The sequence below is a fragment of the Microbulbifer maximicatervae (SeqCode) genome (genome assembly GCF_052468295.1).
Genome location: NZ_CP174340.1, coordinates 2,592,270 through 2,649,630, shown reverse-complemented (window position 1 = coordinate 2,649,630; position 57,361 = coordinate 2,592,270). Strand labels below are relative to the sequence as shown.

The window sequence follows — 57,361 nt, the reverse complement described above, 5'->3', positions numbered from 1 at the left end:
CCGGTGCCAGTGGAGGTGCTGCCGATGCGGTAGCCGAGGTTAATGGCGAAAAAATTACAAACTTGGATTTGCAACGCGCAATTCAAAATCGCCGCAATATGATCATTAGTCAGTACGGCGAAGATGTGCCCGCTGATTTAATCAGCGATGAGCAGTTGCGTGAGCCAGTTTTACGCCAGTTGGTTTCCAGTGCTGTGATGCGCCAAGCTGCTCAGGACAGCGGTATGGTGATGAGCTCTGCGGCGGTCGACAGAGCGATCGTGGGAATTCCGGCTTTTCAGGTGAACGGCAGTTTTGATCCGCAAATGTACCGCGATGCTTTGCGTCGTATGGGGTATAGCCCTGCAGGCTTCCGCCAGATTATGGAAAATGATATGGCGCTGGAGCAGTACGCAAATAGTGTGGTTGAAAGTGCTTTTACTACCCAGGCGGATGCAGAACAGATTGTTGCCGCCTCTATGGAAGAGCGTGATTTTGATTACGTGGTGATGCCAGTTGAAGGCCTGCTAGCAGAGATTCAGGTTTCGGATGCTGAAGTAGAACAGTACTACCAGGAGAATCAAGGGCAATACCAGCGTCCAGAGCAGGTGGCGGTTGAGTATATTGAGCTAACTCCTGAAGTATTTGCCGGTAACATTGATATTTCTGAAAGCGATGTTCGCGCTCAGTATGAGCAAGAGCTGAAAGGTTTCGCATCGGAACTTCGCCGTCGTGCTGCACATATTTTGCTTGAAGAAGCTGACGCAGAAAAAATTGCTGAGATTCAGAGCAAACTGGATGCCGGCGAAGATTTCGCCGAGTTGGCAAAGACTTACTCCCAAGACGTAGGCTCTGCGGAGGAAGGCGGTGAGTTGGGTTACACCACAGGTGATGTATTCCCAGAGGCATTCGAGCAGGCCTTGGCCGCGCTTGAAGTGGGTCAGGTTTCTGCTCCAGTGACCACCGATAGTGGAACTCACTTTATCAAGTTGTTGGAAGTAGAGCAGAGTGAACCGCCGAGCTTCGAAGAGCAAAAAGTGGCGATCGAAAAGCGGCTGCGTGCGTCCGTTGCCGAGCGCGAGTTTGTTGACGCCTTGTCCCGTCTCGCCGATCTGGCATACAACGCGGACAACCTGGCTGAGCCCGCTGAAGAGTTGGGTGTTCCCCTGAAGACTGCCAATCTGTTTTCGCGCGAGAGCGCATCTGGCGTCCTTTCTAACGGGCAGGTTATCGAGGCTGCTTTCTCTGTGGAAGTGAAGGAAGATGGCAATACTTCAGATGTGATCAACCTGAACAATGAGCACTCTGTCGTTTTGCGGGTCACCGACTCTAAGCCCGCGGGTACCTACCCTCTGGAAGAGGTTCGCCAGCAAATTGTTGACCGTTTGAAGCGTGATAAGGCCAGTGAGCAATTGGCTAAGCAAGCGGAAGAGCTTAAAGAGAAGCTCGCTACTGGTACTAGTTTTGCAGAACTGGCAGAAGCGCAAGGTTTAACCCTGGAGACCAGTGATAAAACTCGTCGCGGTGGTTTTGCTCAGCGCGGAGAGATTAATGCCAAGGCATTTGCACTGCCTGCACCATCTGCTGGCAAAGATGAAGTGACCAGCTTCGCTACAAATAATGGTGATCTGGTAGTTCTCGATCTGCGCAGCGTGCGCCCGGGCGAACTATCCAAGCAGAGCAAAGAGCAGCGTCAGGCACTGATGCAGCAATTGGCCTCTGTAAATGGTGGGGCCGAGTTAGCAGCTATCCAGCGCTACTTGTCCGATCAGGCAAAAATCGATCTGGCCTCTTCTGCCGAGTGACGGTTGTTATTGAGCCATAAAAAAACCCGGCAATTGCCGGGTTTTTTTATGGCTAACTCCCTGTAGGGTAGTGTGCGCTTTAAGTGTTGCTGGCACTATCCACAAATAAGGTTAAGCGCTGTCCGGGTTGTAAATACTTGGACTTGTTTATCTTATTCCAGCGGAGAATATCATCGATTTCGATACTGAATTTATTGGCTATCCGATATAGAGAGTCGCCGCTGCGTACCCGGTAAGAAACCTTGCGGGTAGTGCGGTTGTTCTCTGATACTGCGGGGGAGCCGTTGTAAGCCACCAGGGTGCGCCCAGGGCGCAGGGTGTCTCCCGGTGCCATGCTGTTCCAGCTGGCCAGTTGCTTTACGGTCACATCCAGCTTGCGTGAAATCCCCCAAAGGCTGTCGCCAGGGCGTACAGTGTAATTAACTTTCTGGCCCTTGCCGGAAGACTGCTTGCGTTTAACTCGCTGATCGAGTGCGTAGGCATACTGTCCCGCGGGGCCCGATGCGCTGGGGATTAACAGTGTTTTACCGGCGCGAATATTATTGCTGCGTAGTTTGTTTGTCTCGCGTATCGCTCCGACGGTGGTCTGGTAGCGGCGAGCGATAGTGGAAAGGGTGTCGCCTCGGGCAATGGTGTAGCGCTGCCAGCTTACTCTCTCTTCCTTGGGAAGTTGTGCCAGGGCGCTCTCAAACTTTTCCTGGGTCTCTATTGGAATCAGTAGTTGGTGGTTTCCGTTGGGGTCGGTTGCCCAGCGGTTATAGCCTGGGTTCAGTAGGTAGAGCTCTTCAATCTCAATTTCTGCAAGTTCCGCAGCCTGGGCCAGGTCGATCTGACTGCCTACATCGACACGGGCGTAGTAGGGCTCGTTGGAGACATCATGCAGTGGAATTTTGTAATGGTCCGGGCGGGATATAACCTCCGCCAGAGCCAGCAGCTGGGGCACATAGCGTTTGGTTTCCCGCGGTAGTTTGAGATCCCAATAACTGGTGCCAAGTCCGTTGCGACGATTGCGCTCTACGGCTCTGCGAACCGTTCCCTCACCGGCGTTGTAAGCAGCGAGTGCCAGCTCCCAGTCCCCATCAAAGCGATCGTGCAGGTAGTTGAAGTACTTTGCCGCAGCCTGGGTGGATTCATGGACATCGCGGCGTCCGTCATACCACCAATTTTGCTCGAGCCCGAAAGAGCGCCCGGTGGCCGGGATAAACTGCCACATACCGGAAGCCCGGGCGTGGGAGTAGGCGAAGGGGTCGTATGCGCTCTCGACAATGGGGAGCAGCGCTAATTCAAGTGGGAGATTTGCCTGTTCCAGCTGTTCTGCAACATGGAAAATATAGCGGCGAGAGCGCTCGGTTACCCGAGCCATATAGCCCTCATTGCGGGCGAAGTAAGCAATATATTCCTTAACCTTGGGGTCGCTGGTGTGGTGATCCAGGGCGAACCCCTGACGAAGTCTTGCCCAGATGTCTACGGGGGGAGGGACCGCTTCAGAGGGTTCGTGTTTTTTAACAGCTCGGTCACTCGCGACAGAGGTTTCCTCTGCAGGGATATTTTCAGTTTCAGGCGCAGAGGCCTGTTCCGGTAATTGCGAGCAGGCCCCTACCGTAGCGGCTAGTAATGCTACAGCAAAATTCTTGTGAACCATGTGTGATATCCGCGAGTCTTTCTTGTAATTCATCCTGACGCATTTCAGAACAATTATTGGTAAAGCGCCAGGCATTTGGTCAATTACTTTTGATTCTAATTAGGCAAATTAGTTTCGGTCAATATTGACGGTTAAAAAGTATGCGAATTGCTAGTTTATCACCCAGCCTGAGAGGAGTTTAGGTGAAGTTGGGCGTTTAGAAGTTGTCCTTCCAGCCGCGCAAGCTCGCAAAAATATCTACGTTATCGCTTCCGTCATTTAACTCCGGTCTCGAATTGATAGCTGTCTGCCTAACTTCCGGATACTGACAGCGAAGAAATGGGTTGGTGTCTAGCTCAAGGGCGATAGTTGAAGGCAAAGTTGGCTTGTTTTCTACTCTCAGGGCTTTGCACTGAGCAACCCTTGCCTCAATGGCTTGATTGTTAGGCTCTACCGTTTGGGCAAACTTCAGGTTGCCGAGTGTGTACTCGTGTGCAGGATAGACAAAAGTTGCGGCGGGTAATTTACTGAGCTTTTGCAGGGAATGGTACATCTGCTCTGGAGTGCCTTCGAACAACCTGCCGCAGCCAGCGGAAAAAAGAGTGTCACCACAAAAAAGGTGTAATTGTTCACCGCCTGCTGCTGTGGTTTCATTCAAAACCAAAGCTAAGTGGTCTAGAGTGTGCCCCGGAACAGCGTGTACCTGGAAGGGCATGCCAAGGACCTGTAAGGAATCTCCACCGGCAATGGGGTGAGTGACACCGGGTATGTGCTCGGGGCCATAGACAGGGCACTGGTACTGGTGGCAAAGCGTTTCGATGCCACCGGTATGGTCATAGTGGTGATGAGTAATGAGAATGCCGCTGAGTATGGTCCCCTCTAGGGCCTTTTCTACTGGCACAGCATCACCAGGGTCGACTACCCAGTGCTGGCCATCTTTTTGCAGGTGCCAGATATAGTTGTCATTAAAGGCGGGGATTGGCGTGATGGATAGCATAATCGAATCGTCTTTTCGCTGAATAGCAGAACAATATCATGGAAGGCGTGAGACGGTGTGAATTGTTACCTGAGGACTGGTTTACTTAGAGTAAGGCCCTGGAAACATCGCCCGAGTGTAGAATTGAATAGCTGTTAAATTGATCAATGGAGATATGATGACCGGAAAGAGCAGGCCTGGTAATGATGAGGAGCAATCCCCTCTTGGCAAGGTCTGCCCAGCGCTATCCCATTGGTTTTCCAGTTCGCTGGGAGAGGAGATTCTCTCGCAACAGCTGGCATTGGCCCAACCCTTAGTGGAGGGCTTTTTCGGTTATCACTTTCTACAGGCCAGCGTGACCCAATCCGTTGATTTTGGCGCCTTCAGTCGTATCAATCATCGTTTTCGATTGGGGGCGACCTCTGAGCAGGGCGGGGCTGCGGTAGTGGAGTTCGAGCAACTGCCCCTCCCCGCCGATTCAATCGATGTAGTACTGCTGCATCACCTTTTGGACTTCTCCAGTCATCCCCACCAAGTATTGAGAGAGGCGGCCAGGGTTTTGATACCCGGTGGTCATATGCTGCTAATCGGGTTTAACCCATTTTCCTTGCTCGGCTTGTCCCGTCTGCTGTTTTCCAGGGGGGCTTACCAGCGCGGAAATCAACTGCGGGCTGCTCGAATTGCCGACTGGATGAATCTGTTGGACTTGCAGGCTGAGAGGGTAGATCGCGGCTTCTTCCGCTTGCCATTACAGCAAAAGGAATTGCTATCCAAGACGGCTTGGATGGAGCGCCTTGGCTCCCGCTTGCACTTGCCATGGGGGGGCTTTTACATCATAGTCGCCCGCAAAGAAGTGGCACGTGTTCGCACTATTAAAATCAATTGGCGGGCCGAGAGAAAGCCCGCTTTGGTTGCCACCCCGTCGAGCCCTCGCGTTGCAGCACGCGGGAAGCATCAAAAGCGCTGATTTCGCTGAAAATCGGCCCCATATCTAATTTTGGCGTAAGTTTTGAAACAAATTACTATCTATACAGATGGCGCTTGTCGCGGTAATCCTGGTCCCGGCGGTTGGGGTGCTCTGTTGGTGTACGGTGAGCGGGAGAAAGAATTGTTTGGTGGGGAGGCGCATACCACCAATAATCGTATGGAATTGTTAGCTGCAATCAAAGCTTTGGAGGCTCTTAAACAGCCGTGCAAAGTTGATTTGCATACTGACTCACAGTACCTGCGCCAGGGAATTACCGGCTGGATTAACAACTGGAAAAAGAACGGTTGGAAGACAGCGAGTAAGAAGCCTGTCAAAAATGCAGACCTATGGCGGCAGTTGGATGAGAGCGTCTCCGAGCATGATGTAGAGTGGCACTGGGTTAAGGGTCATGCCGGCCACCCGGGCAATGAGCGGGCCGATCAGTTGGCAAATCGTGGCGTCGATGAGCTGGAGTCCTGAGGGGAATATTGCATATGCGTCAAGTGGTTCTCGATACAGAGACAACAGGTCTCGATCCCAAAAGCGGCCATCGTATTATTGAAATTGGTTGCGTAGAGCTGGTTAACCGGAAGTTGACTGGCCGTCACTATCACCAGTACATCAACCCGCAGCGACAAGTGGAAGATGGGGCTATTGAGGTCCATGGAATCACTAATGAATTCCTGGCGGATAAACCCGTATTCGCTCAGATCGCCGATGAATTTATGACCTTCTGTGAAGGTGCAGAGCTGGTTATTCACAACGCGCCCTTCGATGTCGGTTTTATTGATGCTGAGCTGAGGCTGCTGGGTAATCCGCGCTGGCGCAATGTCAATGCGCATTGTGGGGTTTTGGATACCCTGACAATGGCCCGGGAAAAGCACCCTGGGCAGAAAAACAATCTGGACGCCCTTTGTAAGCGCTACTTTGTCGATAACTCCCAGCGGGATTTGCACGGCGCATTACTGGATGCGGAGATTCTTGCCGACGTCTACCTGATGATGACCGGTGGCCAAACCGATTTGGTGTTGGCACAGGGTGATTCCTCGGAAGGGGAGGAAGGTAAGAAGGCGGAAAATGATGTGGCGGGTGAAGCCATTCGTCGCCTATCGGCAGATCGCGCGCCCCTGCTAGTAGCGCGTGCTACGCCACAGGAAGCTGAAGCGCATCAATCGATGCTAGGATTGCTGGAGAAATCAGCGGGTAAACACTTCTGGTAGCACATCAATGAAGAGGTGTTCTCTTTAATCTTGATGTTCATTGCGCTTTTCTTTTTCTGAGCGGGTGGGAATTATCAATTCCCACCCATCCAGATAGTCTCTTATACAAGTTCTCTTTAGATCGCGTAGACCACGCAAATCAAAGCAACAATACTCAGTACGATGGTATAGGGCAGAGCCATGATCACCATGCGGCCATAAGATAGGCGTATGAGAGGTGCCAGGGCCGATGTCAGCAGGAACAAAAATGCAGCTTGTCCATTGGGAGTGGCAACGCTGGGTAGGTTGGTTCCGGTATTGATGGCAATGGCCAGCTTGTCAAAATGTTCTCGGGTAATGTCACCTGCGGTGAGGGCAGCCTTAACTTCGTTAATGTAAACCGTTGCCACAAAAACATTGTCGCTAATCATCGATAAAATACCGTTTGCCATGAATAGCAATCCTGGCTGCTGTTCGGGCTTTTGTGCGAGAACGAAGTTAGTTACAGGCTCGAATAGGTGCTGCTGGTGAATCACTGCAACAATTGCAAAGAAAACCACGAGCAGTGCAGTAAATGGCAGTGCCTCTTCAAACGCGTGGCCGATTCTAGCTTCTTGAACAACGCCGTTAAACGAGGTCAGAAGTACGATAATCATCAGGCCAATGATACCGACTTCGGCAACATGAAATGCCAGGGCAAAAACCAGAACCACAGCGACAATGCCCTGAATCCCCAGCTCGGCAACCTGTGCCGAGGTGCGCTTCTTTTCTTCCTCTTTGGAAAAATTAACCAGTACCTCACGTACGGCGCTAGGGAGCTGGGCTCCATAGCCAAACATTTTAATTTTCTCCAAAAAGAAACAAGTAGCCAGGCCGGCAAAGAATGTTGGAATGGTTACTGGGGCCATCTGCAGGAAAAACTGTACAAATTCCCACCCGGCTTTCTCAGCGATCAGCAGGTTTTGCGGTTCTCCAACCAAGGTGCAAACACCACCGAGAGCAGTGCCTACGGCGCCATGCATGATCAGGCTGCGAAGGTAGGCTCGAAACTGATCCAAGTCTTCGCGGTGATACTCCACGACATGCTCATCGTTGGAGTGGTCGTGGTCGTTGTGGTGGTGTGGCTGCTGGGAGGCGACCCGGTGATAGACTGAGTAAAAGCCTACGGCAACCGCAATCAGAACAGCAGTTACGGTCAAGGCATCTAAGAATGCTGACAGTACTGCAGATACAGCACAGAAAAGTAGTGACAGCAGTGATTTTGAATTCACATTAATCAAAATTTTAGTGAATACAAATAGAAGCAGGCTCTTCATAAAGTAAATGCCGGCCACCATAAACATTAGCAGCAGAATAACTTCGATATTCTCAACTACCTCGTGGTAGACGGCGTCGGTGCTTGTCATACCCATCAATACGGCTTCAATTGCGAGCAGTCCGCCGGGTTGAAGTGGGTAACACTTCAGGGCCATCGCCAGGGTAAAAATGAATTCACCAATAAGGACCCAGCCTGTTACAAAAGGCCCCGATACATACAGTATTAACGGGTTGAGAAGCAAAAAGGCGGCTATGGTCAATTTGTACCAATCAGGCGCTTCGCCGAGAAAATTTTCGGCAAAGGCGCGACCAAATCCGCCGCCGGATGCCGCAATGGTGTTGTTGTAAGTGTTCATCATTTACTTCCTTGGTTAACCCATTGGTGTGGGTCAAAATGGAATCTTTGGGAATCGGCGGTGTATGCGAAATAGATACCTGAGCTCAATTATCGCTGCGTGCTTCCCCGGGTTTATTGTGCACAGATTGATTGGTTTTTGTTCTTTAACACAAAAAAACGTACAGCTTTAAACTTGAAAGTAGCAAACGCTACTGGGTTTTCTGGAAAATTCAAGTAATTTAGGGGCTTCAGCCCCGCCGCTAGGTTATTTGTCGATTATTCGGTGGAAATTGTTTGGCGAAAGGTGGACTCTTTTATTTATTGGGGTAAATTGCCCTTAATGAGGCCAGAATCATCCTGATCTGGTTGTTTTTTGTTCGATTATAGGAAGAATGCAGCGGTGCAGCCAAAGACTGAATTGCGCAAGATCAATATCACTTCTGTCAATGTAGTGAAGGATGAGCTGGTAGCTACCATCGATAATGCCGCCTCACACTTGGATAAATTTGCCGCGGATACTTCCCAAAAGCAGGCTCTCGAACAGAGTTTGGCTGCACTCAGGCAGGTTAGTGGAGTATTGCAGATGGTGCAGCTCCAGGCAGCTGAGCTCCTCGCCCAAGAGAAAATCAAAGCGCTTACAGAGGTGTTAGAGGAGAGACAGAGCGCCTCAGAAGAACTGATGGAAGCGTTGGGCACAGGTTTTTACGTAATGGGACGCTACTTGGATTTTGTCCAAAGTCGTGCCATTGCCCGTCCAGAATTGCTGATTCCCTATATCAATAATTTGCGTGCGGCCCGGTCTCAGCCCCCTGTGCCGGAAAGTCATTTTTTCCGTTGTAACTTGGAGGGGGCTGTGCCTGGTGCAGGGGCTTCTGCGGTAATGTCGGAAGACTTGAATAGTTTTGTTCGCCGATTCCGTCATATGTACCAGGTTGGTTTGTTGGCTCTGTTGCGAGGTAAACCTCGGGGCCCAGCGTACACGATGATGTCTCGCGCCCTTGAGAGAATCGCAAGCATCACCATGGGGCGCCCAAATGGGCGTTTATGGGTGGTAGCAGGGGCGGCACTTGCAGGTATGGCCTCCCAGGAAATGCGCATCAGTCGATCCCGGGTGATGGTTTTCAGTATGTTTGATCGCTGGCTGCGAGCATTACAAAAAGAGTGTGATACAGCTTTAGATCAGCCTGCGCCACCGATTTTGCTGAAAGAGTGCCTCTATTGGCTGACTCTTTCCAAGCCCGAGGGCTTTGGTGGCAAGTTGCTGGAGGCCTTCTCCGCAGAGCCTCTTGATTACAGTGAAGAGGAGTTAGAGCGGGAGCGAGCCACCCTTGGAGGCCCCGGCGCTACGGCAATTACCGCAGTTGCTAACGCCTTAGAGGAAGAGTTGTCCGGTGTGCGCCGGATGTTGGATGACGCTGAGTTAATTGGTACTACTTCCTTGGATGCAGAAGATGGCCTCGCTTCTTCACTGCAAAGGGTGGCCGGTACCTTGCAGATGCTCAATTTTAAGCGGGTTGGAGAGAGTCTGCGCAGCGCGGTTGCGGAATACCAGAGTGCCTCCGGCGCGGGTGGTTCCATAGCGGACAGCGCACTGCAAAAACTGACAGGCCAGGTGTTGATGGTCGATAGCACGGTAAGAGCGCTCAAGCAGAGTACTTCTATTGATCTGGATGAATACGGTCATGCGGATATTGCCTTTGAGCACAGCCAGCTGGCGGAAGCGGAAGTGGCTGTACTTAAAGAGGCTGAAGCCGGTTTGGCGTTGATTAAGAGAGCGCTGGCGGCCTATGCAGAGTCCGACTTTGATCATGGCCATATTCGCAATGTTTCCACTACTTTGAACTCAGTGCGCGGAGGCTTGATCGTTCTCAACTTAAGTAGAGCAGCGGCCGTAGTCGAAGGTTTGTTGAACTTTGTTGAGACTGTTATCGACCGCCATGATGCCGGTCCTGAGGTAGAGCAATCTTTGCATATTTTTGCCGATGCGATTATCAGCCTTGAGTACTATCTGGGAGAGGTAAAGCTGCATAGGCAAGCAGATATTCAATCCCTCAGTCTCGCTATCGAAAGCTTGACTGCTCTGGGTTATCCCGTTGAGGCCGCATAATTAAGGAGGTCTCCTTGGTAGATAAGTTTGTCCCAGCAGGTAATGTGTGGGCAGTCCCGAAATTTTCTCAGCATATCTTGATTGCTGATGGGCTGATTCTCTGCCGAGGAGATTTTTTCCTCCACGACGCCCAGGTATTGGTAGCGGAGGCTGTTCAATCCAGCCACTATTTGGGAGAGCTAAGTGGGCGGGCGTGTGGTGTCCACGTTTTGTCTCGCCAGGTTGAAATTGCCGGCTATGAATGGCGAAACCTACGCAGTCTGCTGACTTTGGTTGAGGAGCCGATGTTTGCATTGGCTGGGCGGGCGCTACAGATTTCCCATTGGGATAGCCAACATCGATTTTGCGGTCGTTGTGGCACTCCCACCATCTATCACTCTAATGATCGCGCTCGCACCTGCCCGGCTTGTGATCTTACTGTCTACCCCAGAATCGCCCCCTGTGTAATTATGCTTGTTACCCGAGGAGATGAGTGTCTCTTAGCTCGTCACGCCTCGCGTCGAAATGCAACTTATACGGCCCTCGCTGGGTTTATAGAGCCCGGTGAGAGTGCAGAGCAAGCGCTGGTGCGTGAAGTCTATGAGGAAGTGGGGCTCAAAGTGGGTGCCCTGGAGTATGTGGGGAGCCAGTCCTGGCCTTTTCCCGGGCAGTTGATGATCGGGTATTTGGCGGAGTGGCAAGGTGGGGGATTGTGCTTGGACCCCAATGAGATAGAAGAGGCAGACTGGTTCCACTACAGCTCATTGCCAGCTATACCGCCCATACAAACCCTGTCCGGCCGCTTGATCCACACTTTTGTCGAAAAGGCTGCGGCGAAGAACCGCCCGTAAGGTTGGTTTAAAGATGTTGCGCAGTATCAGGGAGTAGAAATCATAATGTATATAGCGATTACCTTTATTATTGCCATCCTGGCGTTGTTGTTTGTGTTTTGGGGGGCGCGAGTCCTGCTATCGGGAAATTGGTTCCTGGGGTTTATACGTGGTTCCGCCGGTCTTTTTCTTTTTGCAACTGCTCTTTGGATTGTTCTGATTGCTGCAGATGTTTACAGCTATAGAAACCTGGCTGAAGAGCACAGTGTTGGCATTGTTTCGTTTCGAAAAATTGCCGAGCAGCAATTTGAAGTCAAGTTTTCTGATGCGGATGGTATAGCGCAAAAGTTTGAATTGCTTGGGGATCAGTGGCAGTTGGATGCCCGAATGCTCAAGTGGCAGGGTCCATTAGCCCGCTGGGGAATTAAGCCCGCTTATCGTCTGGACAGGTTGAGTGGTCGCTATCTCACGCTGCAGGATGAGCGAGCTCGCGAGCGTTCTGTCCATGAAATAGAGGGGGCGAACTATGGCGTGGATGTTTGGCAGTTTGTACGCGGTGTTGATCGCAAGTTGCCCTTTGTTGATGCGGTATATGGCAGTGCCACATTTCTACCTATGGAGGACGGTGCGGTTTACGAGGTGCGTATTAGCCACAGCGGTTTGTTGGCTCGCCCCCTTAATCAGCGAGCAACTTCCGCCCTGGAAGGTTGGCAGTAAAATACTGAAGCTAAATAAAAATTAGTTAAGACGGAAAATGGAGTCTAAGTGGAATTTTTAATTGAATACGGCCTTTTTCTAGCCAAAATTGTTACGGTTGTCGTGGCCTTAATGGTGTTGATAGGTTTTATTTTTGCAAATCGAGAGCAGCTGAAAGAGCGTGTTCAGGGGCATATCACAGTTACACATTTGAATGATCGCTATGAGCAGTTTAAAGAAACACTGCTTGAAGCTGTGATGGATAAGCACGAATTCGCCCGTCGTAAAAAGCAAATGGCGAAAGAAAAGAAGACTCAGGAAAAAGCCCTGGCTAAAAAACATAAAGCTGAGAGCAAAAAGCAGCCTGAAAAAAGTGCTGCTACTTCTTCCGACGTTGCTAAAGAGGAAGGAGAGCATAAGTCCAAGGGTATAAAAGGGGAGTTGGTCTCCGAGCGCAAGCGTGTCTTTGTTATGCAATTTAATGGGGATATCAAAGCGAGTGCTCTTTCCCATTTGCGTGAAGAGGTGACGGCCATTCTTCAAGTGGCAGAGTCCGGAGATGAAGTTCTCCTTTGTCTTGAAAGCCCTGGGGGCATGGTGGCGAACTATGGTTTGGCCGCCAGCCAGTTAACCAGGATTCGCAGTGCAGGTATCCATTTGACTATTGCTGTCGATAAAGTAGCTGCCAGTGGGGGCTATATGATGGCCTGTGTTGCAGATCGTATCCTGGCAGCACCCTTTGCGATGTTGGGCTCTATTGGTGTTTTAGCTCAGATGCCGAACTTTAACCGCCTGTTGAAGCGCAACGATATCGATTACGAACTGTTTACTGCGGGCCAGTACAAGCGCACTGTAACCATGTTTGGTGAAAATACTGAGGAAGGCAAACAGAAGTTCCAAGAGGATTTAGATGAGATCCATATTCTGTTTCAGCACTTTGTCGGGGAGTACCGTCAAAAACTCGACGTCGACAAAGTTGCCACGGGCGAGGTTTGGTTCGGGCAAAAAGCTCTATCCTTGGGACTGGTCGATGAACTGAAAACATCAGATGAATACTTGACCAGTTGTGCTAAGGACTGCGACTTATATCAGGTGGAATTCAAAGAACGGAAAAATATAGCTAAGAAAATAGGGTTGGCGGCAGAAGCAGGTGTGGAATCGGCGGTCACTCGTCTCTTTTCACGGCTGGCAGCTCTGCGTCATCAGGCTCAATAGTTGTAACGTTACAGGTTGATAGTGTTGCGGGATATACCCCATGGAAATAGATAGGGATGAAAAATTTCGGGCAATTCAGGTTGCCGAAGTAGCTTCGGGAAAGTTTGACCAGTCTGTTGTTGAGCGTCAACTTTCTGAACTTCCCGATAACCCCTTGCTGTTGGCCGTAAGTTATTCATCCTTGAATTTCAAAGATTCTTTATCTGCGTTTGGCAATCGTGGGATTACTAATACCTACCCCCATACCCCGGGTATTGATGCGGTGGGCAAAGTGCTGTTCGATCGGAGCAAAACGTTTCAACCGGGTGCCGAATTATTGGTCAATGGCTACGATTTGGGCATGAATACTTCTGGTGGACTTGCAGAGCGTATTGCCGTTCCTCCGCAATGGGCCTTGCCAATCCCCGAGGGCCTAACAGCTTGGGAGTCTATGGCACTGGGTACGGCGGGTTTTACCGCCGCGCTTTGTGTTGAAAAGCTCCTGGAGTCCGGCGCATCTCCTGAGGATGGAGAGATTCTGGTAACAGGTTCAACCGGGGGCGTCGGCTCTGTTGCCGTCGCCTTGCTGGCGAAGCTAGGCTTTCGTGTCGCAGCAGTGACGGGAAAGTTGGAGTCTGCTGATTATTTGGCGAGATTGGGCGCATGGAAGGTTCTCGACCGGGATACGCTGGCCCCTTTTGCCAATAAAGCGATGGCCAAGCCATTGTGGGCCTGGGCTGTCGATACTGTGGGCGGGGAAACGCTTTTTAATGTCATTAAATCCCTGCGCTACGGCGGCGGAGTGGCTGCTTGTGGTATGGCTTCAGGTGCTCAATTTCACGCCAATGTATTTCCATTTATCTTGCGCGGTATTAGTTTGTTGGGTGTGGATAGCGCTGTTTTGCCAATAGAAAAGAAGGCAGAAGTATGGAAGCGGTTGGCCAGTGAGTGGTATATCGGCGATAAGCTCGACAGTATTGCGGAGAATATTAGCCTTGATCAGGCTCCAGAGTTTCTTGCGCGCTTAAATAGAGGGCATGGAATAGGTCGTTACGTTGTAGATATGGCTCTCTAATAGATCTATCGATTTAGAATAATAAGTACACTTAAAAGATTCTATTTATCTTACCAAATATCCCCGACAACTCTGAATCTGAGTTGCATATGGGCTTTTTTCTCAATAGCCTTTAAGCAGACTCTGTTGTTTGCGGGCTTGTTGTATTGGAAGAAAACTTTGTCGACAAGTAACAGTGAAAGTAACAAACCTGGCCAGCGTAACGCTCTGGTTCTCTCTGGGGGAGGTGCGCGTGCTGCCTATCAAGCGGGCGTTTTAAGGGCGCTTGCGGAACTGGTTCCAGAAGATAATCCTCGGCCCTTTCAGATAATCTGCGGCACCTCTGCAGGAGCTATGAACGCGATGCTTCTCGCCTCTCATACAGGCACCTTTAAAGAAGCTGTCGACAGAATGTGCTCAGTTTGGTTGCAGCTTAGTGTTGAGCAGGTTTATCGCACCAGTTGGCGTAGTTTACTTGGGAACCTGTTTTCCATCAGTCGTTCGCTCTTGAACCAAGGTGTGGGTAGACAAAAACCTTTGGCACTCCTGGATAACAGTCCGCTGCGTAGTTTGGTTGAGCGCGAGATAAACTTTGACAATATTCAAAAAAATATTTCGGCTGGGCATTTGCATGCCACAAGTGTTAATGCGCTTTCTTATAGTGAAGGGCAGTCCGTCAGCTATTTTCAGGGAGCGGAGAATGTTAAAGGGTGGCAGCGGTTTCGTCGCTTTGGAGTGCCTACTCAATTAACCTCGGACCACCTATTGGCGTCAGCAGCAATTCCTGCCATTTTCCCGGCGGTCAAATTAGATGGAGTTTATTTTTGCGATGGTGCCATTCGTCTGATGGCCCCGATTAGTCCGGCACTGCATCTCGGTGCCAAGCGTGTATTTGTGGTGGGTGTGTCGGACAACCGTTCTCCAGCCCATTGGGGGAGTCGCAACAGTCCTGCGCAGATGGAGTCCCCTTCGATGGCGCAAATAGCTGCTCAGTTATTCAATGCCGCATTTATCGATAGCTTGGAGGCAGACTTGGAGCATCTGGATCGAGTAAATATGTTACTTGACTATGTGGATCCAACAGATCATTCGGATTTGAAATTGTTGCGTTCGGTAGAGTCGGTTGTTATTGAGCCCTCGCAGAGTTTAGGGCGTCTTAGTGGCAGAAAACTTGGTCACCTTCCCTCAGCGCTACGCTGGTTATTCCGCTCAACGGGTGCGACCAATCCCGGTGGCGGTGTTTCTGCAGCCAGTTATCTATTATTTGAAAGGCCATATATCGAAGAACTTATCGATCTCGGCTATCAGGATGCTATGTGGGAAAAAGATAAATTGCGCAGTTTTCTGCAGCCGGAGCCAGAAGGTATAACTGAGCGCAAGGGGCTCTTTGGGATTCGCAGTAAATCTCAAGAAGAGGCTTCTCACGGTAATTCTGAACACTGACCTTAGTTTCTATCCCCCTTATTGGCGTGACTAGCGCCTTTCATCTCAGTGAATATTTTTTCTTCAAGTTTCTAAAGGGCGTTAAACGCCCTTGAATCCATTATTATTCCGCCAAGGCGGAGGAAGCCTTTCGCATTTATTTTCGCGCTTTCTTATGATTTTCTCGGGCTATGTGCGCCCTCACTCATCCGAACAAGTAGCTTCTATATTTAATAGTGATGTCAATGCTGTCGGGTATTATTCAAGATGTTTTCTGTGTTTTTACTCGTGACTCTTTTTTCATTTAGTACAGGTAATCAGGATTTCGCCCAGATGATCGGTAGGGTTGATCGGGTTGAATATTTGGGGGGAGGCTTGGTTGTTTCTGGGTGGGCGTGTCAGAAAGGAGTATTCAAGTCAGTTTCTGTTGGTCTTTATCTAGGTGGAGACAGTAGAAGCGGGTTTCCATTAAAAGTTTCCAGAGCTGATCAGAAGTCGTCAAAGGGAATTGCCAATATATGTGATACCCAGGGCGTTCCCCATGGATTCAAGTTTTATTTGAATTATGAGGAAATGAAAAAGTTTGTAAGAAAGAAGATCTATGTACATGGGTTCTCATCAAATCAAGGCAGATTCAGAGCAATTTCAAATTCTGGTAGATATCGGGTTGGGATTCCCTATATGAAATATACCGATATTACCTTGTTGCGAAGAACTTTTGATTTGCAACCACTGGCTACGTTTGATGATCAGCATTTAAATTTAATTCCAATGCCCGGTGATGGCTATGCTCTGGAAGCTCAGTATATTCCTTATGAAAAGGGTTCGGAGAGAATTAGTACATCAACCCAATTAGCCAAATCTGTTTCATCGGCAACTCTCGCTTACGATGTGAAGTTTCATCGGAACTTCGAATTTGTTAAGGGCGGTAAGCTACACGGCCTTGCTGGTGGGGGACAGGCTTCAGGATGCGTACCTATTGATCCGAAGAGTTGGAGTGTGCGGGTTAAGTTTGGTGCGGAGGGTAGGGTCGGGCTCTATACCTATCATCAGGATAGAGTCGCTCGGTGTGGAGATGGGTATCAAGGGAATGACAGCTTTAGATTTGAGCGGGATACCTGGTATCGGATTGAGTTGTTTGTGCAATTAAATAGCAGTGCAAATAATGCTGACGGATATATCGAGCTATTTATAAATGGCAAAAAAATTGTAGAGGAACAAGGGTTGCGGCTGACTGGTAGTGATAGGGTAGCTATTGATAAATTTCAGTTCAGTACTTTTCATGGCGGTAGTTCAGCTTTGTGGTCACCCTCCAAAAAAGTCTATGCCTACTTTGACAATATTTCAGTGAAGCAAGGGAGAAAGATATATGGCCTTAAGGGGGCTGTATGCGAAAATGAGAAAGCTGGAATATACAGTGGGTCGGGAGCTTGCTGTTCCAGCTCGTGTGGGGCCTGTGGCGGCCCTGGGTGCAGCCAATTAAATGGCGGAAGCTCAGCCTGCTGTACATCGGAAATTATTAATTCAGCGCCATTGTGCTCCTATCCTGGGCAGGTCGCCCCATGCACTATGTAAGGCTTGAGGGTTTCTGAGTAACTCAGGGGCTTTATAATTTCCTAATTACCACTTATGCTAAGCCAATTTTTAGCAACCTTTCTGGCATCGGTGGTGTCCGAAGAGAGACGTAAATCAATCTTGGAATGAGTGCCGACAAATCAAACCTCCGATTAAAGCGATATTGAAATTCTGCCAAATAGCGCTGTGCATATTTCGGCCTAATAGCATGGTAAGTGCTACGTAGCGCACTCTTTAAATTACCAAGTACTGTATTTACCCAATAGAACTCAGGCTCTTCAACAGAAGCTCGGCCACCACCACAAACAATTTTGTCATGTACACAACCGGCCTCCTTAATGGCATTGAAGCATGGAAGACCATCTGAGATGACTGTGCTGCCACTGCAAAGGTACTTTTTACTCCAGGTTGAAATTTCACTGCTTTTGAAGCCCTTGATAATTGAGAGCTTAATACGGGTTGGGCGTCCCTCCTTGGTTGTTTCAACGGCCGCCACAAAGGGAGTTTTACCCTTGGCTCCGCGCCCGGGCTTGCATCCAGTACGCTCACCACCGAGATAGGCATCATCTAGTTCAATAAAACCGGACAGTTTGTATCGTTGGTCTCGCTCCATCATCACTTGCATGAGTTTCTGCTTCATACGCCATGCTGCGTTGTAAGAGATACCTAGATGTCGAGATAGCTCCATAGAGGAAATGCCCTTCTTATCCTGAGTAATCAGGAAAATACCGAGAAACCAGGTGGTGAGGGGGAGCTTCGTGGAGTCAAAAATTGTACGAGAGGTAATCGATGTCTGACGCCGACAATGGTTACATTGCTTAAGCTTGCGATAAGCGAGGTCGCAATGCTTGTCATGCCCGCAGTGAGGACAACTAAAGCCATTGGGCCAACGCCACTGCGACAGTGCATCGAAGCACTGTTCCTCGCTGCCGTACATTTTGAGGAATTGGGTCAAACTAATACCCTTCTGAAACTGTACCTTGTTGCGAGCCATGGCGTATTCCCTTGCAGATCAACGAGATAGCTGTATTTATATACAGTTACGCATAACTTAGCAAGAGTGGTAATTAGGTATAATTTAAGGTTGCCATTTAAATCGCTGAATTAATTGCAAGAAACTTCCCTGTATTTCGCATTGTATTTTCAGCTGAGAACCGCTCACCGGATGTTCAAGCTTGAGCTCAGATGCATGCAAAAGCAGTCGAGAGCACTCGAGCCTGTTGGCAAAGAAACGATTATGGGTTGACTTTCCATATTTCGGGCAGCCAATTAGAGGGTGGTGGATATGCTTGAAATGCCTTCTTATTTGATGGCGCCGCCCTGTTTTCAATTGGATTTCTACTAGGGAATACCGGCTGGTCGGGTAGCGGTCAACCTCATAAGGTAACTCAATAGTCTCCAAGCGTCGGTACAGCGTAACAGCCTGCTGACGTGGCAGATCCGTTTTAGGTCGCTTCCTCTGGTGTTTGAAGTCGGCAACGGGGGGGAGGGCATAGTCAATGACACCTTCTTCCGGGCTATATCCTCTACATACAGCAATATATTTTTTTGATGATAAATCACTTTCCAACTGCTGCTGTACCTGCGCAGCAATCTCGCTGCTTTTCGCAAAAATAATAACACCGGAGGTAGGCTTATCCAGTCGATGTACTGGATAAAGAAAGTTACCACATAGGTCCCTCAAATATTGCAAAAGTACACGCTTTTCATGGCGGTCTATTTCTGATCTGTGAACAAGCCATCCCTCTGGTTTGTAAGCGGCAAGTAAGTAGTCGTCTTCAAAGAGAATGGTAGGTTCTTGAGTGGTCATTTTGGGGGCGTGGCGACTGGACTGTAATTTCGGTAACACGATTTTATGGCATAGCGAGCCCTCATGCTATGTTGAAAAGTAAAAGTTGGTTAGTGAATTCAGGGTAGAATTTTTATCGATAGACAAAAAACAGGCTTGACATGGTACCAAATGAGAATAAACTGCACCTAAATTCCATTGCTGATCTAGTTTCAAGATTGGCATTCTAATTGGCAGTATTTTTGAAGTGGATCGCACCACTAAGGAGCCGTGAAATGCGAAATGTAGATATCAAGAGTTTATTTGTTTAATCGCTTTTCACGCACTTGAGCTTGGAAAGTGATATTGCTTTCCAAGCCAGACCTTCCAAAAGCCCTGGTAAATGCCGGGGCTTTTTTGTTTTAGCTTGGATTGCCGTTTCAGTTAAGTGGATTAATCCAGGAATAAAATATGCCTGTAAAAACAGTGTTAAATCGAAATGCACCGCCTGGCACGGTACCGGTAAAAATCTATACCGATGATATTGAGCCCCAGGCAATGCAACAGTTAAAGAATATTGCCCAGCTTCCTATTGTGCACTCCCATGTTGCTGCTATGCCGGATGTGCATTTGGGAAAGGGGGCAACGGTAGGATCGGTGATCCCAACGGTAAGTGCGATAATTCCGGCTGCCGTTGGGGTGGATATTGGTTGTGGAATGAATGCGGTGCGAACTTCGCTACAAGCCCATCAGCTGCCAGACAATCTGAAAGCACTGCGGGACGCCATTGAGGTGAAAGTGCCGGTTGGTCAGGGACGACATAAACTGATCAGCGCCAGGGAATCTGCCTGCAAACTTTTAGCTCCCGGTGTGGATAGATTGTTTTCAAAGCATCCAGGGCTACTGAAGAAACTGCATCAGCCACAAAAAACCTGGGTGACCCAAATGGGTACATTAGGGGGTGGCAATCACTTTATCGAAGTTTGTATTGATGAGAGTGGTGCTGTCTGGGTGATGTTGCATTCGGGGAGTCGAGGGATTGGCAATGCTATTGGTCAGCATTTTATCCAGTTGGCCCGACGGGATATGGCTGGGCATATGCACAATCTTCCGGATAAGGATCTGGCCTATTTCTCAGAAGGCTGCCAGAATTTTGACGATTATATTGAGGCGGTTAATTGGGCGCAGGAATATGCGCGCTGGAACAGGCAGGAAATGATGAAGCTTGTGCTTGGATGCCTGAAGGTCAGCTTACCAAAGTTTACTTTGACCACAGAGGCAATTAACTGTCACCATAATTATGTTGTTCGCGAGCGCCATTTTGATAGAGATGTATTCGTGACTCGCAAAGGGGCTATTAGTGCTCAGAGAGATCAACTGGGAATTATTCCCGGCTCTATGGGGGCTAAGTCATTTATCGTGCGTGGGCTTGGCAATAAGGAATCTTTTTATTCCTGTGCACACGGAGCTGGTCGAAAAATGAGTCGTACAGCGGCTCGCCAGCGTTTTACCAGAAAGGACTTGGAAGATCAGACCCGAGGTGTGCAATGCCGTAAAGATAAGGGCGTTCTGGATGAGATTCCTGCTGCTTATAAGGATATTGACCAGGTGATGGAGAACCAGTCCGATCTTGTGGAAGTGGTGCACACGCTACGCCAGGTAATTTGTATCAAGGGGTAAATATGGAGGTATCAATACAAGTTTTGAGTGAGAAGATATTTGGAAGAGTGGATCTACTAAAAGTAAAAGGTGAAGTTTTATGAAAAAGAAAGAAAAAATTCGTAGTTATGTTGCGCGTAATCCGCTAATGAGAAAGGGCGGTGCCCACGTAAAGGCAAAATCTTCGGGGCGTTTCGCTAGCAAGCAGAAGCTACGTAAAGAGGTGCGGGAGTGCGACTCCCGCCCCCAGGCTTTTGCTGCTATTTTTTCTTTGATATCGCCTCTTTAGCTAGCCGTGTTTTCTGCTAGCCTATTTCCCATCAGGCCAGTTGGGTAGAGCTTCCAAATATACCCAGCGCTTCTTAAATAACTTAAATAGTGAAATTTCGTGAATCAGGTGTTCTTGGTCATTTTCTGTATACCAAGCCTTAAATTCCACAATCGATTTTTTTAGTCCCGCCTTACTCTTAATAACTTCCAATTTTGTCCACTGGGTTTCAATATCCTCAGCTTGCAGTTCTGGGCAGGTGTCGGGATGCCAGGTTTTTTTCAGGTACCGAAAATTTCCGGTTGCAAAGGCCGTATAGCGACTGCGCATAACCGCTTCTGCATTATTGGGGTAAGCCTTTCCCGACAAATAGAGTCCGCAGCAGGTATCAAGGGGCTTGCCCGATCCACAGGGGCAGTACCGATCCGTCATAAATCATCTCTCCAGCGTGAACTTAACGCTCTCGTAACACTTTTTAACCATGTTTTCTGGTGAGGGAGCGTAGCATAGCTTGACCTTTGAAATGTTGCCGCTAAGATACCGACCAACCGGTTGGTTTTGATTGGTGATGCCCAGGAGGTCATGTGTCGAGAGTCGACAAAGCTGCCATTGTCCGAGCAGCAGAAGAAGTAGTCCGGGATCGAGGGGCGCGCAAGTTGACCCTGGATGCGGTGGCTGCACAGTGCGGGCTCAGCAAGGGCGGTTTGATTCATCATTTTCGAACTAAGCAGTCACTCCTGAAGGCGATGCTGGAGGCGGCAATAGCTCGTGAAGATGACAGTGTTGCCACTTTTGTGTCCTCCGGGGACAGCTTGTTGGTGTCGCGCTTGAAGAGCATTTTTGAATTGATGGAGGACGACAAGGGGCTGCCTCGCTCACTGATCGCCGCCGTGGCCGAAGACCCCATGTTGCTGGGACCGGTAAAAGACAAAGAGGAGCAGCAGCGTCGCGATATCTGCGATGCGTATCGTGACCCGGAAATGGCGGAACTGCTAATCCTGGCGGCCCAGGGCATGTTCCTGGGTCGCGTACTCGGTGTGGTTGAGTCTGAAGACCCGATTATTGAACGTTTACAGGGACGTCTGCTGGCGCTCTCTGCCGACCTGAACTAAAGGTCAGCCCCAGTTAATACAGTTTGTGGATGATGAATATGAATATATCGCCAAGATCGCGTTTCTCATTGGCCGTTTTGATCGCAGCAGTTGCAGTTCTGGCAGGATGCTCCGAATCGAAGACGGAGCAGGCGCAGGCAGAGCACGTCTGGCCCGTGAAAGTAGCTACCGTTGCCAGTAATAACCAGGTCAAAGATCGACAGTTTGCCGGTCGTGTTAAGGCAGTGCAGAGTGTCGATCTATCTTTCCAGGTCGGTGGGAAGCTGGACAAGCTCACAATTCGCGAAGGTGAAATTATTCCAAAGGGAACCCTGATAGCAGAGCTTGATCAGCGGGATTACCTGCGCAGGGTAAAAGAAGCCCGATTAAATGTAGAGTTGCTGGAAAAAACCCTCAATCGTCAGCGCTCTCTGGCAGGGTCAAAAGTTATTTCACAGCAGCAGCTGGATGAAACGAAAAGTAACTTTGACTTGGCTAAAGTGACCCTGGAACGTGCTGAGCAGGACCTGGCTTATACCCAGCTAAGGGTTCCTTTCGATGCTTTGGCAACTCGCCAGCTGGTAGAGAATTACACCAACGTCCAGGCCGGCCAGGCAATTGTCCGTTTGCAGAATATTTCTGAGGTTCGAATTCAAATCTCCGTGCCTGAAAAGCTGTTGGCCACGGTTAATGAAGAGCAAGTCAACTCCATGACCGCCGAATTTGAATTTTTGCCGGGCAAGGAGTTCCCACTTACTTACCGTGAGCACCAGGCTGAGGCAGACAGCGTTACCCAGACTTACGTTGTCGAGTTTGGAATGCCCCGCCCCGAAAATGTACAGATCCTTCCCGGCATGACCGCTCGCGTTAGTGTGAAGTTGAATAAAGCGAGTGGTGACCTGTGGGTTCCCCTTTCGGCAGTGCAGACTGGCCCGGAAGGTAAGCCCTATGTTTGGCAAATTAATGCAGACCAATCTGTTTCCAAAGCTTCCGTGACCCTTGGGCGTACTGATGGTGAGTCGGTACAGATTAAGGATGGCATTAGCCCTGCTATGAAACTGGTTGCTACCGGCGGCCAGCACCTTTATGACGGTGCAAAAGTACGCAATTACGCACAGCACTAATTAGTGTGTTAGCTCTGGCCCTGTTAACAGTAGGGAAAATGTTGTGAAGATTTCTGACATATTTATAGAAAAGCCAGTTTATAGCTGGCTGTTGATGCTGATTTGCTTAATCGGTGGTCTTTGGGGGCTTTCAGATATTGGTCGCCTCGAAGATCCTGCGTTTACGATCAAGGAAGCCCGTGTTTACACCTTCTACCCAGGTGCCAGCGCCCAGCGTGTAGAAGAGGAGGTCACCGAAAAGCTTGAGGTGGCCATCCAACAAATGGGACAGCTGGACAAGGTCTCTTCCACCTCAAGTCCGGGAATGTCTGAAATTCGGGTGGAAATCAAAGATCAGTATGCCTCGCAGGAACTTGCCCAGGTTTGGGATGAATTGCGGCGCAAGGTTAATGATGCTCAAAGTGACCTGCCCAGCGGTGCTTTACCCTCCATTGTGAATGATGACTTTGGTGAGGTTTACGGTATTTATTATGCGATTACCGGAGAAGGGTTTTCGCTGACTGAAATGCGTGAAATTACCAAAGCGATTCGCCGGGAGTTACTGGGAGTTGAGGGGGTTGCCAAGGTTTCCCGTTCAGGCATTATCGACGAAGTGGCTTACCTGGATATTGATGAATCCCGCCTGGCCCAGTTTGGTTTTTCCCTGGATGACTTAGCGCAGGTACTGCAATCTGAAAGTTCGACCCAGAAAGTCGGCGAGATTGGAGGTCAGGATTTACGTACCCGTATACTGGTTGATAATCCTGCGAGTGACCTGGAATCCATTCGTAATATTCTCGTCGGCGTACCCGGTTCAACCGCGATGCTGGCCGTCCGTGATATCGCCGATATTTCTCTCGGCTACGATGAGAGCCCCAGCTTTATTGCCCGATTTGATGGTAAGCAGGCCATTCTGCTGGGTGTGGCCGGTGCGGAAAATACCAATATCGTGAACGTTGGCAAGGCGGTAGAGGCCAGGCTGGAGCAGATTAAACAGGCGTTGCCTCTGGGTGTAGAAATCCATCCTATTTACGAGCAGCATCAGGTAGTAGAGGAGAGTGTTGACGGTTTCCTCTTTAACCTGGTTTCCTCTGTCGTGATCGTTACTCTAGTACTTTGTGTATTTATGGGCTGGCGATCAGGTGTTGTGGTTGGCACTGTCCTCGGTTTGACCGTTTTGGGCACCGTGTTAATCATGAACCTGTTTGGCTTGAATTTGCAGCGGATCTCTCTCGGTGCCCTGATTATCGCCATGGGTATGTTGGTTGATAATGCCATTGTGGTTGCCGAAGGGATGCTGATGGGGGTTCAGAGAAAAGAAGAGCCTAAGAGTGCTGCCAGGCGCGTAGTCCGCCAGACTTTCTGGCCACTGCTGGGTGCGACCATTATCGGTATTATGGCGTTCTCCGGTATCGGTCTGTCCGATGATGCTACTGGCGAATTCCTTTTCTCCCTGTTTGCGGTAATTGGTATCTCCCTGTTACTCAGCTGGATACTGGCGATTACTATTACCCCTTACTTGGGCTATCACCTGTTTAAGCCGGGTAAGCAAGCCGACTCGGAAGATCCTTACGATGGCCGCTTCTACAATATGTACTCCGGTGCTCTATCAGGAGCTTTGAAGCGCAGGGGCCTGACCATTGCAGTACTTATTGTGGTGACTCTGGTCAGCTACTTTGCTTTCGGGTTTGTGAAGCAGGGGTTCTTCCCCAATTCAAATGCTCCACTTTTTTATGTTAACTATTTCATGCCTCAGGGCAGTGATATTAATCGTACTGATAAGGCGCTTCAGGAAGCGACTGCATTCTTCCAGGAACAGGATGAAGTTGTCTCCGTGACAGCAGTAGCTGGTCGCGGAGCCGATCGCTTTATGCTGACCTATGCTCCCGAGCCACCCAATGCGTCTTATGGCCAGTTGATTGTTCGCACTGAAAACCGGGAGCAAATCCCCCAGTTGATTGAGAGCGCCAAGGCGAAGTTGCGTGTAGCGCAGCCGGAAGCATTGATTACTTTCAAGCGCCTGGTGTTTGGTCCCGGTGGCGGATCGGATGTTGAAGTGCGTATTTCAGGTCCGGATTACCAGACACTGCGTACCTTGGCAGTCAGTGTAGAACAGCAGTTCCGTGACAAAGGACTTGAAGATATTCGTCACAACTGGCGCAGCAGAGAGCCTACTCTGCACGCACATCTGGATGATGAGCGGGCGCGAGTTGCCGGGGTTACCAATGCTGATGTCAGCCGTATGATTCAGTTTGCCACTGCGGGTTACACCGTTGGCGACTTTGAAAGCGGTGACCGTATTATCCCTATTGTTGCCCGTATGCCAGAGGGAGATCGCAATCAGGTGGGTTCACTGGAAGACCGCTTGGTGTGGAGCCCCAATGAGCAGGGATATATTCCGGCAGGACAGTTGATTACTGATTTCGAGTTAACCGCTGATGAAGGATTGATCCAAAGACGCAACAGGGTGCCAACTATTACCATCAGTGCGGATGCGCCTGAAGGTGTTACGGCAATGGCAGCCTTTGGCCGTATACGTCCCTGGGTTGAAGAAATGAAGTTGCCACCTGGCTTCAAGGTTGAATTCGGTGGTGAGTACGAAAGTTCTACCGATGCGCAGAAGTCGTTAGGTAAAGGTTTACCCTTGGGCTTCCTGATTATGATCCTGGTGTCGATACTGCTGTTCGGTACTGTTCGGGAGCCGGTGATTATCTGGCTGGTTGTTCCTATGTGTCTCGTCGGTGTTGTTGTCGGGTTGTTGGCGACGGGATTACCATTTGGATTTATGTCTCTTCTCGGTGTCCTCAGCTTGTCTGGTATGTTGATTAAAAATGCCGTGGTATTGGTGGATGAGATTGAGGTTCAGACCCATGCGGGCCTACCGAGGTTGACAGCTATCCAGCGGGCCAGCGTTAGCCGTTTGCGTCCGGTATTCCTTGCCGCTGTCACTACTATTTTAGGAATGTCCCCGCTTCTGTTCGACGCTTTCTTTGCAGATATGGCGGTGACAATTATGGGTGGGCTTGGATTTGCTACGGTGTTGACACTGATTGCAATCCCTGTGTTCTATGCGGTATTCCACAAAGTGAGACCCAACGAAGTAATCGGCGGGGAGACTGAAACCAAAGAGAAACGCAAAGAGGCGGTTATTAGCGAACCTGTATCCGTTTAAAGCATGCTAGCCCTAATTTGGGGCTGATTTCAGAGTCCCGTGCCAAGTTACTATTCGCTTGGTACGGGATTTTTTTTGTCTTCGTTTTTCATCCATAAATTATGGGGTTGTTTTCTGAGGGGGAACTTTCCATTGAAATATATGAAGAGCTTTACGTAGGAAATTAAATTTATTGAACTAAATTTTTCTTCGTCTGTAATCAAACCTTATTAAGCCTGTCATTTAGCACAACTACTCTATGCCGCCTTTATAACTGGAACTGCCTTCGGGTGGGGAATCAACGCATTGGAGTGGCAATGAAAAATCATAAATTTTTCAAAAGAGCAGCGTTAGCTATCGCTATACCGGCAATTTTGGCCGGTTGCAGTGACGATAATGATGATCCGGTAGTGGTAACTCCAGATCCGGAAGTGCCAGAGGAAGTCAGTCTATTTGAATCAGTTGCTGGTTCTGAGGCTGCTGCGCATATTGGTCCTTCAACAATGCAGGTACCGCATGTTGTCGCCACAGCTGAAAACGTCAAGGTAATTAATCTGCTCAGCAATGGTTATCTCCCTACAGATTACTCCAGTGAAAATGTTCCCCAACAGGATATGCTTCCTATATTCGAAGAGCACCCGAGTCTTGATGCTGCGGATACGGATGGCCTTTATGTATTGTCTGGAGAACCCGATGGTTTGGGGTATCTGGATAATGACGACGATACATTTACCTTGTTTATGAATCAGGAACACTACAACTTTGTTGGCGGTGATGGGGTGGTGCTGGAGAACTCAAATCGCAGCCTCCGATCGACAGGCACCTTCATTTCAAAGTGGGTAATCAATAAAACCACCGGGGAAATTGAGGGTGGTGAGGACCTGATTAAAGGTGTTTATGCCTGGCGGCGTACCCTGTATGACACGGATGGTGAGGTTGCTGAATCTCCAGGATATACCTACGTAACACAAATGAAACCCTATTTTGATGCGGATGGGGACCTTGTGAATACGGGAGCATTCGAACGTTTCTGCTCCGCAACTCTGCCAGCTGAAACTGCTTTCTATAATGCGGAAAGCGGCAAAGGTACCCAGGTGCGGATGTTCTTGACCGGCGAAGAGAGTGACGGTGGCGAGAGCCTCAAAACTTATTACGATGGTTTGGTTGAGAAGCGTGGTTATGAAGGCCTTCGATTTGATGCTTTTGGTAGCATCAGTGGTGAGGCGAAAGCCAAGAGTGAGATCGAGTCTGTCTACGAGTACGACAAATCGGAAATTTATATCGGTCGCGGTATCGCTGTTTTGACAACCGGAGACAATGCTGGTGATGCTTATGAATTGCCACTACTTGGTAAATCTCGCTTTGAGAATATCGTACCCAACTATAAAGCACAGGATAAAACCATACTGCTGTCTGTCGATGATGAACGGCCTCGGGGTGATGAAGATGATGCTTATCGCAATGGAGGTTTTCTCACAGTCTATGTTGGTGAAAAAACCAATGAAGGCAGTGAAATTGATAAGGCTGGCTTGACCAATGGTGAGCTGTATGCGGTTCGGGTTTTGGATAGCGATGGCGCGCCGGTGGTTGATTTTAGTGATAGTGACAATCGAGCGCTGTTTGGCGATAGCGAATTGATGTTTGAGTTGGTACAACTTTCCAGCCAGGATACCGACGGAGATGGGAAGCCAGAAGATATTCGCGATATGAGCCAGGAGGCCTTCCGTATTCATACCACTGGAATGGAGGTCTCCCAGTGGCGTTCTCCGGAAGATGGTGATTGGGACCCATTGGATCCCAATAGCTTTTATTTTGGAGCCAAGTACGGTGTATACCAGCTTGAGTTTGCGGATATCACCAATCCAACAGATGGTGGAATCATCAAGAGAGTAGTGAGTAGCAAATCCGATGGCGATATAACTGACAACTATGAGAATTTCGACAATATGGCAGCGGTTGCTGGTGTCGATAATAAGACTCGCCTGGTGTTGCAATTTGATAAATCTAATTATTACTCACCAATCTACGTTCTCGACCCTGAAACCGGAGAGATGATTCGTGTTGCCGAATTTAACCCGGAAATTATTGGCGATAGTGAAGACGAGCTCGATCTGAAGATCGAGAAACAGCTGGCAAGTGGAGAATTGGAAGCTGAGCCTACTGACGAGGAATACCAAGCACTGCTGGAAGAGCATGTGGAGAGTAAGCCCTACCGTCAATACTACTCACAATCTTCCAAGGTTCGCAGTGGGCTGGATGATACCGGGATAGAGGCTGCGCTCTCTACCGATGCTGAAGCATCCGGGGTTATTTATGTGGGCGATATTCTGGGTGATGGTTGGTTCTTGAGTTCAACCCAGTTTCACTATGATTTTGAAGGTCGAGTGGATAGTTACCTGAATTCCTTTAATGTGCGTGACCAAAAAAATGGTCCCTCTACACAATTGATTCAGGAAATGATGGCCGGAGGACAGTTGCACGCAATCTATATCCCTCAAGCGGTAGGGCTGGACAAGTAGCAAAATCTATCATTGATAAATTATGCCCTGTCAAGCGTTAATCAGGCAGGGCATTTTTATTAGGTGTAAAAAAATTGATCGAAATATCCTGCTCTTGATTACTCTTGCTATAGCCCTATTTTTTCATTTGGGGTGTTTTGTATAACGTTTGAACCATTTCTTATTGATTTGAACCGCCGCATACAATTGGTACACACTTTCTTGTAACCTAGCGCTCTGGTTTGATTGGTAGTTGATGTATGAGCGTTCGGTCAGTTTCTAAGCTTTTTTCCATTGCTGTAGTTTTCTCCTTCAGTTTTTCCGCTTTTGCAGCGTCCTATGATCGGGCGGAGTGGCTGCCCAAGTGGTCTGATTCCGATCGGGATTGTCAGGATACCCGCCATGAGTTGTTAATTCGCTATTCACTATCCCCGGTAACCTATACCCGCTCCAATCACTGCAAAGTAGACACCGGTTTGTGGCTGGACCCATACACGGGTGGCTTCTTTGTAAAAGCCTCAGATCTTGATGTAGAACATATTGTGCCGCTGAAGTGGGCACACGATCACGGGGGAGCCGATTGGACGCGCAAGCGAAAGCAGCGGTTTGCTGAGGACATCGAGAATTTATGGCTGGTTGATGACGGTCGCAACCAAAGTAAAGGCCACAAAGGGCCGGACAAGTGGATGCCGCCCTATGGACCGGTCAAGCAAGTTTACCTTAAGCGGTTTTTGGCAATCGTAGATAAGTATGGCCTTCAGCTGAGTGCGGGCGAGCGCCGCAAATATCAATCGCTAATGGCGGATGGCTGAGGACAAGTAATCTCTGGGGGGTATAACAAGGTTCCGGCATCCGTTAGAATTTTGTTGTCCTCCAGGAGTTATTTGAAATGCAGCACAACCCCAAGAAGTTAATCGAATACTTTCGACGCTGCTATCAAGCTGACAGTTACGACCTCTCTCTCAACAATATTCTAAATCTCAAATCGAATCGGCGTCTGTTCTTAGATGAGCGGGACTATTTGGGGGCTGATGAATTACCACGTGTACCTGTCTCCGCTACGGCGGGAGCAAAACTGCTGGAACAAGTGGATGCTTACCGAAAGGAGCGGCGGCTGATTTATGGTTGCCTGTTTATTTGTGGTAACTACGCTCTCCAATCTGGACTAAGTGCAAAGCGCAAGCTCTGTGCACCACTACTTTATTTTCCCGCCAAGCTACATTTTGATGAGGATTATTTTGTAGAGATCAACCCTGCAAACATTCACGTTAATCTCCCTGTTTTGCGTCAACTGCTTAAACCTGATGTTGAGTCCTCAATAACAGATAGTTTCCCGGTGCTTGCTTCGCCGCTGTCCTCGACACAGCTAGCTGACGTCGGTCGCTGGCTAACCCATTACACTATTTTGGAAAATGTGGAGGAATTGGGGCGCTGGCCTAACTTGAGTGTAAAGGCAGCTGTTGAAAGTGCATCGAAGGGGGCTCAGTTGTCCTTGGTCTCGGCGGGTGCGGTAATTCTTGCGGATAGATCGAGGGGCTCTCGTGGAGTACTGCACGAATTACAACTTTTAGGTAGGGAAAAAAAATTATCTTCTCCGTTACAGGCATTACTGGGAGAGTGCCACTGGGAAACGGCACAGAAAGCGTGTGAGCCGGATATGCTGCCGGGTCTGTTGAGTGGGGCACAGGAGAGGGCACTGGAAAATGCGGCTCGCTTTCCTCTTAGCCTGGTTTCAGGTCCGCCCGGTACGGGAAAGAGTTTTACGATCGCCGCTATGGTTCTTGATCGAGTGCTGCATGGTGAAAGTGTTTTGGTGGTATCGAAGAACCAGCAAGCATTGGATGTGGTGCGGGATAAGTTGCGAGATGAGTACGGGCTGACTCAGGGGTATGTACATCGAGAGGAGCGGGGTTTTATCCCCAGCTTAAAAGCTCATCTGGATAGGCTGCTGAAAGAGGGGGTGGAACTTCCAGAGAGAAAGCCTGCCCAGGTGAAGAGGGAACTGAAGAGGGCTTATCGAGCCTTGAGGGGCTTGGAGAAGCGCTTCTCCAAAGAGCTGGGATTGGCGCGCGCTGTTAGTGTAGGTCGGTTTGCTCAGTGGGTAGCACGACATGCCTGGAGCTTCTTTGCAAATCGATTGAGTGTTAAAAGTCTGTGGCAATCACAAGGTGCGATTGATGATTGTCGGCGCAACTTTGAAAGCCTGGCAAGTCAGTATTTGAATACTTATCGCCGCGATACATTGCACAGACTGCTGGAGAAAAATCGGGGTACCCTGAGCCAATTCAATCAAGCCTTGCGATCTCGAACTTCAAAAGTACAGGCGGAGCGCTTTGCCCAAACTGATATGCGGGTGGTAATGCAGGCGTTCCCCATATGGCTGGTGGAGGCAGATGAACTCAATGAAGTGCTGCCATTATCGCCCGCCATGTTCGATTTGGTGGTCTTTGATGAGGCAACCCAGTGTGATATTGCGAGTTCACTGCCGGCTCTGTTTCGAGCTGAGCGGGCAGTGATTGTCGGTGACAGCAAACAACTGCGGCATGTTTCATTTCTTTCCCGCAAGCGGCAGCAAAGTATCTGGCAGGGAGTGATAAAAGAGGCCGGGGTGCCGCCAAAACTGAGCTACAGGGATCAATCACTTTTGGATTTGGCTTCAGACGTGATCCCAACTCAACAAGCTGTTGTGATGCTGGATGAGCACTTTCGCAGCCATCCAGAGCTTATCGCATTCAGTAACTATGCTTTTTACTCCGGCCGCTTGAAAGTTATGAGGGCCAGGCCCAAACCATTAGCGGACTCGGCGCTAGAATTTTATCAACTGCCAGGGCGCCGGAGGAAAAATGGGAGAAACACCGTAGAGCGCGACTGGGTTATTGCGAAATTGAAAGCGCATTTCGAGCGCTATGCCGATGCTGCAATTCGGCCGTCGGTCGGTGTTTTGTCTCCCTATCGGGATCAGGCTGATTATTTGGCAGGGGAGTTGATTAAGGTCTTCTCCTCGCAGAAGTTACAGAGTTTTTCTGTGCGCGTTGCCACGCCCTATGGTTTTCAAGGAGAGGAGCGAGATTTAATGCTTATCTCCATGGCTATTGATAGTCAATCGTTGCGGGCAGCCAGCTATTTAAACCGGGCGGATGTGTTTAATGTCGCAATTACCAGGGCAAAAGAAAAGCAGTTGGTTGCGTTGTCGATTGAGCCCCAAACTCTCCCTTCGGATCATCTCTTGCGTCAATATGTTGAGTTTCCACACTTCGTTGGCAGTCATTTACAGGGTGATGAAATCGTATGTCGTTTTGCGAGTGAAGTTAGCCATTTATTAACCCAGCACGAAATTCCCCATTGGGTAGGCTTTCCTGTGGCTGGGCAGATTGTAGATGTGGTTTGTGCTGTGAGCGGGCGTTTTATCGGTATTGACCTGATTGGGTATCCCGGCGACTACGAGTCTTACTTTAGTGTAAAGGTCTACAAGGCATTGTATCGGGCAGGCATTCCGGTTTTTCCCCTGCCGTATATTAACTGGCTAAAAGACCGGCAGGGCTGCATCGAGCAGTTATTGACGATTCTTAAGCAGGAAAAATTGATTGTATCTGAAGCTGCTATTCCTGACGGTTAGTGCCGCTGCCAGGGCTCAGAGATGAAAGTTACGCCGCAGCTGCTAGTCTTCAAGGAGGTTTGAGCAAAATTCCAGAGTAGATCTATGAAATCCTGGTTGCTGATTCTCTCCCTCTCGGTGGTTGCAATTGCCGGAGTGCAAGTTTCTTTGGCTGATCCCCAGCAGGTTCAAGGGGTGCGAAGTCCCACTTTAAGTTTCTGCCAGGCGCGGTTCTATGAGGAAGAGGATGGACGCCTCTACTGTAACTGGGCAGTCAATTTCAGGTATGCCTGCTTTGTTTGGTGGCCAACGAATAAGATTATTCCTGCGGGGGCTAAGCTTTCAGAGCCTGAGGTTGTCGGAAAGTGCGGTAATGGTGAGCCAGTCGTCAAATTGCATCACTACTAACTCACCTGTAAAGGAGCTGTGCAGGTGAGTCGTGGATACCCCGGTTCTTCAGTGGGTAAGCTTGATTACTGACGACGGAGTCAAAGTGTGATCGCGTGTACTGGTGTCCAAGGACGTGGCGTGTTAGCTTTTCTCCTGCTCGGCATAGAGTCCTCGATCTTGCAGCTCACGGGCCTGTTTGAGGATTTCAAGCATGGCGCTGTCCTCCACCGACATGGCATCGATGATGGCTGCCAGCAGATCTGCTGAAAACATGCACTTGCTGACTTTGCTGCGCAGGTTTTCCGGTGTCATTGAAATTCCTCTCTCGGCCAGTGCTTGGGCGAGATCTCCGTAACGCATGCCCTTTAGTGCCATTGATGCGCGCACATAGCGAGCAATTGCCTGCTTGTAAGGGGTTAGTGCTTGCTGGTTGCTCAGGCTTTGCTTGTGGTCCATGGGCTCTACTCCGTCCTATTCACTATCACCAATGTGGTAAATATTATCTTTGTGTGTATTATTTGCAACATTAGTTTGTAATAAGTTATTGACCGCAGATTTTTTGGTGCTATATTTGTGACCAATATTCCACAGTGAGGGAGTTGAGATGACCTGGAACAATGAGAACCTGCGCCAATTGGCGGAAAACCACTCCGGATGGGTGGTCGAATCTGAGGGGGATTGCCTCAGTATTTCCAACGATGAAGGCGTCGATGCGTTTGTCTATGTTGGCGAGAAGCAGATAGTTGTAGAGAGTATTCTGTTTCCCGTGAGCCAGGTAGATGATGTGGCAGCGCTCAATGAAATGGTTCTGCAAACACATCAGCTGGTGCCCCTGACAGCCATTGCGATCAAGAATATTGGTGGTGAGAACTACTACGTCGCTTTCGGTGCTCTGTCGGTGTCCAGCAAGGACGAAGTTGTTATCGAGGAGGTTGAGACCCTGTTTTCCAATGTGGGTGACTTCCTGGATTTATTTGCTGATCATTTTGAAACGGAGGGTGTAGCATGAGCCTTAAGAGAATCTGGACTGCTTTGAAAGGCGCAGTTAACGAAGGAACAGAAGCAGTAGCGGATAGCCAATCGATTCGTATTCTTGACCAAGAATTGCGCGAGGCGAAGGAAGAATTGAAAGCTTGCGATGAAAACCTGACCAAAATCATGGCGAAGCGCAAACTTACTGAGAGTAAAGTCCAAGCGCTGCAAGCCGACGTTGAAACCTATAGCACTCACGCAATCAACGCGAGTGAAAAGGGCGATAACGAACTCGCTCTTGAGTGTGCAGAGCGTGTTACCGAGCTGGAAAGCCAGCTGGAAACTGAGCGCAGCATCCTGGATGGATTCCTGAGTTCAGAGAGCACCCTGAAAGGTAATATTACCCAGGCAAAAACCAATGTGCGCCGTATGGAGCAGCAGATTGACCAGATCAAAGCGACTGAGTCTGTTCAAAAAGCGCAGGTAGCGGTTTCTTCCCGCCATATGGGTGCGAACAGCAAGATCAAAACAGCGCTGGACAGCCTGGATCGCATCAAAAACAAGCAGGAGCAGCGTGCTGCTGAGCTTGAAGCTGCGGAAGAGCTGGCCTCAGAGGAAACCGGTTCCAGCCTGGATGCCAAGCTGAAAGCGGCGGGCATCAAGCCCGGCGGCCAGAAAAGTGGCAGCGATAAGTTGGCTCAACTGTTAGCGGGCCGCGAAAAGGCTTAACACAGTGCTGCTTTATCGAGTGCGACGCCTTCTGGCGTCGCTTTTCATTCGGGCCAATGTAACCACCATTCTCATAGCTGTAGGCAGCTATGTTTTCATCTCCTATTGGCTGCTCAAAATTGCCGGTGAAGCTGATATTGTCGCGGGCGAGAATTTCTTTTACTGGTTGGTCGTTACCGCATCGACAGTAGGTTACGGCGATTTCTCCCCGGTAACCCCTGAGGGTAAAGTCGTGGTTGCCGCTTGGGTGATCCCAGTGGGCCTCAGCCTGTTTGCCATGGTGGTCACAAGAATTGGCTTTGCGGTTTCAGAATTTGTGCATCGCGGCAAGAAGGGCTTGCGTATGACAAACCATATTGATCACACAGTAATTATCGGCTGGAACGGTACCAGAACGCTCCGCTTGATTGAGTTGCTACTCTCCAAAACAAACGGTAGCGCAGCAGAGATTGTCCTCTGTGTTGAAGCCGATATCGAAAATCCGATGCCGGGTAAGATTGATTTTGTCCGGGTGGAATCGTTTTCCCACGGGGAAAGTATGCAGAGGGCAGGGTTGGCCGATGCCGCTCGAATCATTATCGACAACCCTCTGGATGATGTAACCCTTACAACCGCCTTATTCTGCGATAAGCTCAGCCCGAACAGCCATAAAACGGCTTATTTCCAAGATGAAAATGTGGGTGAATTGCTCCGTGCCCACTGTCCCAATATCGAATGTATTCCCTCTGTTGCTGTAGAGATGTTGGCAAAATCCTCGCTTGACCCCGGTTCCGCAAGGTTGCACCGACAGTTGCTCGATAGCACTTACGGCATGACCCAATACAGTGTTGAATATCGGGGTGAGAATCCTCTTCCTGTCGGTGAATTATTTGACCATTTTAAGCGGGATCTCTCCGCGACCTTAATTGCGATACGTAGAAAGGGCGTGGTTAAAATTGACGTGAACCCGGGGCTTACCGATCAGGTCACCGAGGGCGACATGCTGTATTATATCTCTGCAAAGCGGCTCGATGAAAAAAGCTGTTTCGATATAAAAAGTAATGAAGAAGGTGTTGGTACATGTTTACCAAACTGATAAACAAAATAAAAGGAAAGGACGCTCCAAAGGTCAAGACTCCAGAAATTATGGGCTTGCGAATGGGGGCGAGCTTTGAGCTGGACCCTTTGGCCATTCGTCTGATACTCGATGAACTGACCATTGAATCCTGCTCACCGACCCAGATTATTAAAGCAGCTGGTGTTGTCGAACTAGATGGTACCTGGATTTATCGCTTTTACACTGACGATGATGCCTGGCTGCAAGTGATTGCTGAGGGCGGTCAGCGGGATGAGCATGTTGTCGATGTAAAGCTGTTCCATTTTTACGACACACTGGATGTCGGTTCGGAGCAGGCTTGGAATAAATTGTTAAAGAGTGATATTGGCGCACCCAGTTATCACCTTCAGGATCGCTCTTATAGCCGTGTATGGACCGCAGCAGGGGATTACCACAACCCAGTGCATATGGCCGAGAAGACTTACGATGAAGATGGTGATTATTCAGTAACGGATCAATTTACCATGCTTTTCGAACGCGAACTGTCTGATCAGCAAACTGAATCCCTTTTTCTCTCAGCTGAAGAGAAAGAAGAGGATGCAGGCTACTTAAGCCGCAGCCTGGTGATTAGCACCGGCATTACTCTGACCCCCTCACAAATAACAATACACGGATAATAAGGAGATATTTAATGGACCAGCCTTATGATTTACTGACTGGTATCTTGCATTTTGCGGCCTACTTTGGCCTGTCGCTGGTACTTTTGATTGCGTTTAAATTTTTATATGCTCTGGTGACCCCTCACGATGAGTGGAAGTTGATCCGCGAAGATAAGAATACGGCTGCCGCCATTGGTTTTGGTGGTGCTGTTTTGGGTTTTGCAATTGCCGTTGGCGGTGCAGCCAGTAACTCTATTTCTATTGTTGATTTCGCCATCTGGGCCCTGGTTGCATTGATAGCCCAGTTAATTGCTTTTGCCATTATCCGCTTTGGGTTTATGCCGCGTATTGTTGAGCGCATCGAAGATGGAGAGGTGAGTGCCGGTGTTATGTTGGCTGCAACTACAATCGCTGTTGGCGTATTGAATGCGGCTTGCATGAGCTACTAATTGGGGGTGGTAATGAAGCGTACCAAGAATATTAACCTGGCAAGGATGCGCAAGGGCGGTGGATCCAATTTTTTACTGCGCCCACTTGCCTTAGGTGTGGCGGCCGCCCTGGTCGGCTGCTCCTCAGATGAGGAAGTTAAAGTTGTCTCTTCAGTAGATGACTGTGTGGCCAATACCCAGCTGGACGAAGCTCAATGTGAAGCAGCTTATCAGCGCGCGGTTGAGGAAGCGGAGCGCACCGGGCCCAAGTATTCCCGTCTCTCTCAGTGTGAGGCTGAGTTCGGTAGCTGCCAAGAGACCAGTAGCGGCGTCTGGATGCCTCTGATGGCGGGCTTTATGGTTGGCTCCATGCTCAATGACAGGGATCGCCACTATAACTATGGCTACTACAACCCGGTCTACCGCTATTCAGGTTCCCGTTACCGCGACAAGCTGATGACAGCTGACGGCGGCATCATTGGCGATTATGGCCGTTCATCTTATAAGGTGGATAAAAGCGCTACGGCGCCTAAGCCTAAAGTTACCAAAACTGTTTCCCGTGGAGGCTTTGGTGCAGTGGCATCGGCCAAATCCAACTGGGGAGGGGGGCGCTCCAGCAGTGGTGGTTCGCGCGGCTGGGGAGGTTGATTTGTGCTGAGGTTGCCGATTGGTGAGCGCCCGCGTTGGCAAGAGCGAGCGCAGGAGTTTGGGTTTCACTTCCATACCATGTATGGCGAACCCTACTGGGATGAAAGCGCCTACTATCAATTCTCTTTGGAGCAGATAGAAAAGCACATTGAAGGTCCCACTGAAGAAATTCACCAGATGTGCCTGGATGTCGTTGCCCGAGTGCTTGAAGATGAGGAATTGCTGAGGCGGTTCTGTATACCCGAGCAGCACTGGGACTTTGTGCGAACATCCTGGCGTAACGGCGACCCCAGTCTTTATTCTCGCCTGGACTTTGCCTATTCCGGACAGGGGCCGGCAAAGCTCTATGAGAACAATGCTGATACTCCCACTTCTCTGTATGAAACCGGCTTCTGGCAGTGGTTGTGGCTGCAGGACAATGTCGATCGCAGGTCTCTGCCGCTGCAGTCTGATCAGTTCAATAGCCTGCAGGAAAAGCTGGTTAACCGCTTCCATGATTTACAATTCCTGACCCCGGGGCGGGAGTTGCATTTCGCCTGCTGTAAAGATACGGAAGAGGACCGGGGCACGGTTCAATATTTACAGGATTGTGCCTCCGAAGCGGGGATCAATAATCGTTTTGTCTTTATCGAAGATATTGGCCGGGATGAAGCGGGTCAGTTTACCGATTTGAATGATCAGGTAATTACCTGGATGTTTAAGCTGTACCCGTGGGAATTTATGCTCCGAGAGGAGTTCGGGACCCTGTTGGCAGGAAGTAATGTCCGTTGGTTGGAACCGCCCTGGAAGGCGATTATTTCCAATAAGGCGCTTCTGCCAATGTTGTGGAAGCTTTTTCCAGAACACCCGAATCTGCTTCCCTCTTTTTTTGAGGATGAGCTGGACAAGGCTGCGGATTTCCCGGAATTAGTTAAGAAGCCAATCTTTTCACGAGAAGGGGCGAATATTTCGGTAGTAAAAGGGGCGGATACCACTTTGCTGTCCGATGGCCCCTATGGGCAAGAAGGATTTATCTATCAGGCTCTGCATCCTCTCCCCAAGTTTGGAAAGAGCCATACCCTGGTGGGAAGCTGGCTCGTTGATGACCTGGCAGCGGGAATGTCCATCCGGGAAGATTCAAACCTGATTACCCAGGATATGAGCCGTTATCTGCCACATATCATCCTCTAGGCCCGCCAACGACTGCAGGCGCTGACATCAAGCCGGCGCCTGCTCAATCCTCTTCTTTAAAAGTTATAGTGCAGCCGCAGCTCAAAAAAATTCACTCCGGAATTTTCAGAACAGGTTCCCGCATTTGAGTAGTGCAGTGCGTAAGTTGTGACTCCCCAGCGGCGCTCACTCCCAAAGTCAGAGCCCAATCCAATTCGATCCTCAAACTGGAAATGACATCCCAGAGTTGTGTGATTTGTGTTTTTACTCACAATATTGGACTCAGTAATGTAACTGGCCCCCACGGAAAACTCGAAGTAGGGAAAGATAGGCTTGTCCCACTGGGGCAGGTACTCAAGCCTCCATACCGGGCTCACTGACATACCGTGAACTAAATCCTCTCCCCGTTTGGAGACGTCTGGATCGCCATCGTCCAGGCCGGATCGCCATTCAAAGTAACTGGTCTCCAGTCGCGTTTTGAGCGTCCATTTCTCAGCAAGAGACCACTGCCAGGGCAGGTCCTTGGATATGGCAAGGCGATATTGGGTGAGTTCATTGCGGCGATTGGAGAATCCCGGGCCGGCTCCAACAATTGCAGCCCACCGTTTATCCGGGTTTGTTGCCGTTTCAGCCAAAGACCAGGCTGGAAGCAAAAGAGAAGAAAATAACAGACACAGGCCGAGCCTGCGGATAATCAAGTACAACATCATCCCTGATCCTACCTTTCCTACTACGAATGGTGACTACAAGAAAATGATTGGTTAGGGAAACTCAAAATCATCCGGGTTCTTTTCCAGTGTAGACAGAGGTGAGCGAATATAGGTCTTTTATCCCAGTGGTAATTTACTCATGGGAATAATTTACTGGTCTCCAGTGGTATTTGTTGCCAGGAAAACACTTGCAGTGACAGTTTAAAAAAAGCGGTGACAGCGATAGTTCTCTGATATGTAAAGAGGTTTTTTCTCAGGATGAAATACGTGTTCGTAGGTTGGGGTAGCTGCCAATTCCCGCCCTACTAGCAACTTTTGCGGGTAGGTAATCTCGAGAAATTTATGGTTTTAAGGCAGTCAGGCTTATCTATTTTGAATTGTAATAGGGGGTTGTTCGTGAGAGAGGGTGTCATCTATTGATAATTAACGGGTGTGGGGACTTGTATTAAGTTAAAAATCGTCTGTGAAATTTCTCATCCTGTTAAAGGTTTGCCTGTTCTCTATTTTAGGAGTCGCTGTAGTTTTTCCGTCCTATTTTTTAATTGATTATTCTTTCTTGAAAAATAATACCCCTTAATATTATTTTTAAGGGAAAATGGTGCGCTGGTGATCTTCTGAAGTTTGTAAATTTATATCAATAATTGTCAGGAACCGTGCTGTTAAGTAGCGGTCCATAATTCTGTCGCCAACATTACACATCGAATATGTGTAATCAGGATAAGGACCTGGTTCAGCTGGGGAAGGAGGTTGGACGAAATTGAATAACAGGCATAGATATGATTTTACGAAAAACCAAACTAGCATCTGCAATTAAACTACCAGTATTAAATAGCGCCCTGATGGCAATAGCACTGGCCGGTATGAGTTCAAATGCACTTAGCCACGGCTATGTAGAGGCCGCTGATGGTGGTGTTGCATCCGCTCGTGGGACCTTGTGTAAATATGCTCTCGATACAGGAGAGATGAATGTTAACTGCGGTGCTGTTCAATGGGAACCGCAAAGCATTGAAGGGAATGAAGGTTTTCCTGAAAGTGGTCCTGCTGATGGGCAGATAGCCAGTGCAGGAGATAGCTCTTGGTCAGAATTAAATGAGCAATCCTCAGATCGCTGGGTTAAGAATTATATTAGCTCCGGTTGGCAAACTTTTAAATGGCGCTTTACGGCCAATCATGTAACCCGGGACTGGAAATATTACATTACCAAAGAAGGTTGGAATCCAAATGCGGTTTTGACCCGCGACCAATTTGATCTGGATCCATTCTGTGAGGTTGATGGCAACTATGAGCAGCCTGCGGTAAATACGACACACGAGTGTCAGGTGCCGGAGCGTGAAGGCTACCATGTAATTCTTGCTGTGTGGGATGTAGGTGATACGGTTAATGCCTTCTATAACGTTATCGATGTCGAGTTTGACGGTGATAATGTTGTCAATACTGACTGGAGTGTTGGGGGCACTATTAACCCAACTCAAGACCTGAATGTGGGCGATAAAGTTTACACTCGTGTATTTGATAGCTCCGGTGAGAACTCCTCATACTCTACTGTTCTGGAAATTGCCTCAGATGAACAGGGTATCGCTGAAAACTGGTCTCACGATCTGGCTGAGCTGATTAACCAGGAACAGAGCAGCATCCGCGCCGGTGATTATGATGGTAGCAGCAGCTTTGAGCCTCTATATGGCATCAACAGTATCTACTTGTTAGAAGGTAGCAGTTTAGAAAATGTTGAAATTGGATATGAGCTTATTCAAGATCAGGATGATGACTCTACCGATGACGACAATAATTCCGGTGATGATAACTCGGATAACAGTGGAGACAATGGCGATTCTGGAAATTCCGGCAATTCCAGCTGTGAAGCGTTTGTGCAGCAGTATGGCGGTGATCCAGGTTACTCGATTGGCGACGTAGTTATCTATGACAATGTTGCTTATGAATCTACACATGAGCCAAACTGGTGGTCGCCGAGTGCCGCGCCGCAATTCTGGAATGAAACTACCTGTGATGGCTCCGATAGTGGTTCAGACGATAGCTCTGATAGCAATAGTGGAGACGATAGCTCTGCAGTTTCCTGCCCTGAGTTCCAGCAGCCTTACGCGGGTGATAACGGTTACCAGGTTGGAGATAGAGTGACCTTCGGCGGCCAAGTTTATGTCTCAACCTATGGACCAAATTGGTGGTCTCCATCTGCTGCTCCGCAGTTTTGGGAAGAGAGCTCCTGTCAGTAACTAGCAAATTCAATCACCTACCTTTCGGTAGGTGATTGAACTGGGTTAAATCTAAGAGCATGGTTTTCTGAAGTCGGAAAGATTTATTAACCTATCTGGTGTATTACTTCTTGTGATACACCAATCTCGCTCTCTCCTGTTAGATGAACAGGCATATTTCTCCACTCCTAATCAGCTCTCTGCTCCTGGGTTGAGATAATCAAGCGTTGTTAGTGGATGGCTCCACGAACAATGATCAATCTCCATTTCTGCACTATGTCCGCTTTATTGGGTCAAAAATGGCTCAACAGTTAGCTTGCACGCCTGATGTTTTATCCCCATATCGGTATTTGCGATCGAATAATACCGTCTAGCTATGGAGCTATTAATAAGTAATAGCAATTGCTTTTTTAGGCTTGGTTATTTAAATGCTGGGTTATATCGTCTGTCATTCCAAGTAAAATTTAGTTGAATAGATAGAGTATTTCAGGGGCAATAGTTGCTGAAACTGGAAAATAAACTATTTGCCTAGTCTAAGTGTTGATCTAAAAGTCTAACTGTCTTCATAGAAAATTGTTAATCCCTTAAGCGGTGTTTACATTGGGTCATAGTGAATGTGCAATGTATTTTATTATATTACTGCCTCAATAGCGTGAGACTGGAGGGTGCTTCTATAGGTTCTGCATGTGTGTGATCTCAAGAGTATATTTTTCATAGCACTGCCTGCGAATTGTCATCTATTGGTAATTTAATTGTTTTGAATGCTCAGGGCCTTATGTATGACGACTTTATTTTTGTTGTGCTGACTATGATTTTTGCGTTTAGATGTTAATTATAGTTACGTATTTATTAATATTTTTTAGTGTTGGGTTTTTGGTTGGGAATTGGTTGTTTAAGCTTTTCTTGTGATGGGAAATTCCACTGGTTTGAATTTGATGGGTGTGTAAATTTATGAAAATAATTGTCAGGAACCGTGTTGATAAACCGTGGTCTATAGATTTGTAATAATTATTATATTCGAGGTTTGCCTCGCCAGGTAATACGAACCTGTTTCAAACGGGGAAATTAGGCAAGGTTGAATAGCAGGTAAAGAGATGAATTTACAAAAATCCAAACTAGCATCGGTAGTCAATCAATCCGTTTTTATGTGCTTACTTAAGGCTGGAGTATTGTTCGAGGTTAGATCAAAGACTTTCCTAATTACCACTCTTGCTAAGTTATGCGTAACTGTATATAAATACAGCTATCTCGTTGATCTGCAAGGGAATACGCCATGGCTCGCAACAAGGTACAGTTTCAGAAGGGTATTAGTTTGACCCAATTCCTCAAAATGTACGGCAGCGAGGAACAGTGCTTCGATGCACTGTCGCAGTGGCGTTGGCCCAATGGCTTTAGTTGTCCTCACTGCGGGCATGACAAGCATTGCGACCTCGCTTATCGCAAGCTTAAGCAATGTAACCATTGTCGGCGTCAGACATCGATTACCTCTCGTACAATTTTTGACTCCACGAAGCTCCCCCTCACCACCTGGTTTCTCGGTATTTTCCTGATTACTCAGGATAAGAAGGGCATTTCCTCTATGGAGCTATCTCGACATCTAGGTATCTCTTACAACGCAGCATGGCGTATGAAGCAGAAACTCATGCAAGTGATGATGGAGCGAGACCAACGATACAAACTGTCCGGTTTTATTGAACTAGATGATGCCTATCTCGGTGGTGAGCGTACTGGATGCAAGCCCGGGCGCGGAGCCAAGGGTAAAACTCCCTTTGTGGCGGCCGTTGAAACAACCAAGGAGGGACGCCCAACCCGTATTAAGCTCTCAATTATCAAGGGCTTCAAAAGCAGTGAAATTTCAACCTGGAGTAAAAAGTACCTTTGCAGTGGCAGCACAGTCATCTCAGATGGTCTTCCATGCTTCAATGCCATTAAGGAGGCCGGTTGTGTACATGACAAAATTGTTTGTGGTGGTGGCCGAGCTTCTGTTGAAGAGCCTGAGTTCTATTGGGTAAATACAGTACTTGGTAATTTAAAGAGTGCGCTACGTAGCACTTACCATGCTATTAGGCCGAAATATGCACAGCGCTATTTGGCAGAATTTCAATATCGCTTTAATCGGAGGTTTGATTTGTCGGCACTCATTCCAAGATTGATTTACGTCTCTCTTCGGACACCACCGATGCCAGAAAGGTTGCTAAAAATTGGCTTAGCATAAGTGGTAATTAGGAAGACTTTTAGTCGTAGTGATGAAGGGGCTGCCGATGGGTAAATTATCGGTGCGGGAAACAGCATCTGATCGCTAATTTTAAAATTATATTCGCTCTGGTTGAAAAACCTCTAGCTATCACTTTTATGCAGGTCCATTGCCCGCAATTTGTTGAGCGATTTGTCTCCCTTAGTAGCAGGAAATGGGAGAGCAAGCCGCGCTCAGCTTGGCTCAGCATCTAAAAAATAACTATCTGATAAGAGAATCATTTTGATGTTTGGCCTTCTCTTTATTATCGACGCCATGTCTATAGGGATGTATGAAATTAATCGATGTGAAGTGGTAGGGATCAACATAGGGGGCAGGTTTGTAGTTTGCAAGCAGAGACTTGCGAGAAATATTACTCGGCATGATTTCTACAGCCTGATGCGATTTACGAAAGCATACTTACGGCCACTGATAGATGTACTGATTCAGCGCGCCCTTTAATATCTAAGGACGTAATACAATGAACCATATCTTTTTAAAAACGTCAGCCTGCTTTTTAGCAGCCGGCTTATTACTGGCAACGGATGTTGTACAGGCTCAGAAGACGAAGGGTAAGCAGCCCAAGGGACAAACCAGTGCTTATCTAGGAGAAACCAGCCGGTCAACTCTTTCCAAAGGTGTACTTGATCGGCTTGAGCGGACATCGGGGAAGTCTGGTGAGCTTAATAGACCTAGAGATCGTGTTGTGTTTTGGTTTAACACGATGCTCGACTCATCGGCTATCGATCATACTCCCGACCCTGATACCGGTGAAGTGGATTTCTACCAGGGGGGGCCTACCCGGTCCAGTCGCGCATTCGCCATCGTACAAACTGCTGTGTTTGACGCTCTGAACGCCTTTGACGGTAAATACCAACCTTATAATGATCTCGGTGTGCTCGACACCAGAGATGCATCCAAAGATGCAGCTATCGCTTACGCCGCTTACGAAACCTTGCGCGCACTCTACCCCGATCAGGCAGAGCGATTGCAGGAATTACTGCAATCCGACCTCGACCAGTCAAGAGATAGTGCCGAAAGGATTGCCAAGGGCCAAGTGATTGGCGAAGCCGCCGCTGCGGCCATACTCGCGGTGCGAAGCAACGATAAGGCCGACCACTTGGAGCCCGCTTATGGTGAGGGCGGCGCTGTCGCGGATGGGGATGACACCTATCACTCTACATCGGTCAACACGGGTGCTACGGTACCGGGAGAATGGCAGCCTGATCCCGTGGATCCTGTTGGCCACGATTCCGTGGCTCTCGGAGCCTATTGGGGCAGTGTGACACCTTTTTCACTAAGTTCAGGTGATCAATTCCGCAGTCCGATTCCGCCTACAATTACGTCTGAGGAATATGCCGAAGCCTATGAGGAAGTGGCGGCCCTCGGCGGGTCCCCAGCCAATACTATTACCCCATCGACATCCACAGCAGAGACACGATTTATCGGGAATTACTGGGGATATGACGGTGTACCGTTATTGGGCATTCCCCCGAGACTATATAACCTTATCGCCCTGCAGGCAGCACTGGATAACAAAGTCGAGAATGAGCTGGATCTGGCCCGGTATTTTGCTTTGATCAATGTGGGGCTGGCGGATTCTGGTATCGCTGCGTGGGACAGTAAATACTATTACAATTACTGGAGACCGGTTACCGGTATTCGCATCGATGACGACAACCCATCGACCTTGCAGGATGAGCAATGGTTGCCGGTAGGGGTGTCAGTCATCAATACCACCATTGCGATTAGGCCAACACCGCCGTTCCCCTCCTACCCATCGGGTCATGCTACCTTCGGTGCTTCCACCTTCGAGATTATGCGCAGTATGTTTGGAGATCAGCCCTTTACTTTTGTATCGGAAGAATACAATGGGGAAGGCTTCGACCCTTTCACGCCGGATACACCGAGGCCTTTGGTACCTGTCCGTTTTGAATCCTATACCGCCGCTCAACAGGAAAATGGCCTCAGCCGCATTTATAACGGAGTGCACTGGGACTTTGACAATATTGCAGGCCAAGTCATGGGCGAGCAGATCGCGCAGAACTTAATGAACAACGTCGAAGCATTTACCCTAATCAATAGACCACGGGCTCGTAGGTAATTATTTTTACACTGTGAGCTAAATCCTCTCTCCATCATGTGCCGCTCCGTAAGGGGCGGCTACGCCAAAGGTAACTCACCGTATGAATAGCAATCGATATATAACAGTGGCATTGTTGGGAATAGTCGCCTTTGGGTTTTTAGTTTCGCAGCCATTCGTAAAGCCAGTTGAAAACGAAAAGGTCTGGGTAAGTGAACCGAAGCCTGCACCGGATGTTGAAAGCGTTATCCACCCTGCAAAAACACCCGCTTCAGTGGCACTGGCCAACAACGACATCAAGGCTGCATTTGAGCGGGATACTGTTATCAAGCTGAATAGCATTGTTCGCCGATCTCTGACTACTATTCGTAAATATGATGCTGAGATAAAAACCGTTCGAGAGGAAACTCTTGCGGCGACTCAGGACGGAGTGAATGACCAGCAAGTAGCAACTGCCAGGGCGAGTCTCGCCAAGCTGCATGAGTGGGATCTGGAAGCATCCAGGGCTCTCAAGGATATGAACGCAGCTGTTGAAGAGCTTGAGGCAAGTGAAGAGCACTACAACGCAGCGATTTTAGCGGGTATGGTGCGTTTCGTGGAGACTGTGTCCACTGAAATAGGAGATGAGTACACCAAGCTGACAACAATGGTGGGGAAGGGGACCGTAGCAGCAAAATTGTGATATTCCACTAACAAAATCGGCTTGAGAGTTATCGAGATTGTACTGAGCAGGAAGATGATGACATATCGATTGATTTTGGTTTGGGGGAGTCTGCAAGGATGAAAGTAACAGGAAGTTCCGCCTGGACTGTTTTTGTGTAGCCTTACCCTGGTTACTTTATCACTTCACTTTTTACAACCGATTATCATAGAGGTCATTCCATAAGGCAGCCTGTCGGTAGCTGAACTCTGGGACTTCGCTGTGAGCCAGGCTGGCTGCGGCGATTCAGATAGAATTTTTTGTTACCTGGGGAGAGTTATCTTTCCGCTGGCAATCATCTCTTCAATCTTTTTACTGAGATTCTCGAACGTAAATGGTTTCTGGATGCAATCCAGTACCCCGTCAGAAATTACTTCCTGAACTTTACTATCCACGCTGTAACCGGTGGAGAGAATAGCCTTCACTTCGGGGTTAATCCGTTTTAGAAAAGCGAATAATTCTTGTCCATCCATGCCTGGCATAATCATATCCAGCAGGACCAAATCTACTTCATCACTATATTTTCGGTAGTAAGTTATTGCTTGCTCTGCGGTTGCAAAGGTAACGACACTATGGCCGTTCATTTCGAACAGGGCTTTAGAGTAGGTGCGGACAATTGCCTCATCGTCGACAACCATAATGCGCAACTTGCGCTCGCGAGCTAGTTTCTTGGCCTGGTATGTTCGCTTTTTGACTGGGGGTTTGGAGATTGGCAGGTACAGCTTAAAACAGCTGCCAATTCCCTCACGGCTCTGGCACTGTATAGCGCCTTTATGTAAATGAATGGTGCCGTGCACCGCGGCGAGGCCCAGTCCAGCACCACGTCCACTTTCCTTGGTAGTGAAAAATGGTTCAAAGATACGGCGTCGCACTTCGTCAGACATGCCGGTGCCATTATCGGTAATCGTTATTAAAAGGTACTGGCCTGACTGTATCTCAAAATCGGCGATAGAAGCCGATTTATCTATGGTGATATTAGCTGTGACAAAGCTCAGGGAGCCACCAGAGGGCATAGCATCTTTGGCATTGATTCCGATGTTTAGCAAAGCGCTCTTGAGTTGAGCTGGGTCGCCCACGATATGCGGGCGATTTGCATCTAACTGCTGCTTAATCTCGATTCTGCGATCAATAGTACGGGTTAACATTGCGCAAACATCGCGAATGATTTCGTGGGTATTGCAGCTCTTAAGTTGATAATTCCCCTTGCGGGCAAAAGTGAGTAGCTGTTTGGTCAGCTCTGCGGCATGGCGGGCAGTGGTTAGTATGTGATTGGTATACTCGTTAATTCTGGTATCGGTAGAAATTTGCCGAATAACTTCAGCATAACCATTGATCCCATGAATCATATTGTTGAAGTCGTGGGCAATGCCACCGGCAAGCTCACCGATGGCTTGCATTTTTTGAGCTTGGCGAAGCTCTTCCTCCAGTAATCGCTGTTTAGTGATATCCGAACCAATACTCAGAATTCCTGCAGGATCTCCCTTTTCATCTGAAATAATTTTATTGGTCCAGGCAATCCATACTCGTTTACCGCACTTTGTAATGTTCTCATTAATATTGTAACGGTGTTCCTCTGGGAACTGGCAAATACGGTCTATCAATTGCCGCAGGTCTCGGCCGCTTGTTTCGCTAGCAGGGACAATCGTGCCGATTAAATGCCTACCAATAATTTCGGCTTCGGTATAACCAAATAATTGTTGGGCGTACTCGTTAAAGGATGTGATACTGCCGTGTTGATCGCATCGCATTATGATCGAGTTTGCATGCTCCACCAGCTCCCGGTAGCGCTCCTCACTTTTACGTAAGGCTTCATAGAGCTGGGATGAGTCTTGACCCGAGGTGGCAGCAGTAGACGGTGAAAGGGGAAAAATGGGCATATTACTTTCCTTGATCACCTATTTTCTCCTCCTGAGCGCAGCTGCCTGCTTTTCCGCCAGAAATTCCACCATGAAGGCGTCCAAAAGTATATAGCCGGGGCGGTGTATTTTGACCGTGTAGACATTCTTTGCTGACTGGCTGTTATTTTTAGTTCGTATTGTTATCAAGTGTGCTTTGGTGGTACTGGGGTAACTCTCAGGCTCAGTTATGGCCCCTTGGATTGGGAGATGCATATCTCTAAACAGTCGTTTATGACAATTTGGATAGTGGCGCTATCAGCACAAACTGGTAGCATTCACCGCCATATTCAAAACGATTGGATGAATGACTATGCAGCTGCAACCCCGATTTCTCGGGCGCAGTATCGCGGCTCTGTTAAGTGCCTCGCTACTGTTGTCCGCATGCGGTGAGAAGCGTGTTGACAGCGAGCCGAGATCCCTCGATTTCGCTCGTGTGGACGCCTTCCCCTCCACTTATTCTGTAACCCAGTCCCGTCCTGTGTTGATTCAGGGAGCTACCCTGCTCACCGGTACCGGGGAGCAGCAAGAAAATGCGGACCTGTTGTTTGAAAATGGCAAGATCAAGGAGATCGGTAAGGGGTTGCAGGCCCCCGAAGGTGCCTTGATTGTCGATGGCAAAGGTAAGTGGGTTACTCCCGGTATTATCGATGTGCATTCTCATCTGGGGGATTATCCAGCTCCAGGGATCGAATCTGCCCAGGATGGCAATGAGATGACCTCGCCAAACACTGCCCAGGTTTGGTCGGAACACTCTGTCTGGACTCAAGACCCCCAGTTTCCCTTGGCTCTTGCCGGAGGTGTAACAACCCTGCAAATCCTGCCGGGCTCGGCCAACTTGTTTGGCGGCCGCAGTGTCACCCTGAAAAATGTACCCGGTCGCAGTGTCCAGGATATGAAATTCCCCGGCGCTCCCTACGGCTTGAAAATGGCCTGTGGTGAAAACCCCAAGCGGGTTTACGGTGGAAAAGGTAGCTCTCCCTCAACTCGAATGGGTAACGTGGCCGGCTATCGCGATGCTTGGATTAAGGCGAGTGCCTACAAGCAGGAGTGGGAGGATTACGTTGACAACGGAGGGGATGAGCCCAAGCGCGACCTGCAGATGGAAACTCTGGCGGGCGTACTCAATGGCGATATTCTCGTTCACAACCATTGCTACCGCGGTGAGGAAATGGCGGTGATGATGGACGTTGCCAAGGAATTTGATTTCAAAATTTCCACTTTCCACCACGCAGTGGAAGCATACAAGGTTGCTGATCTGCTGGCTGAAAACAATGTTTGTGCAGCAATGTGGGCCGATTGGTGGGGCTTTAAGCATGAGGCCTACGATATGACCGAGGCCAATATCGCCATTGTGGATCAAGCCAAAGCCTGCGCAATGATTCATTCGGACTCCGGTGTTGGCGTACAGCATTTGCACGAGGAGACCGCGAAGGCAATGACTGCGGGTCAGCGTGCGGGCTTCGATATTCAGCCCAAGGATGCAGTGGTTTGGATGACTTTGAACCCCGCCAAGGCCCTGGGTATTGCCGATCAAACTGGCAGCCTTGAGAGCGGCAAGATGGCGGATATCGTTGTTTGGTCCGGCAGCCCCTTCAGTGTTTACACCCATGTAGATCAAGTTTTCATCGATGGGGAATTGATGTTCGATCGCGCGGACAAGAAACGTCAGCCACGCACCGATTTCGAGTTGGGTATTCTCGATGCAGAGGGAGAGCGACTGTGAGAAAAGTAGCTGTTTATTGTGCGCTGGCCCTGGGGTTGATGTCAGCCACTGGCCAGGCAGAGACCATCCTGATCAAGGGTGGCAAGGTACACACCTTGGCGGGGCAGGGCAGCCTGGAGTCCGCAGATATTCTGGTTGTGGATGGTAAGGTCCAGCAGGTAGCCCCCTCACTGGAGGTGAATGCAGATCAGGTAATTGATGCGCGCAACAAGGTGGTGACGCCCGGTGTGATAGCGCCCATTTCTGAACTGGGGTTGGTCGAGATCAGTGCGGCCAGCGCCACCAATGATCACCAGGTGACCGGTGACAGTATCGGTAGTGCCTTCAATCCGGTACCTGCTTACAACCCTAAGTCCACCCTGATCCCATTCAACCGGGCGGGTGGAGTCACCAGTGCCGTTGTTTCACCGGGAATCAGCACTTGGGACAGCGGTGCTATCGATGCTCAGCGGATATTTGCAGGGCGCAGTTTTGCCATCAAGTTGAATGGTGAATTTGATAGCGTCGAAGCAAAGAATGTTGCGCAAAAAGCTTATCTGGGAGAGTCCGGTGGCGAGCTGGCCGGTGGTAGCCGTGCCAACGCTTATGCCAAGGTGGAGAGTGCTCTGCGTGAAGCTCAGGAGTATCGTGATAATCGTGCAGCGATCCACCGTGGAGAATGGCGAGAGCTGGATTACGATCTGGCAGATCTGCAAGCTCTGCAGCCGGTGATCGATGGTAAGGAGCCTTTGATGGTAACTGCCAACCGGGCCAGTGATATCCTCGCAGTATTAGAACTGGGTGAAACCTTTAAGGTGAAGCTCATTATAATCGGTGCAGCTGAGGGCTGGATGGTTGCCGATAAACTGGCGCAAGCACAAGTGCCTGTTGTGATCGATGCAATCAACAACATTCCAGCATCATTCTCAAGTTTGGGCGCACGCCTGGATAATGCTGCACTTCTGGCCAAGGCTGGGGTGACGGTAGCTATCAGTGGCCCAGATATGGTGGCTAGCCACAACGTTTACCTCTCGCGCCAATCGGCGGGCAACGCTGTAGCCCATGGTATGCCTTATGAGGAAGCGCTAAAGGCAATCAGTAGCAATGTTGCTGAGATTTTTAATCTTGAGGGCGGTACGTTGGAGAAGGGCGCGGTTGCGGATATTGTGATCTGGAGCGGTGATCCCCTGGAAGTTACCAGCTACGCTGAGCAGATCCTGATTGAGGGTGAGAATCAATCCCTGGTGAATCGCTCAACGCGCCTCAGAGATCGACACCTCAAGCCCGCAAAGGGCCATGAATTTGGTTACAAGCACTAGTATGCAAAGAGCGGGCTTCTAGCCCGCTTTTCTTTTTCCGCCTATTGATCTGAAAGGTCCATTGGCTTGTACAGGATTTGTGTGGCGGAATACTTGCTTTCGGGGATATATTCCCTGGCCAGATTGATAAGAACAAGGAAAAAACATGGCGAATATCACAGCACTCTACACCGGCCTCTGTGCGCTTCTGATTATTTACTTGGCATTCAGGGTAGTCGAGTTTCGTCGCACAAAGAAAGTGGGAATTGGAACCGGAGATGATCGTTTCAATGAGATTAGGGTGCGAGTTCACGCTAATGCGATTGAGTACACTCCGATAGCGTTGCTTCTGTTGCTGGCTGCAGAGTTGGGCGGTTTGCCCGCACTGTGGTTACACCTCTTTGGGGCGCTCTTTTTTATCTCACGGGTATTTCATGCCTATGGACTGACCAAGGGCAAAGGCGGGCTGCACTTTGGGCGCTTCTGGGGAACTTTAATCAGCTGGGTCGTTATCGTTGTGTTAGCGGTCATTAACGTTGTTAATGCCGTAATTAATCTTTGAAGTTTATTGGTGAGGCTCAGTATGAGCCCCACGCAAAAAAGCCCGGTAGAACCGGGCAGAGTACAGGGATGAATCTATAAGCGTTTACTGATTGGCGGCGAGCGGAGTTACGCGATCATCTTCGCTCTCCTGCACCATGTTTTCGTCTTCTTCGAGTAGTACTTCAGGCTTCCCTTTACAGGCTTTAGCCAGGGCATCGCGGCGTTTGGCCAACAGCAGGCCGATCTCTTCGCCCACTTGCTCATCAATGCTGTCGATGTGGCGCTCAATCAGCGACGTGATATTAGCTGCGAGCTCCAGCATCTTATCGTGTTCTTCAGCGTCTTTTTTGTTGTCGAACATTGCTCCGTCTCTATCGCATTTCCAAACAGCTACTACGGCCATCGTGTGCCTCCCAATCGTCTATTAGACTGTCCACTTAGTTTGTATGCCGCTACCCTAACTGTATAAATATTCAGTGTCAACGATGCGGTGAAGAAAGGGCCCTATGCGGTCAAAAGACCAGCAGGTGCGATGATTGGTCCGCCATTAAGCGTGAACACTGTCATAATGTGCATACAGCCAGACGCATTCCCCCCGGGGCGACTGGCTGTCTTCACATCATTTAACAGGCCCGCTTGCGGGCCTGTTTTTTATTTGGGTGTGGTGAAACTGATGTAGTGAAGCTTTCTGTAGGTCTGTGGCTTTAGATGCTAAGGATCAGCCGGGCTGCCAGTCCTATCAGTAAGATCCCGAAAACCTGTTGGATACGATGGCCAATATGTTTGCTGACCAGCTGGCGTTTACGGCTGGCGTGAACCGCCAGGGCAACGATGCAGTACCAAACTGTATCCACTCCTGAAACCAGGGCCGCCATGCCCAGCTTGGTGCTCAGGGCCTGTTGTTCTGACACAAACTGGCTGAATAGGGCGGTGAAAAATACGGCGATCTTGGGGTTGAAGAAGGCAACACCAAAACCTTGAGCGATAGAGCGCTTCAGGCTCTGGTGTGGAGGTTGTACGGTTGCAGTACTGGTACCCGGTGCGGGCGCACTGAGGGCTTTCCAGCCCAGGTAGACCAGCATTGCTGCACCGGCCCACTGCAGAATGTTAAATAGAAGAGGAGAGCTAGTAATCAGCACCGCCAGGCCAAATGCGGTAAGAATTGCGTATATAGCGACCCCGGCTCCGTGAGCAATAGCACTGGCCAGGCCTTGCTGTAGGCCTGAGGAGGCGCTGCGTAAGACGATAAGAAGGCTCGGTCCCGGAGACATAGCGCCGAGGGCACAGATCCCTGCGAGAGATAACCAACTGAGTAAATCCATTATTTAAAGCCGCCCCCTTGAGCCAGCCATTCTTTTTCTGCTTGAGTGGAAGTGCGACCCAAAGCCGCATTGCGGTGAGGGAAGCGCCCAAATCGCTCGATGACCTCTTGATGGGCAAGGGCGTATCGATAATGAGTGTCGAGATAGGGCGAGGCAATTTTGTCTTCTGCGAAGGTTTGCTGCAACTGTCGAAAGTAGTCTACCGAGTGTTGCTGGGTCACGAGGTCTTCGCTGTGCTCTAGCGGCATGCCCAGGAATACCTGCTGGTAGAGCCCAAGATTCGGGGCCTCTCCGCGCTGAATCAATGATATCGCTATTGCCAGTGCCAGGGAGTCTGTAGCGAATGCCTGGCGGGTGCCTCGGTAAATGTTTCTGGATAATTGGTCACAAACCAGTAGCAAGGCGAGTTCGCCTTCCAAAGTTTGCCGCCAACGGTCCAGCTCTCCACGCAGCGCTGACTCGGCAATAGCTCCAAATCTTGCCTTGATGTCGGCGTCCACTTCCGGAGTAGCGGCAAACCATAAACTCTGCTTCTCCGCAGCAATAGAGTTACCACAAATATCAGTGCCGCCAAACCAAAAAACCAGGACATCATCAGGGGTTGTCATATCGAAGTTCTCATTCCGTGTTGTGTTCCGAGTTTATCCGATCGTTCCAGCCCAGTGATGACCATTAGAAGGTGGTTCCAAGTGTTGGCGTAAAAAAAATTATACACCTGCATCCAACTGGGCTCCCTGAATCGTCATAGTGGCGTACAAGGGAAAATCGGGAGATCACAATGTTTACTGCGAGATCAACTAAAAAGGTACAATTTTGCGTCGCGCTATCTCTGGTAGTTGCGGCTCTGCAAGTGGGTCAGGTTAATGCCTCCGAGCTGACGCTTTCCCAGGATGGGATTCACCGAGAGCTCACCCAGAAAATTGATCAGCAAATACTTAAAAAGCTTGGTGAGTGCACTGATAAGAGTGAGGAAGTTAACCGGCTACCTCCAGTGCGTATTGCTGAGGAAAAAGAGCCCCGAGGAGGAATGGCTTACCCCTACTCCAAGGCTCGAATGATGGTGATGTAGGTCACCCCCCCAACGACGGTTTACACCACTGATAACGAAAATGATTAGAGAGTAAGTAATGAGAGCGAGAAATAAACAATCATTCCAGGCAGTCATCTGCTGTTGGGTGGCCATTGCGGCATCCAGCATAAGCATGGGCAGCTGGGCCCAGGAGGAGGACTCATTTGTCCCAGAGCCCCCGCCGCCGCCAGGTGTGGAAGCCTCCGAATCTGAAACCCGCGTCCGTATATTGCGTGAAGATGGTGTTCTCACGATCAAATCCGAAGGCGAGAATGGTGAGAAAAGTGAAGTTCGGGTTGACTTGGGGCAGGACTTTGGCGGCCCCCTAAGCCAGGAAATTATTGAACGGCTGAAAAGCAAGGGCATTCTGGATGTAGACGGCAAGGTAACTGAAGATACCCTGAATAGCGTACCGGACAATGTCAGAATCAGGTTATCGGAGAGTCGTGATTACCGTGGTAGGCACTGGGATCACCATGATTCACACCATTCAGGAAGTGACGACTCATCGGTAATCCCAGTTGTAGCACTGCTCTGTATATTTGGTATGCCGGTATTTATTGTCTGGTTGGTAACGCGCAGCAGCTATCGCAAGAAACAACTGGTTATGAGCAATATCAACCAGATGGTTGCTGATGGTCGGGATGTGCCCCCGGAGCTAATTGATCTTTTAGATGAGAGAGAGCCAAATAGCTCCAGTGATCGCGGTATCACTCTGATTGCAATAGGCGCTGCAGTATTCATCTCCCTCTCAGCTCTTGCAGGTATTGGAGTAGGCAGTCTTGGCTTGATCCCTCTGTTTATCGGTGTGGCTCGCTATGTGAACTGGAAGCTTGATAACAAGCAGGTGTAGGAAAGGCGAGTATGGACCTCAATGACGAGGAATTAATCAGGCGGGCCGTCAAAGACGGGGACCAGCGGGCATACGCCCAGCTGGTTCGTCGCTATCAATCTCAGCTGCGATACTCGCTCCGACAGCTGTGTGATGGTGACCAGGGTCTGGCAGACGATATGGCGCAGGAGGCCTTTATTAAGGCCTATAAGGCGTTGCCGGCGTTCAGGGGGGATGCCCGCTTCAGCACCTGGCTGTACCGTATCGCCTATAATCTCGTCATGAGCCACAAGCGTAAGAATATGCCCGATGTGGATCAAGAAGCAGTGGATAGGGCTCAGGCCGATGAGACTATTGAAGAATCTCGGCAGTTAGGGATGGCTAGGGACCTCACTGCCGCGATGGATACCCTGAGCGGCCCGCAGCGGCAAGCAATCCATCTGTGTATGCACAGGGGCTTTTCTCATGAGGAGGCGGCAAGTATTATGAAATTGCCGCTTGGTACGGTAAAATCCCATGTCAATCGTGCTCGGGCCAAGTTGCGTAGCTTGCTTCAGCCCTGGCGTGAGGAGGTGGTAAATGGTTAACTTTGAACAGCGCAACACGAAAGGTAACGCCTTGAGTGAAATGGCATTAGAGGGCAACGACCGGGAGTTTGACGCCTGGCTAAGTGAACAGCTCCAGTTCAACGAGCCCCATTTGGATAACGATGGTTTTTGTGACCGCGTGATGGCCTCGCTCCCTGCGCAGCCTAAACGCTCAAAGCGTCGTTCCAGTTATTCTCAGTACATCGCGGTAGCAGCTGCCTTAGGGATCATTGCCTGGCAGTTCCCTTTCAGTGAGGTAGTTGCCGAGATGGCCAAGCAATCCATTAGCTTGTATAGCTTGGTAGGTGTTGGACTTTTATCTTCTTTAGCGGTAATGACCGGTGGCATTTTCGCCGCACGCCGCTAACGAGAGCCTGCCTTTATAGAAGCCCGCGCCTAAATCATGATAGGGCGGGCAGCTTCCTTTTTTACTTTGCAAGCTTTCCTTAAAGTTTTAGTGGGCTCGCTTCATATTAAGAGTGTGTCTGGCCTTCGAGTAGATTTTTGTCAGCCTTTGCAGCGAGCGTGCTCTTCAGCCTGGTTGCACATCTCTTTCAATATGGTTTTCCCCGCCTCTTCATAGCCATTGTTCAGCAGGTATTCTGCTGTCTCAACTGTGGCATCGATCCCGCTCGAAACTTCTTTGATGGTATATGCGATATGGAGTTTTAATTCGCTAGCTGCGTTTTCAGAGTCGGAAATGGCATGGTGGGCCATCAAGCGCTGCAGGGTATTGGTGGGAATAACTACTTTGAAGCCAAATTTATCTGATAAATTACGGTAGTGATTTGTCAGTCCATCAAACCCACTTACTTTAAGTTCGTAAGTAGGTTCCCACCCTGTAAAGGTGTGTTGAAGGGCAAATTGCATAGAGTGATGTTTAGTCGTTCTGTGGGATTGCTCTGGGAATTTCTGGAAGGTAAAGGTTGCGCCCGGTACATTTGCGAGAGCTTGGCTCAATTCGTCAAATGGGACTTGCATATGATTCCCCTCGTTAGCGATGGTCACGGTTAGCGGGGAAAGCTCTTTGAGTTGTTTAGGTGCTAAATTGGAAACTCGCCCGGTTATATATTTATCCTCTAATGACGGGCTAAAAGCAAAGTACTGTGAAAATGGTGCTTTGTCGTTTAGCCAGTAGTCCAGTACGAAGCGGCCAGAGTTGGAGTGCCCAGACAAAATACTAAAATCTGCGACTCGATAGTTTTTATTGATATAGGGCACAACTTCGTTCGCTAGGAACTGAGAAAATGCTGTCGATTTACCTTGATCCGGGCGCAACTCCTTGCCCATTCCCTCTACACCAATCACGATAAAATTGGGCACTTGGCCTTCAAGTAAATCGATAGTAGACAAAGTAGAAAGCATGTCCCACTGAGCATGTAATACGTAGAGCACAGGATATTCTTTGTCATTATCCTTATATTGTTCGGGAAGTTTCACCAAGATGGTTCGGTTTTCACCAAGGAAATCTGATTTGATTTCCGTCTTTTGTGCGAGAATAAAATCTGAAGCATTTGCTATCAGCGAACAAACACTTATCAAGGCTAAAAATAGAACTCTCATTTTCCACTCTCCATGTAGGTATTATTTTAGGGTGTAACACTAAAGTTCGGGTTAAATTAACCAGCTAAAACTGGCTGAAGAAAGCTGCTTTTGCCTACTTGTCAGGTATTTTCAGTAGAGGGTACTCGTGTCGACGTGCGCCGATGTTTGTGCCGGAAGAAGTTAACAATTTATTGTTATATGACTTAAATCTATTTATTGACCCTTTAGATGTCAAGTGCCTTGACTGGGAGATATGCCTTGTTGAGTGGGGGTAAGTCGATGAAGTAGGGCCTGCAGACTTAAAGCTTAGGGCAGGCTGAAGTCAGTCTGCCCTAAGTTTAACAAAATAGTGAATGCTACTTAGTTTCTATATTCTCCAGAAATTGATCGACCACTGCATTGAATTCATCGGGCCTCTCCCAAAACATCA

The 57,361-nt window shown here is 49.0% G+C and carries 52 protein-coding genes (2 of these 52 only partly in view); 38 read left to right on the top strand and 14 right to left on the bottom strand.

Annotated elements, in window-relative coordinates:
• Nucleotides 1-1,784 carry the 3' portion of a SurA N-terminal domain-containing protein gene (locus ACJJIQ_RS12010; protein ID WP_444912656.1) on the top strand. 100 nt of this gene lie to the left of the window's left edge, so 1,784 of the gene's 1,884 nt are visible here — the last part of the coding sequence; the start codon falls outside the window, past its left edge; the stop codon is at nucleotides 1,782-1,784.
• A 79-nt stretch (nucleotides 1,785-1,863) separates the two neighbouring features.
• Here ACJJIQ_RS12010 and ACJJIQ_RS12005 read toward each other — a convergent pair whose 3' ends face one another.
• Nucleotides 1,864-3,426 carry a LysM peptidoglycan-binding domain-containing protein gene (locus tag ACJJIQ_RS12005; protein WP_444905765.1) on the bottom strand — a complete coding sequence of 521 codons (1,563 nt, stop codon included), beginning with the start codon at nucleotides 3,424-3,426 and terminating at the stop codon, nucleotides 1,864-1,866.
• 196 nt (nucleotides 3,427-3,622) lie between these two features.
• Entirely contained in the window at nucleotides 3,623-4,402 is a 780-nt protein-coding gene (gene gloB / locus ACJJIQ_RS12000) for a hydroxyacylglutathione hydrolase (protein WP_445364723.1), read from the bottom strand.
• A gap of 157 nt (nucleotides 4,403-4,559) precedes the next feature.
• Here gloB and ACJJIQ_RS11995 point away from each other — a divergent pair, with 157 nt between their 5' ends.
• From ACJJIQ_RS11995 to dnaQ, 3 genes are read left to right on the top strand one after another with little or no spacing between them, the layout of a single operon-like run.
• Complete coding sequence (locus ACJJIQ_RS11995; RefSeq protein ID WP_444942151.1) at nucleotides 4,560-5,348, top strand: class I SAM-dependent methyltransferase; 789 nt, start codon at nucleotides 4,560-4,562, stop codon at nucleotides 5,346-5,348.
• Nucleotides 5,349-5,390: 42 nt separating this feature from the next.
• Nucleotides 5,391-5,828 (top strand): ribonuclease HI, encoded by a 438-nt coding sequence (gene rnhA, locus ACJJIQ_RS11990; RefSeq protein ID WP_444905762.1) that lies wholly within the window; start codon nucleotides 5,391-5,393, stop codon nucleotides 5,826-5,828.
• Nucleotides 5,829-5,842: 14 nt separating this feature from the next.
• Entirely contained in the window at nucleotides 5,843-6,568 is a 726-nt protein-coding gene (dnaQ, locus tag ACJJIQ_RS11985) for a DNA polymerase III subunit epsilon (protein ID WP_282933422.1), read from the top strand.
• Between the two features lie 116 nt (nucleotides 6,569-6,684).
• Here dnaQ and nhaB read toward each other — a convergent pair whose 3' ends face one another.
• Nucleotides 6,685-8,220 (bottom strand): sodium/proton antiporter NhaB, encoded by a 1,536-nt coding sequence (nhaB, locus tag ACJJIQ_RS11980; protein ID WP_445364811.1) that lies wholly within the window; start codon nucleotides 8,218-8,220, stop codon nucleotides 6,685-6,687.
• Between the two features lie 381 nt (nucleotides 8,221-8,601).
• Here nhaB and ACJJIQ_RS11975 point away from each other — a divergent pair, with 381 nt between their 5' ends.
• The 7 genes from ACJJIQ_RS11975 (at nucleotide 8,602) to ACJJIQ_RS11945 (ending at nucleotide 17,058) form a co-directional block, all read left to right on the top strand.
• Nucleotides 8,602-10,308, top strand: a complete 1,707-nt coding sequence (locus ACJJIQ_RS11975; RefSeq protein WP_445364722.1) for a FimL-related protein — start codon at nucleotides 8,602-8,604, stop codon at nucleotides 10,306-10,308.
• Nucleotides 10,309-10,322: 14 nt separating this feature from the next.
• Nucleotides 10,323-11,138, top strand: a complete 816-nt coding sequence (gene nudC / locus ACJJIQ_RS11970; protein ID WP_445364721.1) for an NAD(+) diphosphatase — start codon at nucleotides 10,323-10,325, stop codon at nucleotides 11,136-11,138.
• A gap of 45 nt (nucleotides 11,139-11,183) precedes the next feature.
• Nucleotides 11,184-11,834, top strand: a complete 651-nt coding sequence (locus tag ACJJIQ_RS11965) for a cation/multidrug efflux pump (protein ID WP_413665185.1) — start codon at nucleotides 11,184-11,186, stop codon at nucleotides 11,832-11,834.
• A 48-nt stretch (nucleotides 11,835-11,882) separates the two neighbouring features.
• A complete protein-coding gene (gene sohB / locus ACJJIQ_RS11960; protein WP_445364720.1) occupies nucleotides 11,883-13,028 on the top strand; it encodes a protease SohB in 1,146 nt (381 codons plus the stop codon).
• 40 nt (nucleotides 13,029-13,068) lie between these two features.
• The gene (locus ACJJIQ_RS11955; protein WP_444957280.1) at nucleotides 13,069-14,082 is read left to right on the top strand and encodes a YhdH/YhfP family quinone oxidoreductase; all 1,014 of its coding nucleotides are present in this window, start codon (nucleotides 13,069-13,071) and stop codon (nucleotides 14,080-14,082) included.
• A 159-nt stretch (nucleotides 14,083-14,241) separates the two neighbouring features.
• Nucleotides 14,242-15,504, top strand: coding sequence for a patatin-like phospholipase family protein (locus ACJJIQ_RS11950; protein ID WP_445364719.1), 1,263 nt, complete (start codon nucleotides 14,242-14,244; stop codon nucleotides 15,502-15,504).
• Nucleotides 15,505-15,858: 354 nt separating this feature from the next.
• Nucleotides 15,859-17,058 (top strand): polysaccharide lyase, encoded by a 1,200-nt coding sequence (locus tag ACJJIQ_RS11945; RefSeq protein WP_445364718.1) that lies wholly within the window; start codon nucleotides 15,859-15,861, stop codon nucleotides 17,056-17,058.
• Nucleotides 17,059-17,110: 52 nt separating this feature from the next.
• Here the strand turns inward: ACJJIQ_RS11945 and ACJJIQ_RS11940 are convergent, their stop codons facing one another.
• Nucleotides 17,111-18,052 (bottom strand): IS1595 family transposase, encoded by a 942-nt coding sequence (locus ACJJIQ_RS11940; RefSeq protein ID WP_445362153.1) that lies wholly within the window; start codon nucleotides 18,050-18,052, stop codon nucleotides 17,111-17,113.
• An 84-nt stretch (nucleotides 18,053-18,136) separates the two neighbouring features.
• Nucleotides 18,137-18,907 (bottom strand): pseudouridine synthase, encoded by a 771-nt coding sequence (locus ACJJIQ_RS11935; RefSeq protein ID WP_445364717.1) that lies wholly within the window; start codon nucleotides 18,905-18,907, stop codon nucleotides 18,137-18,139.
• 390 nt (nucleotides 18,908-19,297) lie between these two features.
• Between ACJJIQ_RS11935 and ACJJIQ_RS11930 the strand changes: the two genes are divergently transcribed.
• Both ACJJIQ_RS11930 and ACJJIQ_RS11925 read left to right on the top strand, forming a co-directional pair.
• Nucleotides 19,298-20,506: an RtcB family protein gene (locus ACJJIQ_RS11930; RefSeq protein WP_445364716.1), complete on the top strand. Its 1,209-nt coding sequence runs from the start codon at nucleotides 19,298-19,300 to the stop codon at nucleotides 20,504-20,506.
• A 79-nt stretch (nucleotides 20,507-20,585) separates the two neighbouring features.
• Entirely contained in the window at nucleotides 20,586-20,774 is a 189-nt protein-coding gene (locus ACJJIQ_RS11925; RefSeq protein ID WP_413665191.1) for a hypothetical protein, read from the top strand.
• Nucleotides 20,775-20,795: 21 nt separating this feature from the next.
• On the opposite strand, the gene ACJJIQ_RS11920 is transcribed toward ACJJIQ_RS11925, so the two are convergent.
• On the bottom strand, nucleotides 20,796-21,185 hold the full coding sequence (locus tag ACJJIQ_RS11920; protein ID WP_445364715.1) for a YchJ family protein: 390 nt from the start codon (nucleotides 21,183-21,185) through the stop codon (nucleotides 20,796-20,798).
• A gap of 152 nt (nucleotides 21,186-21,337) precedes the next feature.
• Here ACJJIQ_RS11920 and ACJJIQ_RS11915 point away from each other — a divergent pair, with 152 nt between their 5' ends.
• The 7 genes from ACJJIQ_RS11915 (at nucleotide 21,338) to ACJJIQ_RS11885 (ending at nucleotide 32,599) form a co-directional block, all read left to right on the top strand.
• Nucleotides 21,338-21,865, top strand: a complete 528-nt coding sequence (locus tag ACJJIQ_RS11915) for a TetR/AcrR family transcriptional regulator (RefSeq protein ID WP_282933409.1) — start codon at nucleotides 21,338-21,340, stop codon at nucleotides 21,863-21,865.
• A gap of 38 nt (nucleotides 21,866-21,903) precedes the next feature.
• The gene (locus ACJJIQ_RS11910) at nucleotides 21,904-22,968 is read left to right on the top strand and encodes an efflux RND transporter periplasmic adaptor subunit (RefSeq protein WP_413665192.1); all 1,065 of its coding nucleotides are present in this window, start codon (nucleotides 21,904-21,906) and stop codon (nucleotides 22,966-22,968) included.
• A 43-nt stretch (nucleotides 22,969-23,011) separates the two neighbouring features.
• Nucleotides 23,012-26,119, top strand: coding sequence for an efflux RND transporter permease subunit (locus tag ACJJIQ_RS11905; protein ID WP_445364714.1), 3,108 nt, complete (start codon nucleotides 23,012-23,014; stop codon nucleotides 26,117-26,119).
• A 296-nt stretch (nucleotides 26,120-26,415) separates the two neighbouring features.
• Complete coding sequence (locus tag ACJJIQ_RS11900; RefSeq protein WP_445364713.1) at nucleotides 26,416-28,617, top strand: hypothetical protein; 2,202 nt, start codon at nucleotides 26,416-26,418, stop codon at nucleotides 28,615-28,617.
• Between the two features lie 239 nt (nucleotides 28,618-28,856).
• Nucleotides 28,857-29,408, top strand: a complete 552-nt coding sequence (locus ACJJIQ_RS11895; protein WP_445364712.1) for a GmrSD restriction endonuclease domain-containing protein — start codon at nucleotides 28,857-28,859, stop codon at nucleotides 29,406-29,408.
• A gap of 77 nt (nucleotides 29,409-29,485) precedes the next feature.
• Nucleotides 29,486-32,212 carry a DEAD/DEAH box helicase gene (locus ACJJIQ_RS11890; RefSeq protein ID WP_445364711.1) on the top strand — a complete coding sequence of 909 codons (2,727 nt, stop codon included), beginning with the start codon at nucleotides 29,486-29,488 and terminating at the stop codon, nucleotides 32,210-32,212.
• 84 nt (nucleotides 32,213-32,296) lie between these two features.
• Nucleotides 32,297-32,599 carry a hypothetical protein gene (locus ACJJIQ_RS11885; protein WP_282933402.1) on the top strand — a complete coding sequence of 101 codons (303 nt, stop codon included), beginning with the start codon at nucleotides 32,297-32,299 and terminating at the stop codon, nucleotides 32,597-32,599.
• A gap of 123 nt (nucleotides 32,600-32,722) precedes the next feature.
• Here ACJJIQ_RS11885 and ACJJIQ_RS11880 read toward each other — a convergent pair whose 3' ends face one another.
• The gene (locus tag ACJJIQ_RS11880) at nucleotides 32,723-33,037 is read right to left on the bottom strand and encodes a DUF6471 domain-containing protein (RefSeq protein WP_108732688.1); all 315 of its coding nucleotides are present in this window, start codon (nucleotides 33,035-33,037) and stop codon (nucleotides 32,723-32,725) included.
• A 148-nt stretch (nucleotides 33,038-33,185) separates the two neighbouring features.
• Between ACJJIQ_RS11880 and ACJJIQ_RS11875 the strand changes: the two genes are divergently transcribed.
• From ACJJIQ_RS11875 to ACJJIQ_RS11845, 7 genes are read left to right on the top strand one after another with little or no spacing between them, the layout of a single operon-like run.
• On the top strand, nucleotides 33,186-33,590 hold the full coding sequence (locus ACJJIQ_RS11875; RefSeq protein WP_108732689.1) for a DUF2170 family protein: 405 nt from the start codon (nucleotides 33,186-33,188) through the stop codon (nucleotides 33,588-33,590).
• Nucleotides 33,587-34,282, top strand: a complete 696-nt coding sequence (locus ACJJIQ_RS11870; RefSeq protein ID WP_282933401.1) for a PspA/IM30 family protein — start codon at nucleotides 33,587-33,589, stop codon at nucleotides 34,280-34,282. The genes ACJJIQ_RS11875 and ACJJIQ_RS11870 overlap by 4 nt, the downstream gene beginning before the upstream one ends.
• A gap of 4 nt (nucleotides 34,283-34,286) precedes the next feature.
• Entirely contained in the window at nucleotides 34,287-35,357 is a 1,071-nt protein-coding gene (locus tag ACJJIQ_RS11865; protein ID WP_445364710.1) for a potassium channel family protein, read from the top strand.
• On the top strand, nucleotides 35,342-35,995 hold the full coding sequence (locus ACJJIQ_RS11860) for a YjfK family protein (protein WP_413665198.1): 654 nt from the start codon (nucleotides 35,342-35,344) through the stop codon (nucleotides 35,993-35,995). Before ACJJIQ_RS11865 ends, ACJJIQ_RS11860 begins: the two co-directional genes overlap by 16 nt.
• A 14-nt stretch (nucleotides 35,996-36,009) precedes the next feature.
• A complete protein-coding gene (locus ACJJIQ_RS11855) occupies nucleotides 36,010-36,426 on the top strand; it encodes a DUF350 domain-containing protein (protein WP_282933398.1) in 417 nt (138 codons plus the stop codon).
• A gap of 12 nt (nucleotides 36,427-36,438) precedes the next feature.
• Nucleotides 36,439-37,053, top strand: a complete 615-nt coding sequence (locus ACJJIQ_RS11850; RefSeq protein WP_282933397.1) for a DUF1190 domain-containing protein — start codon at nucleotides 36,439-36,441, stop codon at nucleotides 37,051-37,053.
• A gap of 3 nt (nucleotides 37,054-37,056) precedes the next feature.
• Complete coding sequence (locus ACJJIQ_RS11845) at nucleotides 37,057-38,223, top strand: glutathionylspermidine synthase family protein (RefSeq protein ID WP_445364709.1); 1,167 nt, start codon at nucleotides 37,057-37,059, stop codon at nucleotides 38,221-38,223.
• Between the two features lie 56 nt (nucleotides 38,224-38,279).
• Here the strand turns inward: ACJJIQ_RS11845 and ACJJIQ_RS11840 are convergent, their stop codons facing one another.
• Nucleotides 38,280-38,912, bottom strand: a complete 633-nt coding sequence (locus tag ACJJIQ_RS11840; protein WP_282933394.1) for an acyloxyacyl hydrolase — start codon at nucleotides 38,910-38,912, stop codon at nucleotides 38,280-38,282.
• Between the two features lie 776 nt (nucleotides 38,913-39,688).
• Between ACJJIQ_RS11840 and ACJJIQ_RS11835 the strand changes: the two genes are divergently transcribed.
• From ACJJIQ_RS11835 to ACJJIQ_RS11820, 4 genes are all read left to right on the top strand, one after another.
• On the top strand, nucleotides 39,689-41,140 hold the full coding sequence (locus tag ACJJIQ_RS11835; RefSeq protein WP_445364708.1) for a lytic polysaccharide monooxygenase: 1,452 nt from the start codon (nucleotides 39,689-39,691) through the stop codon (nucleotides 41,138-41,140).
• A 1,252-nt stretch (nucleotides 41,141-42,392) separates the two neighbouring features.
• Complete coding sequence (locus tag ACJJIQ_RS11830; protein WP_445362153.1) at nucleotides 42,393-43,334, top strand: IS1595 family transposase; 942 nt, start codon at nucleotides 42,393-42,395, stop codon at nucleotides 43,332-43,334.
• A 499-nt stretch (nucleotides 43,335-43,833) separates the two neighbouring features.
• Nucleotides 43,834-45,456 carry a vanadium-dependent haloperoxidase gene (locus ACJJIQ_RS11825; protein ID WP_445364707.1) on the top strand — a complete coding sequence of 541 codons (1,623 nt, stop codon included), beginning with the start codon at nucleotides 43,834-43,836 and terminating at the stop codon, nucleotides 45,454-45,456.
• A gap of 82 nt (nucleotides 45,457-45,538) precedes the next feature.
• Nucleotides 45,539-46,117 (top strand): hypothetical protein, encoded by a 579-nt coding sequence (locus ACJJIQ_RS11820; RefSeq protein WP_445364706.1) that lies wholly within the window; start codon nucleotides 45,539-45,541, stop codon nucleotides 46,115-46,117.
• 281 nt (nucleotides 46,118-46,398) lie between these two features.
• Here ACJJIQ_RS11820 and ACJJIQ_RS11815 read toward each other — a convergent pair whose 3' ends face one another.
• On the bottom strand, nucleotides 46,399-48,012 hold the full coding sequence (locus tag ACJJIQ_RS11815; RefSeq protein ID WP_445364705.1) for a hybrid sensor histidine kinase/response regulator: 1,614 nt from the start codon (nucleotides 48,010-48,012) through the stop codon (nucleotides 46,399-46,401).
• Between the two features lie 331 nt (nucleotides 48,013-48,343).
• Between ACJJIQ_RS11815 and ACJJIQ_RS11810 the strand changes: the two genes are divergently transcribed.
• The 3 genes from ACJJIQ_RS11810 to ACJJIQ_RS11800 all read left to right on the top strand — a co-directional run bounded on the left by ACJJIQ_RS11810 (nucleotide 48,344) and on the right by ACJJIQ_RS11800 (nucleotide 51,595).
• Complete coding sequence (locus ACJJIQ_RS11810; RefSeq protein WP_445364704.1) at nucleotides 48,344-49,756, top strand: amidohydrolase; 1,413 nt, start codon at nucleotides 48,344-48,346, stop codon at nucleotides 49,754-49,756.
• Nucleotides 49,753-51,054 carry an amidohydrolase family protein gene (locus ACJJIQ_RS11805; RefSeq protein ID WP_445364703.1) on the top strand — a complete coding sequence of 434 codons (1,302 nt, stop codon included), beginning with the start codon at nucleotides 49,753-49,755 and terminating at the stop codon, nucleotides 51,052-51,054. Before ACJJIQ_RS11810 ends, ACJJIQ_RS11805 begins: the two co-directional genes overlap by 4 nt.
• Nucleotides 51,055-51,199: 145 nt before the next feature.
• Nucleotides 51,200-51,595, top strand: coding sequence for an MAPEG family protein (locus ACJJIQ_RS11800; protein ID WP_445364702.1), 396 nt, complete (start codon nucleotides 51,200-51,202; stop codon nucleotides 51,593-51,595).
• Between the two features lie 84 nt (nucleotides 51,596-51,679).
• Here the strand turns inward: ACJJIQ_RS11800 and ACJJIQ_RS11795 are convergent, their stop codons facing one another.
• The 3 genes from ACJJIQ_RS11795 to ACJJIQ_RS11785 form a co-directional block, all read right to left on the bottom strand.
• Nucleotides 51,680-51,979, bottom strand: coding sequence for a YebG family protein (locus ACJJIQ_RS11795; protein ID WP_108732704.1), 300 nt, complete (start codon nucleotides 51,977-51,979; stop codon nucleotides 51,680-51,682).
• Between the two features lie 301 nt (nucleotides 51,980-52,280).
• A complete protein-coding gene (locus ACJJIQ_RS11790) occupies nucleotides 52,281-52,898 on the bottom strand; it encodes a LysE family translocator (protein WP_445364701.1) in 618 nt (205 codons plus the stop codon).
• The gene (locus ACJJIQ_RS11785; RefSeq protein ID WP_445364700.1) at nucleotides 52,898-53,506 is read right to left on the bottom strand and encodes a DUF924 family protein; all 609 of its coding nucleotides are present in this window, start codon (nucleotides 53,504-53,506) and stop codon (nucleotides 52,898-52,900) included. The genes ACJJIQ_RS11790 and ACJJIQ_RS11785 overlap by 1 nt, the downstream gene beginning before the upstream one ends.
• 170 nt (nucleotides 53,507-53,676) lie before the next feature.
• On the opposite strand from ACJJIQ_RS11785, the gene ACJJIQ_RS11780 reads away from it, so the two are divergent.
• Genes ACJJIQ_RS11780 through ACJJIQ_RS11765 form a run of 4 tightly spaced genes read left to right on the top strand, consistent with a single transcriptional unit; the run spans nucleotide 53,677 to nucleotide 55,753 of the window.
• Nucleotides 53,677-53,967: a hypothetical protein gene (locus ACJJIQ_RS11780; RefSeq protein ID WP_413665209.1), complete on the top strand. Its 291-nt coding sequence runs from the start codon at nucleotides 53,677-53,679 to the stop codon at nucleotides 53,965-53,967.
• Nucleotides 53,968-54,025: 58 nt separating this feature from the next.
• Nucleotides 54,026-54,820 carry a DUF6249 domain-containing protein gene (locus ACJJIQ_RS11775; protein WP_413665210.1) on the top strand — a complete coding sequence of 265 codons (795 nt, stop codon included), beginning with the start codon at nucleotides 54,026-54,028 and terminating at the stop codon, nucleotides 54,818-54,820.
• A gap of 11 nt (nucleotides 54,821-54,831) precedes the next feature.
• A complete protein-coding gene (locus ACJJIQ_RS11770) occupies nucleotides 54,832-55,386 on the top strand; it encodes an RNA polymerase sigma factor (RefSeq protein ID WP_413665211.1) in 555 nt (184 codons plus the stop codon).
• Nucleotides 55,379-55,753 (top strand): hypothetical protein, encoded by a 375-nt coding sequence (locus tag ACJJIQ_RS11765; protein WP_445364699.1) that lies wholly within the window; start codon nucleotides 55,379-55,381, stop codon nucleotides 55,751-55,753. Before ACJJIQ_RS11770 ends, ACJJIQ_RS11765 begins: the two co-directional genes overlap by 8 nt.
• A 140-nt stretch (nucleotides 55,754-55,893) precedes the next feature.
• Here the strand turns inward: ACJJIQ_RS11765 and ACJJIQ_RS11760 are convergent, their stop codons facing one another.
• Together ACJJIQ_RS11760 and ACJJIQ_RS11755 are read right to left on the bottom strand one after the other, a co-directional pair.
• Nucleotides 55,894-56,949 (bottom strand): alpha/beta hydrolase, encoded by a 1,056-nt coding sequence (locus ACJJIQ_RS11760; protein WP_445364698.1) that lies wholly within the window; start codon nucleotides 56,947-56,949, stop codon nucleotides 55,894-55,896.
• 338 nt (nucleotides 56,950-57,287) lie between these two features.
• A protein-coding gene (locus tag ACJJIQ_RS11755; RefSeq protein ID WP_445364697.1) for an alpha/beta fold hydrolase crosses the window boundary here: on the bottom strand, nucleotides 57,288-57,361 show its 3' portion. 811 nt of this gene lie beyond the right edge of the window; 74 of the gene's 885 nt are visible here — the last part of the coding sequence; the start codon falls outside the window, past its right edge; the stop codon is at nucleotides 57,288-57,290.

Excerpts from the sequence above, each read along its gene's own strand:
- ACJJIQ_RS12005 (WP_444905765.1), bottom strand. The coding sequence starts at position 3,426 with ATGGTTCACAAGAATTTTGCTGTAGCATTACTAGCCGCTACGGTAGGG.
- gloB (WP_445364723.1), bottom strand. The coding sequence starts at position 4,402 with ATGCTATCCATCACGCCAATCCCCGCCTTTAATGACAACTATATCTGG.
- ACJJIQ_RS11995 (WP_444942151.1), top strand. The coding sequence starts at position 4,560 with ATGACCGGAAAGAGCAGGCCTGGTAATGATGAGGAGCAATCCCCTCTT.
- dnaQ (WP_282933422.1), top strand. The coding sequence starts at position 5,843 with ATGCGTCAAGTGGTTCTCGATACAGAGACAACAGGTCTCGATCCCAAA.
- nhaB (WP_445364811.1), bottom strand. The coding sequence starts at position 8,220 with ATGAACACTTACAACAACACCATTGCGGCATCCGGCGGCGGATTTGGT.
- ACJJIQ_RS11965 (WP_413665185.1), top strand. The coding sequence starts at position 11,184 with ATGTATATAGCGATTACCTTTATTATTGCCATCCTGGCGTTGTTGTTT.
- ACJJIQ_RS11955 (WP_444957280.1), top strand. The coding sequence starts at position 13,069 with ATGGAAATAGATAGGGATGAAAAATTTCGGGCAATTCAGGTTGCCGAA.
- ACJJIQ_RS11940 (WP_445362153.1), bottom strand. The coding sequence starts at position 18,052 with ATGGCTCGCAACAAGGTACAGTTTCAGAAGGGTATTAGTTTGACCCAA.
- ACJJIQ_RS11930 (WP_445364716.1), top strand. The coding sequence starts at position 19,298 with ATGCCTGTAAAAACAGTGTTAAATCGAAATGCACCGCCTGGCACGGTA.
- ACJJIQ_RS11925 (WP_413665191.1), top strand. The coding sequence starts at position 20,586 with ATGAAAAAGAAAGAAAAAATTCGTAGTTATGTTGCGCGTAATCCGCTA.
- ACJJIQ_RS11920 (WP_445364715.1), bottom strand. The coding sequence starts at position 21,185 with ATGACGGATCGGTACTGCCCCTGTGGATCGGGCAAGCCCCTTGATACC.
- ACJJIQ_RS11910 (WP_413665192.1), top strand. The coding sequence starts at position 21,904 with ATGAATATATCGCCAAGATCGCGTTTCTCATTGGCCGTTTTGATCGCA.
- ACJJIQ_RS11900 (WP_445364713.1), top strand. The coding sequence starts at position 26,416 with ATGAAAAATCATAAATTTTTCAAAAGAGCAGCGTTAGCTATCGCTATA.
- ACJJIQ_RS11895 (WP_445364712.1), top strand. The coding sequence starts at position 28,857 with ATGAGCGTTCGGTCAGTTTCTAAGCTTTTTTCCATTGCTGTAGTTTTC.
- ACJJIQ_RS11890 (WP_445364711.1), top strand. The coding sequence starts at position 29,486 with ATGCAGCACAACCCCAAGAAGTTAATCGAATACTTTCGACGCTGCTAT.
- ACJJIQ_RS11885 (WP_282933402.1), top strand. The coding sequence starts at position 32,297 with ATGAAATCCTGGTTGCTGATTCTCTCCCTCTCGGTGGTTGCAATTGCC.
- ACJJIQ_RS11880 (WP_108732688.1), bottom strand. The coding sequence starts at position 33,037 with ATGGACCACAAGCAAAGCCTGAGCAACCAGCAAGCACTAACCCCTTAC.
- ACJJIQ_RS11875 (WP_108732689.1), top strand. The coding sequence starts at position 33,186 with ATGACCTGGAACAATGAGAACCTGCGCCAATTGGCGGAAAACCACTCC.
- ACJJIQ_RS11870 (WP_282933401.1), top strand. The coding sequence starts at position 33,587 with ATGAGCCTTAAGAGAATCTGGACTGCTTTGAAAGGCGCAGTTAACGAA.
- ACJJIQ_RS11860 (WP_413665198.1), top strand. The coding sequence starts at position 35,342 with ATGTTTACCAAACTGATAAACAAAATAAAAGGAAAGGACGCTCCAAAG.
- ACJJIQ_RS11855 (WP_282933398.1), top strand. The coding sequence starts at position 36,010 with ATGGACCAGCCTTATGATTTACTGACTGGTATCTTGCATTTTGCGGCC.
- ACJJIQ_RS11850 (WP_282933397.1), top strand. The coding sequence starts at position 36,439 with ATGAAGCGTACCAAGAATATTAACCTGGCAAGGATGCGCAAGGGCGGT.
- ACJJIQ_RS11840 (WP_282933394.1), bottom strand. The coding sequence starts at position 38,912 with ATGATGTTGTACTTGATTATCCGCAGGCTCGGCCTGTGTCTGTTATTT.
- ACJJIQ_RS11835 (WP_445364708.1), top strand. The coding sequence starts at position 39,689 with ATGATTTTACGAAAAACCAAACTAGCATCTGCAATTAAACTACCAGTA.
- ACJJIQ_RS11830 (WP_445362153.1), top strand. The coding sequence starts at position 42,393 with ATGGCTCGCAACAAGGTACAGTTTCAGAAGGGTATTAGTTTGACCCAA.
- ACJJIQ_RS11825 (WP_445364707.1), top strand. The coding sequence starts at position 43,834 with ATGAACCATATCTTTTTAAAAACGTCAGCCTGCTTTTTAGCAGCCGGC.
- ACJJIQ_RS11820 (WP_445364706.1), top strand. The coding sequence starts at position 45,539 with ATGAATAGCAATCGATATATAACAGTGGCATTGTTGGGAATAGTCGCC.
- ACJJIQ_RS11815 (WP_445364705.1), bottom strand. The coding sequence starts at position 48,012 with ATGCCCATTTTTCCCCTTTCACCGTCTACTGCTGCCACCTCGGGTCAA.
- ACJJIQ_RS11810 (WP_445364704.1), top strand. The coding sequence starts at position 48,344 with ATGCAGCTGCAACCCCGATTTCTCGGGCGCAGTATCGCGGCTCTGTTA.
- ACJJIQ_RS11800 (WP_445364702.1), top strand. The coding sequence starts at position 51,200 with ATGGCGAATATCACAGCACTCTACACCGGCCTCTGTGCGCTTCTGATT.
- ACJJIQ_RS11795 (WP_108732704.1), bottom strand. The coding sequence starts at position 51,979 with ATGGCCGTAGTAGCTGTTTGGAAATGCGATAGAGACGGAGCAATGTTC.
- ACJJIQ_RS11790 (WP_445364701.1), bottom strand. The coding sequence starts at position 52,898 with ATGGATTTACTCAGTTGGTTATCTCTCGCAGGGATCTGTGCCCTCGGC.
- ACJJIQ_RS11785 (WP_445364700.1), bottom strand. The coding sequence starts at position 53,506 with ATGACAACCCCTGATGATGTCCTGGTTTTTTGGTTTGGCGGCACTGAT.
- ACJJIQ_RS11780 (WP_413665209.1), top strand. The coding sequence starts at position 53,677 with ATGTTTACTGCGAGATCAACTAAAAAGGTACAATTTTGCGTCGCGCTA.
- ACJJIQ_RS11775 (WP_413665210.1), top strand. The coding sequence starts at position 54,026 with ATGAGAGCGAGAAATAAACAATCATTCCAGGCAGTCATCTGCTGTTGG.
- ACJJIQ_RS11770 (WP_413665211.1), top strand. The coding sequence starts at position 54,832 with ATGGACCTCAATGACGAGGAATTAATCAGGCGGGCCGTCAAAGACGGG.
- ACJJIQ_RS11765 (WP_445364699.1), top strand. The coding sequence starts at position 55,379 with ATGGTTAACTTTGAACAGCGCAACACGAAAGGTAACGCCTTGAGTGAA.
- ACJJIQ_RS11760 (WP_445364698.1), bottom strand. The coding sequence starts at position 56,949 with ATGAGAGTTCTATTTTTAGCCTTGATAAGTGTTTGTTCGCTGATAGCA.